Origin of the sequence: Shewanella sp. TB7-MNA-CIBAN-0143, from assembly GCF_040310065.1 — a bacterium.
Taxonomy (GTDB): domain Bacteria; phylum Pseudomonadota; class Gammaproteobacteria; order Enterobacterales; family Shewanellaceae; genus Shewanella.
This window is the reverse complement of record NZ_JBEOPL010000028.1, coordinates 1-49762: the sequence shown is the minus strand read 5'-3', so window position 1 is coordinate 49762 and position 49762 is coordinate 1. Positions and strand designations below refer to the sequence as shown.

Below are 49762 nucleotides of genomic sequence, written 5' to 3'. Positions count from 1 at the left end.
TCGCTTCTAGGACGACCTTCGGTCTTCTAGGGCGCTTCGCTTCTAGGACGACCTTCGGTCTTCTAGGGCGCTTCGCTGCTAGGACGACCTTCGGTCTTCTAGGGCGCTTCGCTGCTAGGACGACCTTCGGTCTTCTAGGGCGCTTCGCTTCTAGGACGACCTTCGGTCTTCTAGGGCGCTTCGCTTCTAGGACGACCTTCGGTCTTCTAGGGCGCTTCGCTTCTAGGACGACCTTCGGTCTTCTAGGGCGCTTCGCTTCTAGGACGACCTTCGGTCTTCTAGGGCGCTTCGCTTCTAGGACGACCTTCGGTCTTCTAGGGCGCTTCGCTTCTAGATGCTATAAAACCTTAACAGCAAAGCTGTCCTAGCAGGACGTAGTCCGCCCTCTGGCGAGCCTGCGAGTTCCTAGAACCTAGTAGCGCAGCGACACTAGCAGGACGTAGTCCGCCCTCTGGCGAGCCTGCGAGTTCCTAGAACCATCTTAATTACAAAAAATAATATTGGAGATATCTGGTGCTACATAAAACCAAAAACGTGTTACTAGCTGGCTTATCGGCCTTTATTATTTTAACCACACAAGCACATGCCGTTACCCCAACACCGCAAATGATAGAGCAGTTTAAACAATTGCCTAAATCAGAACAGGAAAGAGTTGCGCGTCAGTATGGTTTAGACCCTTCCATGTTGTCAGGCAGTGCCAATAGCTCTGTTAGCGTAACAAACCCTACTGTTGTTGAGCCTCGTCAAAACCAATCAAGTCAACAATCAGATACAGCTAAAAAGAACGAGTATGACTTCAAACAAGACAGTGATAAAAATGAATTAAAACGTTTCGGCTACGAAATGTTTGCCGGCGAACCAACGACCTTCGCACCTGTGACGGATGTACCTGTACCAAGTGATTATATGGTCGGTCCTGGTGATGTCATTAAAGTTCAGTTATACGGAAAAGAGAGTAACGAATACAGTTTAACTATTAATCGTGATGGCACAGTGCAAATTCCCGATTTAGGCCCTGTATCAGTCGCTGGGCTAAGCTTTTCAGATTTACGTCAAGAATTGTCTAAGCGCATTAAGCAGCAAATGATTGGTATTGAATCAAATATCACCATGGGTGAATTACGTTCTATTCGCATTTTTATCGCTGGTGATGCCTACAAACCAGGCTCATATACCGTATCAAGTTTATCAACCATTACTCAGGCGTTATTTGTTGCTGGTGGTGTAAACGAAATAGGTAGTCTTCGCAACGTACAAGTTAAGCGAAGCGGTAAACTAATAGGCTCATTTGATTTATATGATTTACTGCTCCGAGGCGATGCGTCAGGAGACATCAATCTGCGTTCTGGCGATGTAGTATTCATCCCATCAATCGGTGGTTTAGTCAGTGTTGCTGGTGAAGTGCAACGCCCCGCGATTTACGAGCTGAAAAAGAATGAAACCATTGCAGATGTTATCAATATGGCTGCTGGTATCAAACAAGGTGCTTATCCTAGAAATAGTAGTATCGAACGATATAATGCCAATGGTTTAAAAACCATTATCAATGTCGATTTAACCTCTGCAAATGGCAATAACACCTTAGCAAAAGCTGGAGATTATATCCGGGTTAAAAATGCTTCTAATCAATATGAAGATGCTATTACTATCGTTGGTGCAGTAGTTCGCCCAGGTAAATACCAGTGGAAGCAACAACGCATTAGCGATGTGTTGCCTTCAATTTGGGGCGACTTATTATTATCTGCTGACTTAGACTATGGTTTAGTGGTTCGTGAAATCAACAAACATGGCGACATCGAAACATTACAGTTTGCGCCTGGTGAAGCGATTACATCACCCAATTCTATTCAAAACATTGCTCTACAGCCTCGTGATAAAATAATGATATTTAACTTCAGTGACGATACTCAAAATCGTTTTGAACTGAATTCATTAGTTAAAAAGCGTGTCAGTAAAGTTGAATCATTAAAAGGTGACTCACTGCTGGATGCCGACCTGTTTAAAGCTGGATTTGAAACTTTAGATAATACAGTCGCTAGCAAATATACCAATCAAATAGCCGGTGTTGCATTTAATGAGCAAGCATCAGAAGAGCAAACCTTGGTTAGCAGCGAAGTCGCTAAAATGCTATCGAATCTCTTTGAAGACCGTGACTTAATCAAACTCAGTAACGTTATGTCACGTAAAGAACTACTTTACCCGATAGTGACTAAATTAACTCAGCAAGGTAATTCACAGCATGGCATTATGATTGTTGCTATTGCAGGTAAAATTCGTCACCCAGGTGTATACCCGTTAACAAACTCTGCCAAAGTAACCGACTTAGTTAAGGCTGCTGGTGGCTTGTTAGAAGGTGCTTATGTAGAGCGAGCAGAACTGACTCGTACTCATACCACATCGACAATATCGGATATTATCCACAAACAAATTAATCTTTACGCGGCAATCAACGGTAATCAAGAAGACAATATCGAACTGAAAGGTCGCGATATGGTCACTATTCTGACGACTCCAGAATGGCAAGAGAGAAAGGTTATCGAAGTCAAAGGGGAAGTTAAATTCCCTGGTATTTATAACATCAGACGCGGTGAGACATTGTCAGATGTTATTGCTAGAGCGGGTGGATATACTGAGTACGCTTATCCTTCTGCGGCTGTATTTGTGCGTGAATCAGTGCGAATGCAAGAGCAGATTGAAATTAAAAAGTTAGCAGACCAACTTCGCCGAGACATCGCCACACGCGGTGTATCAAAAGATGGCTTAAGCATTAGTTATTCTGATGCACAATTAATGCTAACTGATTTAGAAAACATAAAAGCAGTTGGCAGATTAGTGATTGATTTAAACGCGCTTAAATTGGGCATTAAAGAAGCTGATGTTCAACTTGAAGACAGCGACGTACTTTACGTGCCAACCATTAAGCAAACTGTTGCTGTTATGGGCGAGGTTCAACATCCTTCAACGCATAGATTTAAAGACGGTTTAACCTTAGACGACTATTTGGTTATGTCTGGTGGCCCTAGAGAGCGCGGTGATGAAGACCGAGTTTATGTCATCAAAGCTGATGGTTCAGTGATGATGCCAACTCAAAGTATTTGGTTTAATACCGACTCACAAATTTCGGCCGGCGACACTGTTATTGTACCGCTAGACACTGAGTACAAAGATAACTTAACCCTATGGTCGCAAGTCACGCAAATTATATATAACACTGCTGTCGCATTTGCCGCTGTCTCAGGGATCTAGCCTTCTAGGGTCGCTTTGCTACTAGGCCGCTTCACGGATAGTGCGCTTCGCTTCTAGGGACAGTTACGCTGCTAAGATTTAATAGCAGGCCGAAGGCCGTTCTAGCAGCGAAGCGTTCTAGAATCTAGCTTCTAAACTCCTAGATTCTAGATACAAGATACTCAACTTCAGAAGGAACTGATATGCGTTTCGAGCAATTGGATGTGTGGAAAAGAGCTTCTAGATTGTCTTGTGAAATTTATCGGTTGACTGAGTCAGTCAGTAACTGGGGCTTCAAAGATCAAATTACACGTTCAGGATTATCTGTTCCCTCAAACATCGCGGAGGGAGAGGAACGTGAAACCCTAAAAGAAAAGATAAGGTTTCTGTATTACGCAAAAGGGTCTCTAGGTGAGCTTGTAACTCAGTTATATATCGGAGCAGAAATCGAATACCTTGATAAACAAATAGCTATGTCGATGGTAAAAGAAGCCAAAGAGTTAGCCAAAATATTAGGTGCTCTTATCAAACAAAAACAAGCACTGATTAAAGAAGATAATGCCGACTACACAATAGATTAATTTAACTAAGCGGTATGCTTTCTGTTTTTTATAGAAGCGAAGCTGATATCTTTTGACCTTATAGCAGCGCAGCGAACTAGCCGCGAAGCGTCCTAGAATCTAGGCTTTTGCTTTGCTTGTATAGCAGCGAAGCGATCTAGCCGCGAAGCGTCCTAGAAACTAGGCTTTTGCTTTGCTTGTATAACAGCGAAGCGTCCTAGAACCTAGAAGCGTAGCGCTCTACTTTCAAGAAAAATAAGACATATGACTAAACAAAATCTGCAAGCTACTTATAACGCAAACTTTGCATCATCACAACCAATGGGCAGCGTTGAAAACGACGAAATCGATTTGCGCGAGCTTTTTGCCGTTATTTGGCAAGGAAAATGGTTAATTATTGCCATCACTGCAGTGTTTGCTATCGGTGCTGTTATTTTTGCTATCAACCAGCCCAATATCTATAAGTCCGAAGCGCTGTTAGCGCCTGCAGACTCAGAGCAAGGTGGTGGTGGTTTAGCAGCGCTTGCAGGCCAGTTTGGTGGTTTAGCAAGCATGGCAGGCATCAACCTAGGCGGTGGCGGTGGTGTTGATAAAACCCAAATGGCTATCGAGGTGATGAAGTCTCGTCAATTTACCAGTGACTTTATTCAACAACATCATATTTTGCCTGACTTAATGGCGGCAAAAAAATGGAATATGGCTGATAACACAATTAGCTACGATGGTGAGTTATATAATAAAGCTGACAAAACATGGCTTCGTATTGTCGATGCACCGTTTAAGCCTGAACCATCAATGCAGGAAGCGTATAAGGTTTTCAGTAAAATTATTGCCGTTAATGCTGCAAAAGAAACTGGCATGGTAACCGTTTCTGTAGAACATCTTTCACCGGCAGTAGCTCATCAATGGGTTAATTGGTTAGTACAAGACATTAATAAAGAGATGAAAGACCGTGATGTTGCAGAAGCGACTCGCAGCACAACATTTTTGAAATCTCAAATCGAACAAACAAATATTGCCGATATTCGCTCAATTTTATATAAGTTAATAGAAGAGCAAGCGAAAACAATTATGTTTGCTGAAGTTCGCGATGAGTATGTATTTAAAACGATTGATCCAGCATTAATACCAGAAGAGAAATCAAAACCTAAGCGAGCTTTAATCTGTGTTTTAGGCACAATGCTAGGCGGTATGTTGGGTGTCATGTTCGTATTAATTAGATATTTTGTTAGAAAAGAGAATTAAGACTCTTTGCTTTTATAGTTTCTAGCAGCGAAGCGCTCTAGCAATCTAGGCTCAACTCTTTATGAGCCTATTGGTACTGTTTTAAGAAAAACAGTAAAATCGAGGCATTGTAAGAGATAGCGAAGATTAGCCTGTCTCAAAATGAACTAAATGTGTCTCAATACATTATGTATACCTGAGCTTTAATATTGAAAAAGCTCAATGTTGTTTAACTTTATTTTCTAAGAATACATCCAATGTTGCCTTTTGAAACCTTCAAAACAATCATCAAACATACTCCATTAATCTCTATTGACCTGATAGTTTCTAACCAAGTAGGCCAAATTTTGCTTGGTAAACGAAATAACCGTCCAGCACAAGGCTATTGGTTTGTTCCTGGGGGCCGAATATTAAAAGATGAGTCAATGTCAGCGGCATTTAAACGATTAACATTGAATGAATTAGGTGCTGAATTTGACATTGATAATGCGCAACTTATCGGACCATTCGAGCACTTTTATAAAGACAATGTGAGTGCTGAAGATTTTAGCACGCATTATATTGCGCTTGGTTATCGATTAGTTGTGGATGAAAATTTATTAGAACTGCCAACAGAACAACACAATCAATATAAGTGGATGTCAGAAGAACAATTACTCAATGACTCTTATGTGCATAAGCACAGTCGATGGTATTTCGACTCTTCAGCAACATAAGTGAACGATAAAAAGTACAGTAATCTGAAGCAATAATTTAGGAACGAATTATGATTTTACCCGTTATTATGGCTGGCGGAAATGGCAGTCGATTATGGCCTCTGTCTCGTGAGCTTTACCCGAAACAGTTTTTAACAGTTTCGGGTGAGTTATCGATGCTTCAACAAACAGTCGCACGCTTAACCGGTATGGAACATCATGCGCCATTACTTATTTGTAATGAGGAACACCGTTTTATTGCTGCAGAGCAAATACGTTTAGGAGGTTTTGCCCACAGCGGGATTATATTGGAACCCGTTGGCCGTAATACGGCCCCTGCTATAGCTTTAGCTGCTTTGCAAGCAATAAAAAATGCCGAGCAAGATGAAGACCCCATTTTACTAGTGCTAGCTGCAGATCATTTAATTGAAGATACGTCAGCATTTCAAACATCAGTTGGTAAAGCATTACCTTTTGCTAAAGACGGTAAATTAGTGACTTTTGGTATTGTACCAACTGTTCCAGAAACGGGTTACGGCTATATTAAAGCGGGTCAGCCTCAAGGTGATGCATTTTCAGTTGCACAGTTCGTGGAAAAACCCGATTTAAATACCGCGAAGGGCTATCTTGATAGCGGGGATTACTATTGGAATAGTGGTATGTTCCTATTCAAGGCTTCTCGCTACCTCGAGGAACTAAAAAAATACAGCCCAGAAATACTTTTCGCTTGTGAAGAATCTATGCAAGACAGTACACCTGATATGGATTTTGTTCGGGTGAATATAGAAGCATTCCAACGCTGTCCAGATGACTCGATAGATTATGCTGTAATGGAAAAAACAGAGTCTTCGATGGTGATCCCGATGGATGCTGGTTGGAGTGATGTCGGATCGTGGTCTGCACTATGGGAAGTCTCTGAAAAAGATGAGAATAATAATGTCATTAAAGGTGATGTGATATCGGTTAATTCAGCAAACAATTATCTGCATTCTGCTAATAAACTTATCGCGGTTGTTGGCATTGACAATTTAGTTGTGGTTGAAACGAAAGATGCCATTTTAGTGGCCCATAAAGATCAAGTTCAAAATGTTAAAATAATCGTGAATCATCTAAAAGCCGCCGGGCGAACAGAACATAAAATACACCGTGAAGTATATCGTCCTTGGGGTAAGTATGACTCCTTAGATGTTGGTAATCGAGATCAAGTTAAGCGTATTACAGTGAAACCAGGTGCCAAATTATCTATTCAAATGCATCATCATCGAGCTGAACACTGGATTGTCGTGTCTGGCACGGCGAAGGTCACTAATGGTGAGCAAACGATATTGTTAACTGAAAATGAGTCGACTTATATTCCGATTGGTCAAATACATGCTCTAGAGAATCCCGGAGTACTTCCGCTTGAGTTGATTGAGGTTCAATCCGGATCTTATCTAGGTGAAGATGATATTGTTCGATTTGAAGACCGTTATGGACGTATATAAGGGTTAACATGTCAAACAATTCAACATTAATTAGCTCGTCAGTCATTGCTCTAAGTGGTATTTCTTTTGGTACCAGTGGTGCTCGTGGTTTAGTGACACAATTTACACCGGATGTTTGTGCTGCATTTTCCCTTGCATTCATTGCAGGAATACAGCGCAATTTTGCTTTTGCACAGGTAGCTATAGCAATCGATAACCGACCAAGTAGCTACGCCATCGCTATGGCGTGTGCAGCAGCACTAAAACAAGTTGGTATTGAAGTTATTTATTACGGTGTAGTTCCCACTCCTGCATTAGCTTATGTCGCACAAGAAGATGGAATTCCTGCCATTATGGTAACAGGGAGCCATATTCCTTTTGATCGTAATGGGCTTAAATTTTATCGTCCCGATGGTGAGATTAGTAAAGCCGATGAGCATGTGATCAATAATGAAAAAGTCGAATTTACTAATTTATCAACACTTACTGAATTGACCGTAAATGATCGTGCTGCTGAAGAATACATAACCCGTTATACATCACTGTTTGATGCTCCATGGCTTACAGGGAAACGTATCGGTATTTATGAACACTCGAGCGCTGGCCGTGATCTTTATTATCGTATTTTTGAACACCTTGGTGCCGAAATTATTGCTTTAGAACGTACCGACCATTTCGTTCCTATCGATACCGAGGCTGTTTCAGAAGAAGATACATTAAAAGCTATAAATTGGTCTAAACAGCATAATTTAGATGCTGTATTTTCAACCGATGGTGATGGCGATAGGCCATTAATTTCAGATGAGAACGGCAACTGGTTACGAGGTGACATTCTTGGTTTATTGAGTGCAGATGCACTTAATATTGAAGCTTTAGCTATACCTGTAAGTTGTAATACTGCAATTGAAAAAAGTAATAAATTCAAATGTGTGAAAAGAACTAAAATTGGTTCTCCTTATGTAATCTCTGAATTTGCTAACTTAAAAACTAAATTTAACTCAGTAGCAGGTTTTGAAGCAAATGGTGGTTTTTTATTAGGTAGCGATGTACAAGTCAATGGGCAGTTATTAAAAGCATTACCCACTCGTGATGCGATACTGCCAGCCATTATGCTATTGGCCGCGGCAGGTGAAAGAAGTATTTCAACATTAGTAAATACACTCCCACAACGTTTTACATACAGTGATCGCATTCAAAATTTTGCTACTGAAAAAAGCCTAGAAATTATCGGTCAAGGTAAGCTCGATCCTGTAAAGTTTTTAACTCGTTTGAAATTCAATAATGTCAGCATCAACAGTGTAGATGAAACCGATGGCTTAAGAATTACGTTAGTTGATGACAGTATCGTTCATTTCCGTCCTTCAGGTAATGCTCCTGAATTACGCTGTTATGCTGAAGGATTTGATCAAATACTAGCAAAGCAATGTGTAACTCAGTGTTTGGAAAATATTAGAAAATTGTAATAGAAGAATATAAATATATAAATTTGATATAGCTAAATAAAATGATGCAATATCATCGAAAGTAAATAAAGGAATTGATAATGAGTAAAACCAAAGTTGCGTTAATCACTGGTGTTACAGGTCAAGATGGTTCATATCTTGCTGAATTACTTTTAGAGAAAGGTTACGAAGTTCATGGTATAAAACGTCGTGCATCATCATTGAATACCGAGCGTGTTGATCATATTTATCAAGATAATCATGAACAAAATCAAAGATTTTTCTTGCATTATGGTGACTTAACTGATTCCTCTAATTTAACTCGTATAATTAAAGATGTACAACCAGACGAAGTGTATAATCTAGGTGCGCAATCTCATGTCGCTGTTTCATTTGAATGTCCTGAATACACTGCTGATGTTGATGCAATGGGGACGCTTCGTTTACTTGAAGCAATTCGCTTTTTAGGTTTAGAAAAGAAAACTAAATTTTATCAGGCATCAACTTCAGAGTTGTATGGCGAAGTACAAGAAATTCCACAAAAAGAAACAACACCGTTTCATCCTCGCTCTCCTTACGCTGTTGCTAAAATGTATGCTTATTGGATAGTTGTTAACTATCGTGAGTCATATGGAATGTACGCATGTAATGGTATTTTGTTTAATCATGAGTCTCCGCGTCGTGGTGAGACGTTCGTAACGCGCAAAATTACACGAGCTATTGCAAATATTTCACAAGGTCTAGAATCTTGCATATATCTCGGTAACATGGACGCCCTAAGAGATTGGGGTCATGCTAAAGATTATGTTCGTATGCAGTGGATGATGCTTCAGCAAGAAAAAGCTGATGACTTTGTTATTGCAACTGGTAAACAGATTAGTGTTCGTGAATTTGTAAGAATGTCAGCGCAAAACGTTGGTATTCAACTCGAATTTTCTGGCGAAGGCGTTGACGAAATAGCAACAGTGGTCGGCATTACGGGCGATAACGCTAAAGGTGTGACCGTCGGAGATGTGATTGTTCGGGTTGATACTCGCTATTTCCGTCCTGCAGAAGTGGAAACATTGCTTGGGGATCCATCAAAAGCAAAAGATAAGCTAGGTTGGGTGCCGCAAATTACGGTTGAAGAAATGTGTGCTGAAATGATTGAGCATGACCTAGCTAAAGCCAAGCAACATGCATTATTAAAAGCTCATGGCTATTCTGTTTCCGTTACAAAAGAAAGTTAATTATGATTAAGCGTATTTATGTTGCAGGTCATCGGGGCATGGTTGGTTCAGCCATCGTACGTCAGTTGCAAACTCAAGGAAACGTTGAACTTATACTTAGGACTCGTTCAGAACTTAATTTAACTAATCAAGCATCTGTTAATTCCTTTTTCGAAACGGAATCAATCGATCAAGTTTACTTAGCGGCGGCTAAAGTCGGTGGTATTGTGGGTAATAATACTTACCCAGCTGATTTTATTTATGAAAATTTAATGATCCAAAGTAATATCATTAGTGCTGCGCATAATGCTAACGTGCAGGATTTGTTATTTTTAGGATCATCGTGTATCTATCCGAGACTTGCCAAACAACCCATGGCTGAATCAGCACTGCTAACTGGTACGCTAGAGCCAACTAATGAACCATATGCTATAGCTAAAATTGCGGGTATTAAAATGTGCGAATCCTACAATCGTCAATACGGTCGTAATTATCGCAGTGTGATGCCAACCAATTTATTTGGCCCGCATGATAACTTTCATCCTGAGAACTCGCATGTAATACCGGCTTTATTACGGCGTTTCCATGATGCGAAGGTAAATGGAGAAAAAGAAGTGATTGCATGGGGAAGTGGTAAACCGATGCGAGAATTCTTATATGTTGATGATATGGCTGCTGCTTCTATATACGTGATGAACCTAGCGTCAGACATTTATGAAGCAAATACAGAATTAATGTTAAGCCACATTAACGTAGGAACCGGTGTTGATTGTACAATCCGTGAGTTGGTTGAGACTGTCGCCAAAGTAACTGGCTTTCAAGGTGCTATTAAATTTGATATATCTAAGCCTGATGGTGCACCGCGTAAACTTATGAATAGTAGTCGTTTAGAATCATTGGGGTGGACTTCGGCTGTATCATTAGAGGATGGCCTAGCGCAAACTTATGAGTGGTATATCCAAAATATTGAATGCATTAGGAAGTAATCAAATATAGTGACTTACCCTATGGCGTGTTGATCTTTGTGTTAAAATCATACAAAAGCTATTTTTTAATCGATTTAACCGCTAGTTTCGCTTATAAATAAACAGGATTTCTCTCATTAAAAGTATTTATTGAATTAAGCATGTACAAATTCACTTCAATGAATAAAAAACAAACAAAGATAAATAGCCCTAGTATTTGTAATATTCAATTTTTAATTTTTTTGTTTCCTAGATAGTTTTTTAGTTTTTTAGTTTTATATTTATACAGAAAAGGTAGTAAAATGAAAATTGCAGTGGTCGGAACTGGTTATGTAGGTTTATCGAATGCTTTACTTTTAGCACAGCATAATGAAGTTATAGCATTAGATATAGTTCCAGACAAAGTAGAACTTTTAAATAATAAAATATCGCCAATAGATGATCCAGATATTCAAGAGTATTTATTAAAAAGTGATTTGAGTTTCAAAGCCACGTTAGATGAAGAAGAAGCTTATTTTAATGCCGACTTTATTATAATTGCCACTCCTACTGATTATGATGATATTAATGACTCTTTTAATACAAAATCAATAGAGTATGTGATTTCACGGGTTCTTAAGCATAATCCAGATGCCACGATGGTAATTAAATCAACAATTCCAGTAGGGTATGTTAGCAGCATCAAAAAAACTTTTGAAACTGAAAATATCATTTTTTCCCCAGAATTCTTACGAGAAGGCCAAGCATTACATGATAATCTTTATCCTAGTAGGATTATAGTTGGAGAGAAATCTGATCGAGCTATGATTTTTGCAGGATTATTAGAGCGTGGTGCCATTAAAAAAGATGTTTCTGTTTTGTTTACTGACTCAACAGAGGCTGAAGCTATAAAGCTATTTTCAAATTCATATTTAGCGATGAGAGTAGCATACTTCAATGAATTAGATTCTTATTGTGAAACAATGGACTTAAATGCAAAAGACATAATTGACGGTGTTGGGTTAGACCCTCGAATAGGTTCTCACTATAACAACCCATCTTTTGGTTATGGTGGCTATTGCTTTCCAAAGGACACAAAACAGCTTAAAGCAAACTTTAAGGGAGTCCCAAACAATCTCATTTCTGCAATAGTAGATTCGAACGTAACTAGAAAGCGATTTGTAGCTAACCAAGTTTTGAACTTAAATCCTAAAATAATTGGGATATATCGATTAATTATGAAATCTGGTTCAGACAACTTTCGAAGTGCTGCGATGATGGACTTAATCGAAATTTTTGTAGGTGCTGGCGTACAAGTTATTATTTTTGAACCTGTTTTAATTACCGATGATTTTGAAGGTCATAAAGTGATTAAAGATATAAATCATTTTAAAGCCTTAGCAGATATAGTTGTTGCAAATAGACTCTCAGAAGATCTTAGCGATATTGAACAGAAAGTTTATACACGAGACATATTTAGTTGTGATATATAATGAAATTAGTGGGATCTAAAATGAATAAAATTCTGGTTACTGGTGGAGCGGGTCTTGTTGGGTCAAATCTTTGTGAAACTCTAGCAAAGAATCCGAATAATGATGTTTACTCGCTAGATAATTACTTTACGGGCACTAAAGACAATCATGTACAAGGTGTTACATATATAGAGGGGTCAACGGAAGATATAGAAGCCTTAATAACCTTTATACCTGATATTATTTATCACTTAGGTGAGTACTCTAGAGTAGAGCAGAGTTTTGATGATATTGACTTAGTATGGAAAATGAACCGTAATGGAATCATATCTGTGTTGAATTTTGTCCGAAAACATGAATGCAAAATTGTATATGCTGGTAGCAGTACTAAGTTTGGCGATGATGGTGCTGGTCGCAATGCAAGCCCTTATGCGTGGTCAAAAGCAAGTAATACTGAACTAGTTAAAAATTACGGTGACTGGTTCGGCATTTCATATGCAATTACTTATTTTTACAATGTTTATGGTAATCGAGAAATAAAAAATGGAAAATATGCGACTTTAATTGCACTTTTCCAGCAGAAATATCTGGCCTCAGAGAATTTGACTGTAGTTAAACCTGGAACACAATTAAGAAATTTTACCCATGTTGACGATATCATAAATGGCTTAATCCTTGTTGGAGAAAAAGGATCTGGAGACGGATATGGTATTGGTAACCCAGAAGCGTATTCAATTCTGGAAATAGCAAATATGTTTGGTAGAGAAATACAATTCATACCTGAAAGAAGTGGAAATAGACTTACGGCGGAAGTTGTAACTTCCAAAACAGAAATACTTGGTTGGAGAGCTAAACATAGTATAGTTGATTATATTAATAACTGGAAAAACAAAGCTGATATTGGTTAGTTCTAGTGCAGGTAAATTAAATTGTTCTTAATATCTCAAACAATCAATCAAGTCCGTGTATATTTAACTGATGCAGTTTTTGTAACTTTAGGACGCTGTATATCAGCTTTAGGCTCTTTATTCACTGTATATATATTAACTCGCTATTTGTCACCGTCAGATTACGGTGGCTTAAATTTGTTAATGACTTTTTCAATAATCGCTACTCAGCTCTTTATCGGTCCTTTAGGTGCAGGAAGTACCAGATTTTACATGGCTGCGGTTCAAAATGGCGACACTAAAAGCTATTTAAATAGTATTTATCATGCACTAAAGATTCTAAATGGAATAATTCTGTCAATTGGGTGTCTATTCTCATTCTATTTAATAATGTTCCATCAAGACGAATCGAGTGCTACTTGGGCTATTTTAGTTTTATTGATAACACTTTTCAGCATTATTACATCGTATAGTTCAATATTTAATGGATTATTTTTAGCAGCACAAAATCAAACTATAACTTCTTTTTATCAAGGAGTTGAGCCTTGGTTAAAAGTTATATTTGCAGTTCTGATTATAATGATGTTTGGAAGTTCGACTCTATCTGCAATATCCGGTTATATTTTAGCATTAGTTGCTCTTGTTTTTTCTCAGTTATTTTTTATTAATAAAATGATTAATAAAAATGAGAAAAATGAGAAAAATGAGAAAAATGAGAAGTGCGTTGATTGGATTTCTAAAATCAAAAAATATTCAATACCTTTTGTTCTATGGGGAGGCTTCACTTCCTTGCACCTTGTATCTGATAGATGGGCGTTAAACTTATTTTCTGATTTAGATGATGTAGGTTTTTACTCTGTCCTTTATCAAATAGGTTATTTTCCTGTTACGCTGATAATTGGCATACTTATTCAACTTGTTACACCATTCTTCTTTAGGCATGCAGGACTAGATATTGAAGCTGGTAATAAATTAAAAATAATGAAAACGGGTAGTATTCTGATTGTATTATCAGGTTCAATCACTTTGTTTATTTCATTTGTGTTTTTTTTTACTAATACATATATATTTGAAATTCTATTTTCAGAAGAGTATTCCCATATCGCATACTTGTTACCCTATATGTGTATAGCAGCAGGCTTATTTGCTACAGGACAAGCTGCGACATTAATCTTACAAAGCGAAGTAAATACTAATGTTTTATTAAAACCTAAAATAGTTACGTCAATTTTAGGTATAGCATTCAATATAATCGGTGCATTTTATTATGGGATCGAGGGCATAGTTATTGGATTAATCTGTTATGGAGTAATTTATTTGGCTTGGATTATAATAATAACATTTTTTAGGAATATTACTGAAAATGAAGTTAATAGTAAGAATTAAAGGTGGTTTGGGTAATCAGTTGTATTGCTATGCAGCTGCTCGTCGACTTGCGTTAATTAATCAATGTGAACTTGTAATTGATGATATTTCCGGTTTTACAAGAGATTTTGAGTATAAAAGGTCTTATATGCTTGATGCTTTCAATATTTCCTCTAGGAAAGCAACAAAGGCAGAAAGGTTTTATCCGATGCATCGTTTACGACGGTTTATTAATAAAAGGCTTTCAAGAATTAAAAGCTTTGAGAATAGGAATTATATAGAACAAGAATTCGAAGATTTCGATGCTCGAGTCTTAGATGTTAGAGTTAAAAAAAACACAACAATTGATGGCCTGTGGCAAAGTGAAACGTATTTTGCAGATGTTGCTGACGTAATTAGAGCTGATTTGTTCATAAGTCCACCTAGTGATCAAGACAACCTTAGTATGTTCGATACTATTACTAATTCAACCTCTGTAGCAGTACATGTTCGATGGTTTGGGGGAGAGCTATCTGAAACTAATGCAACAGCGGAGTATTATAAAGAAGCCTTAGCTATTTTACATGAAAGTAATAGCTCGCTTAATTATTTTGTTTTTTCTGATGACCCTGAACGGTCAAAGGAATTAATTACTTTTCCTTCAAATAATGTCACCTTTGTTACTCATAATAATTTAGATGAACAAAATGCAATTTGGGACTTTTGGTTGATGACAAAGTGTAAACATTTTGTTATTGCTAATAGCACTTTCAGTTGGTGGGCTGCTTGGTTGGCTGATTCAGGCCAAAATAGAATGGTTTTTTACCCACAACTAAAGGATGAATTAAAAAGTAAATGGCGATGGGATTATACAGGTCAAATGCCTGAATATTGGAAAGGCCTTATTGTAGAAATTTAAAGAGAATATCTAAATTGAAAATACTAATTTATGAAACAGAACTTTATTCTAGTGGTACTAGATATCCATTTAAAGAAGCTGCTGAAGATCTTGGCCATAGAGTTGATATGTTTGATTGGTCATTTTATTTTCCCTCTATGAGTGCTTCATCAATCTCGAATAGAGTTAAGGATAAAATTTTTGTTAATCGTAACATTGCAAAGCTCAATCATGATTTACAAAGAATAATAAAACTTGGAAACTATGATTTATTTTTAGTTTTAAGTGGGAAGTATATCTATCCAGCTACAACAGAGTTAGCAACTACCAAGATTAAATACGTTGTGAATTGGAATACAGACCACCCATTTAATAAGTTAAATAGTACCGGTTGGCTACTGGAATCGCTACCTATGTATCATGCTCATTTCTCACCTAGAATTCATCTCAAAGAACAATATGAAGACTTTGGAATGAAGAATATATATGAATTAAATTGGTATTATCGGTACGGTATTGATTTGGTTAACTCATTGCCAACTAATTACCAATTCGATAGTAACTTCATTGGTTCATGGAGTGAGAGACGTGCTAAATATGTTGCTGCGGTATCTGATCCAAAGATGCAAGTTTTTGGTTGGGGATGGAATAAAAATATAAATAATAGTAAGATTATATCTGAAGGACAGATTAACAAATCTGTCGGCATTGCTCATATGATGGATATTTATTCTGCAAGCAAGGTAAATCTAAACTTGTTAACTGTTGAAAATATGGATACCACTAACTTAAGAAATTTTGAGATACCAGCAGCTCATGGATTCCAATTAGCAGAAAGAAGTGATGCTTTAAAAACTATATTTGATGAGGATAAAGAGATAGTGTTATTTTCTTCACCTGAGGAGATGGTCGATAAGTATAAATTTTATATGAATAATGACGTCGCGCGCGGTAAAATAGCAAGTGCTGGTTACAATCGTTTAGTTTCTTGTAATCATTCGCTTTCAGATAGATTAAATAAAATATTCAGTGATATGGGAATATAAATGTTAAAACCAATTTTAACTGTAGTAATGCCCACACATAATAGAGCATCCTATGCAATAAGCGCAATAAATTCTATTTTATCTTTTCCTGATCCTGATATTGAATTAGTAGTAACTGATACTAGCGATAATTATCAACTGAGAGATGCCGTATCCTCTATTCAGGATAATAGATTAAAGTATTCTCATGTAGAAAGTCCTTTATCAATGACTGAAAACTATAATCTCGCAATGTCTAAAGCAACGGGTCTTTATGTTTGCTTGATAGGTGATGATGATACAATTACAGCAGATGCAATCAGTGTCAGTAGATGGGCAATGGATAATAATATAGAAGTAGTTTCTCCTTTAGTTGTTGCTAATTATGCCTGGCCCGATTTTAAATCTCGTTTTTTTGGAAATGCTCACGCAGGTCGGTTATATATCAAGAAACAATTTGGTGATTTTAAATGGTGTGATTCAAAATTAAATTTGAAAAAATCACTTAAAAAAGGTTCACTTGGTACCGAAGGGTTGCCAAAAGTTTATCATAGTATTGTTAGTAAAAACCTGATGAATATTATTAAAGATAAGTCGGGTGATTTTTTTCATGGTGTTAGTCCTGATGTATCTGGTGCTGTCGGATTAGCATTAGTTTGCGACAAATATTTAGAAATAGATTATCCACTAACATTACCTGGTGCTGCAGGAAATAGTAACTCTGGTCGTAGTGCTATGAATACCCATAAAGGAAGTTTAGCTGAAGACTCTCATACTAAACGATTTAAAAATTTAAAATGGCCAAATCTGTTACCTCAATTTACGAGTGTTGAAACTGTTTGGGCTCAGGCTGCATATTCGACACTCAAAGCCTTAGATGCGGATCTGCTGAAAGAGTACAACTTTCTTAAATTGTATGCAGTATGCTACCTACGCCATTGGGATAAACGAATCCATATTGACCAATCCTTAGCTGTCTATAAAAATGAATACAAGCTATCACCTTTAAGTATTTATATGTCAATTTTTTTTGAAATATCAAAAGAAATCGTCACTTTGATTTTTAGATATGGTAAAAGACTTCTTACACCAACCGCAGCTGGGGGAAGGGGGTTTGTTGGGAACATTCAAGATATTCACGAAGCGCAACTTCAACTTGAACATCATGTTGAAAATAATAATCAAGTCCTCTCAGAGATATTGAGAAGTTCCTTAACAGAACGATTATAAAATGATACTAATTTATAGTTTAATTCTAATTCTTATAAGTATTTTTACTATATGTTATACTAGGGTAATGTTTTCTGTTTTTAGAGGCTATGGAAACGTATTATTTCAGTTTGTAGAATATTTAATTTATTACAAGATATTTTTTTATATGCTATTACCCGCGATATTAAGAGGCGTAAGCGGGTTTAAAGTTGATTTAGCTGTTAACGTTGGGTTGGTTGAAATCGCTGTTGTATATTTTATGGAAGCACTATCTTATATAATATGGATAGGTGTTTTTGTTTTCTTTATTAGAAAAAGTAAAAGTGTTAAAAAAAGCCGGTACTGGATAGACATAGCTGAAAAGTTTATGCTTGTAACTTTGTTTTTTTATTTGCTCTTCTCGCTTGATGATTTTATCGCTGTCTTTAATGTTCATAATTTCATTAATTTAGATTTACCCGTCATTTCAATGTTTAAACCACTAGTATTAGCTTTAGGGCCGGTTCTAGCTTGTTTTTGCTTGGCTTATTTTAAGTGGGAAAATAAAAATAATTCATATTTTTTGTTATCTTTTATAGCTTTCTTCGTATTTATTATCATGTCAGTCATCAGTGGAGTTAGAGGGCTAATCATTCATTCTTTGTTTTTTATGATTTTCATTTTCTTTATTTTTAATAAGAAAAAATTAGTAATTAATGTTGGACTTATATTGTTATTTTTTGCGCTTTTTCAATCTTACTACATGAGTATACGACATCTAGATTCAGAAGATAAGGTTAGTATGTTATCAAGTGGAAATATAGGGGAACAGAAGAGAAGCTTGGTTGATGAAGCTGAGTTCCGCTACGGTGAGCAATCCAGACTTAGTGTCGCTTTCTTACGTAGAGGAATGAACTCTGACTTTGCTGGCATGACGCCTTTAGAGAGCTCTATGTATGCTCCGTTACCTAGAAGTTATTTTCCTGATAAGCCTATTCCAGGCTCTATTGGAATAGATAAGTATTCGATGGGAATGTACCTTATTAATAGTGATATCAGAGGTGAATGGTGGAACATGACAGAGTTTTTTCCTAGTGCTCATTCCTATTGGGAATTTGGTACTCTTGGAGTTTTACTTGTGCCTATAATTTCTGCATTTTATATTTATATATTAGCCATGTTCCTAGTTAGACTCAATTTTCTAGCGATTCCTTTTCTTTTGTTGTTCTTCAAACCATGGGGGTATAATGAAGTTAAAATATGGCTGTATGAAATTCCTCTTCAAATTTTTCAATATATAACACCTAGTTTAGTAATTGTCTTTTTTATCATTTTATCAATGGAGATGCGTAAATCCTTTTGGGTTGGCAAATCGAAATAATTTATCTATTTGGCATAGTAGGTCTCGATAATGAACAAAGTTTTTATTAATGGTACAGCTGCAAAGTATGGTGGTGGCAGTACAATTTTAGAAAGTTATTTAGAAAGTAAGATTGATGATGATGCTAATTATTATTATGTTTTTTGTCCTTTTAAACCACAAAAACTACCATTGCATTGTAAATGGGTGAAATATTCTACTGATGGTTTATCTACTCTTTTTTTTAGTCTTTTTTTAAGTTTTTTCATTGCATTATATTTTCGCTGTACAAAAGTTATAAGCTTTTCAAACTTAAATTGTATTTTTTCTGCTCCATCCATATCGAAAATAACTTACTTTCACAATATGTTAATTTTGAATGGAGAAGGATTTAAATTTAAAATACTGAGACTTATATCTAAGTACGGGTTACAAAGTAAGAATCTATATATTTTTCAAACAACATATGTAAAAGAACAATTTTTAAAGTCAATGGGGTTTCTTCCGTCATGTAAAGTTAGATGGCCCGGAGTTAGTGTTCAATATTTAGATGATAAAAGTCATTATCAACAAACTTATGATGCTAAAGCTCCATTTAAACTTTTAGTACCAATCATGGATCTGACTCAATCTCACAAGAATTTTAGTTTAATTAAAGAATTTGCATCTCACTCATACAATAACGAACTAGAATTCTATATTACATCTACGAACTTGGACGTTGATTTTTCTAAAGATCACAATAGCAAATTGAGGTATTTGGGGAATTTATCCAAACAACAATTTATAAACGCAATTGATAAGTGTGATGGGGTTATAATTGTTTCTGAAACCGAAACTCTTTGCTTGCCCATTTTTGAAGCTTTAGTTAGAGGGAAACCGGTTTTCGTTTTAGACAAGCCTTATGTAAAAGGTCTTGAAGATCAATTCGGCTTGATATATGGACTTCATAAGTTTTACGACTTTGATAATTTAGTTAGTAAAATTGAACAGAGTTTAGTCAGTACTGAAGTATATTTCAGAGAAGAATATTTAAAGGGCAATTGGGATTTTTAGTATGATAAATGATATTTTTAATGGTCGAGTGTTATTAATAACCGGTGGAACTGGTTCTTTCGGTAATGCAGTATTAAAGCGTTTTCTTGATTCTGATATCAAGGAAATTCGTATTTTCTCACGTGATGAGAAAAAGCAAGATGATATGCGTAAAGCTTTTAATAGTGAAAAACTTAAATTTTTTATTGGTGATGTGCGTGATCCACAAAGTATATCAACTGCAATGCGTGGAGTTGATTTTGTATATCATGCTGCAGCACTAAAGCAAGTACCTTCTTGTGAGTTTTATCCATTAGAGGCAGTGAAAACCAATGTACTTGGTACAGAAAATGTCTTAGATTCCGCAATTTTTCATGGCGTAAGTCGTGTGGTTTGCTTAAGTACAGATAAGGCCGTTTATCCAATCAATGCTATGGGTATTTCCAAGGCTATGATGGAAAAAGTGATTGTTGCTAAAAGCCGTAACTTAGAAGGTACCAATACTGTTATTTCTGCTACACGTTATGGTAATGTTATGGCCTCTCGTGGCTCTGTTATACCTTTATTTATTCGACAAATTATTGATGGAACACCACTAACAATTACTGACCCATCCATGACTCGTTTTATGATGACATTAGATGATGCTGTCGATTTAGTATTACATGCGTTTGAACATGGTTCTAACGGTGACATTTTTGTGCAAAAAGCTCCTGCTGCAACTATTAAGGTTTTAACTCAAGCTATTTTAGAGATGATTGATCAACCCGAACATCAAGTTAATGTGATTGGAACGCGACATGGTGAAAAGTTATTTGAAGCATTGTGCAGTCGCGAAGAAATGTTTGTCGCTCAAGATCAAGGAGATTATTATCGTATACCAGCTGACAACCGTGATTTGAATTATTCAAAATATTATGAACAGGGTGAACAAGACTTATCTTCAGTAGAAGATTATAATTCACATAATACCGAACGTTTAGATGTTGAGGGAATGAAGAATTTACTACGAAAACTTGATTTTATGCGTGAAATTGAGTCTGGTAATGTATCAGTTCCAGAAGGTGTTTAAAAATGAAGGTTTTAATTATCGGTGCAACAGGTATGCTTGGTTATAGTCTGTTCCAGAACCTTAGTAATGCAACACAATTAGATGTTTATGGAACTGTTCGCAGTATAGCAGGCAAAGAGTTATTTTTTCATGATTGCGAAGAGCAGTTGTTCAAAAATGTAAATGTGAGTGACTTAGCAACAATTGAGGCTGTGCTCAAAGAATTAAAGCCTGCTGTTGTCATTAACTGTATAGGCTTGATTAAGCAACATAGTATTTCCAAACAGCATGTGGATGCTATCGCGATCAATAGTCTTTTACCTCATCAGCTTGCTGGCATGTGTGATAGATATTCTTGTAAACTTATTCATTTTTCTACTGATTGTATTTTTGACGGAAAAAAGGGGATGTATAATGAACAAGATATCCCTGATGCGGTAGATTTATATGGAAGATCAAAATGCCTAGGTGAAGTTGATTATGCGCCTCACCTTACGCTTCGAACTTCAATAATCGGTCACGAGTTAGATTCGGCAGTGAGTTTAGTTGATTGGTTTTTATCACAACAAAACAGTACAAAGGGGTTCTCGAAAGCTATCTTCTCCGGACTGCCAACTTGTGTTGTCGCTCGGTTCCTCATTGAAAAAATACTCCCTGCAAGTGATTTGTCTGGCTTATATCAATTAAGTGTTGAACCTATAGATAAGTTCGCATTATTGAATCTTGTTGCTGATATATATAATAAAAAGATAGATATAATTGAGTCAACAGAGTTACAGATAGACCGTTCATTAAACTCAGAAAAATTACGCGATGCATTAAGCTTAGAAATTCCTACCTGGGAAGCGCTTGTTTCTGAAATGCATGAAGATTATAAGAATAGATATGAGAAGCACAGATGCATAAATTAAAAGTAGCAACAATTGTTGGTACGCGGCCTGAAATTATTCGTTTATCAAGAACAATCGCTAAATTAGATAAATATTGTGACCATACATTAATCCATACTGGTCAGAACTATGACTATGAATTAAATCAGATATTTTTCGATGATTTAGGTATTCGTGCACCTGATGTTTTTTTAGAGTGTGCTGGCGAAACTGCTGCAGATACGATGGCACAAGTTATCAGTAAGTCTGATAAAGTATTTTCTGATTTGCTGCCCGATGCCTTACTTATTCTAGGTGACACAAATAGTGCTCTGTCTGCTATTTCTGCTAAACGTCGAAAAATACCTATTTTTCATATGGAAGCTGGAAATCGTTGTTTTGATCTGCGTGTCCCTGAAGAAATAAATCGTAAAATAGTTGATCATATTTCAGATGTAAATATGCCGTATAGCGATATTGCGCGCGAATATCTTTTACGTGAGGGGTTAAAACCAGAATTCATTATTAAAACAGGTAGTCCGATGGATGAAGTATTGTCTTTTTATAAAGAAAGTATTAATTCATCTGATGTGTTATCTCGCTTATCGCTTGAAGCTGGGAAATATTTTGTTGTCAGTGTACACAGAGAAGAGAATGTAGACTCTAATTCTAATATCCACAAATATGTTGATGTGTTAAATACGATTGCAGATAAGTTTAGTTTACCTATTATTGTTTCAACACATCCAAGAACGCGAAAGAAGATTGAGGAATTAAACCTTCAGTTCTCTCCATTAGTTCAACTCCTTAAGCCATTGGGTTTCTCTGATTATGTGAAACTTCAATGTGAGTCGAAGCTGGTATTGAGTGACAGTGGGACGATCACTGAAGAATCTTCTATTATGAATTTTTCAGCGTTAAATATTCGTGAAGCTCAAGAACGACCAGAAGGTTTTGAAGAAGGTGCGGTTATGTTTACTGGTATGGAGATTGACCGAATATTGCAGGCTATTGAAATATTAGAAGATCAATGTGATGGTGAACAACGCACTTTGAATATAGTCGCAGATTATATTGCGCCAAATGTTTCTGATAAAGTGGTACGAATTATTACTAGCTATACAGATTACGTTAATAAATTTGTTTGGAAAAAATCTTAAATGCATTTAGCTATTATTGGCGATGATAGTCTTCCTGACAGTACCTTAGTACATGCAAAAATGTTGCATGAACTTGCTTCAGAGTTTATTAAGCAGGGGCATACTGTGATTATTATTGCTCCTGGGAAACCTAAGCAAGCTGAGCGACTAAATAAGTCTTTTATTGATAATATTACTTATTGGAAGTTTAAAAGCGGTAAGTTAAGAGGGCATGGTAAGATAAAGCGAGCTATTAATGAAACCTTATTATCTTTTAATGCTTGGCTTGCCGTTCGTCGCGAAATTGAAAAAGAGCCCTTTGACGGGGTTATTTATTATTCACCATCAACTTTCTTTGGCCTGCTAGTAAAAAAAATTAAGGCTAAAAACAGCTGTAAATCTTATTTAATCTTACGTGATATGTTTCCGCAATGGGCTATTGATGAGGGATTAATAAGAAAGGGATCTCTAATCGAAAAATATTTTCGCTATTTCGAAAGCGTTAATTATAGTGCGTCTGACTATATTGGATTAATGTCGCCGAAGAATTTGACCTTATTTACCGATAAGTACCAAGATAAGTTTAAAACACATGTATTATATAATTGGGCTGACATCAATGCTTCGTTCCCTAGAAGCGGTAATGCAGACTTACGTGAAACTTATGGTCTACAAGGTAAAGTTATTTTCTTCTACGGAGGTAATATTGGTCATGCACAAGATATGGGCAATTTATTACGTTTAGCACATTCGATGAAAGAAGTCACAAATGCCCATTTTCTTTTTTTAGGACAAGGTGATGAAGTTACGTTAGTAAAGGAAACTATTGAGTCTCAAAACTTAACAAATACCACTTTGCTACCATCGGTCTCTCAAGCAAAATATAAAGAAATACTGAGCCAAGTTGATATAGGTCTTTTTTCTTTGGCTGCATCACACAAAACGCATAACTTTCCAGGAAAATTGCTCGGCTACATGGTTGAATCATTACCTATCTTAGGGAGTATTAATGAAGGCAATGATCTAAGTGGAGTCATTACTGACGTCAATGCCGGTTATATTCTTGTAAATGGGCAAGATGCTGAGTTTTGTAATGCTGCGAAGGCTCTTGCTGCGGATAAGAATTTAAGAAAGCAAATTGGTGACAACGCCAACCGTTTGTTAGCAAGCCAGTTTTCGGTTGAATCCGCTGCGAAGATAATATTAAACAACTTAAATTCATAATATTTAACAAGGGCATGTAATGGAAATCGTTTTAACTGGCATTAGTGGGTTTGTGGGGCAGGCTCTTTTACCTCGTTTGCTTAATAAAGAAAATAATATACGCGCAGCTGTTCGCAACCCAAATAAAACACGTGGTGGTCAAGTTTCTCTGTTTCCTATTGATAACATATGTAAAAATCAAAACTGGGAAATCATTGTAACAGGAGCCGATATTGTCATCCATTGTGCCGCTCGTGTACACATTATGCATGATAGCTCGTCAAGTCCATTAGATGAGTTTCGTGAAGTGAATACCTATGGGACGTTAAATCTTGCTCAACAGGCTGCTGATGCAGGTGTAAAACGTTTTATATTTATCAGTTCAATCAAAGTAAATGGTGAGTCAACAGAGCATAGTTTTCCGTTTAAACCGGACGATGCTTTTATACCGACAGATCCATATGGATTAAGTAAATATGAAGCGGAGATTGGGTTGCGTAGAATAGCTAAAGAAACCGGAATGGAGATTGTCATTATTCGACCACCTTTGGTTTATGGTCCTAACGTGAAAGCAAATTTTTCTTCAATGATGAAATGGGTATATAAAGGTGTACCATTGCCATTGGGTGGTCTCAAACATAATAAACGTAGCTTTGTATCAGTTGATAATTTAGTTGATTTAATTATTACCTGTATCGATCACCCTAAAGCCGCCAATCAAACTCTTTTAGTATCTGATAATGATGATGTCTCTACAACTGGACTATTGCAAAATATGGCAACTGCTTTATCGGTGCCAAATAGACTAATACCTGTTCCTGCTTCTTGGTTTAATGTTGCTAGTAGAATAATTGGTAAACCAGCTATAGCACAGCGTTTATGCGGCTCTTTACAGGTTGATATTTCCCAAACAAAAGACATTTTAGGTTGGGCTCCACCGCAAACTATGGCGCAGGGGTTCAAAAAAACAGCTGAAGCTTTTTTAAAAAATAAAGAGAAAAACAAATGATCCGTTTTATCGACTTCTTTTCTGCATTCCTTGGTTTATTATTCCTGTGGCCAGTATTGCTTATTGTGACGATTATAGGCTTGTTTGATACTGGCTCGCCGATTTTTGTTCAAACTCGCGTAGGTCGAAATAAAAAACCTTTTAAATTGATTAAATTTCGCACTATGTCAGTTGAGACAAAATCTGTAGCAAGTCATTTAGCGAGTAATGCTTCTATCACTAAACTTGGTGTTTTTTTGCGAAAAACAAAAATTGATGAACTTCCACAGTTAATTAATGTTGTTAAGGGCGAAATGAGTTTAGTCGGTCCTCGTCCTAATCTTTTTAACCAAGAAGAGTTGATTAAAGAGCGTGATGCTTTAGGCGTCTACAATGTACTACCAGGAGTGACTGGGTTGGCTCAGGTGCATAATATTGATATGTCAATACCAAAGCTTCTCGCTGAAACAGACAAAAAGATGATAGATACGCTGACTATTCAAAACTATTTTAAGTATATCTTAATGACGATTACAGGTAGTGGTTCAGGTGATGCAGTAAAATAATTATATCTTTCTTTTATACTTGATAATACGTTGGTTTGACATCTGCTATGATTGCTTTTATCTAAATGAATTCTGCAGGTTAGGTAAATTCTCTCAGCATTTTTAATGTCTTTTGCTGTTTCATCAAGAGGCTAATACTAACCAATATCTTATTGGATATTCCGCTGATGTTGTCTTTTCGGTATCACATAACTTTTATCAATAATACACACTCGTGTCAAACTCGATGTTTTGACAGGTTAGACTATCTTTTTAATGTAGATAAGTTTTTATTACTATGAATGTTATTAATTTGGAGCGCGAAATGGATTTTTTGCAACGTATTTTCTCTTTACCTCGTCCTCAGAAACGGTTGGTAAGTCTTTTTGTTGATTCATTTTTTTTAGTTTTTGCTTTTTGGGCTGCACTATTGGTTCGGCTTGATGATATCAGTGTGTTGAGCAATGCCACTTTTTGGATGGTCATTTCAATCGTTCTGCCCATAAGTTTAATATTATTTGCTAAATTAGGCCTTTACCGAGCAGTGCTGCGTTACATGGGCTTGCAAGCTCTAATTGCCATTGTCATTGGGGTTACGGTATCAACCATTACATTAGTGTTGGTCTCTTTTTATGCGGAAGCTAATATCCCTCGCACAGTTCCGTTAATATATGCCGCATTTTCATTAGTTTTTATTGGTGGTTCAAGAACTATTGTTCGCTCTATTGTTGGGTCTGGAATGAAACGTACTGGTGAGCCCGTAATCATTTATGGTGCTGGTGTGAGTGGTCGTCAATTATTAACGTCGTTGGTTCAAAGCCATGAATATCATCCTTTTGCTTTCGTTGATGATGATGTGTGCTTACATGGTACGGTTATACAAGGGGTTCATGTTCATTCACCTTCAATTATTCGTAAGTTGATCCAGCAAAAGTCAGTGACTAAAATTTTACTTGCTATGCCAAGTGCCACCCGCGCTAAACGTCAGGCTATATTGACTCGGCTGGAGCCTTTGGCTGTTCAAATATTGACAATTCCAGCAATGGCCGATCTAGTAAATGGCACTAAGCTTTACAGTGATATTAAAGAAGTCGAAATCGATGATTTACTGGGGCGTGATGCTGTTAATCCTCGTGAAGACCTTTTATCTGCCAATATTAAAGATAAAGTGGTTATGGTCACTGGTGCAGGAGGCTCTATAGGTTCGGAGTTGTGTAGACAGATTTTGAAACAGTCACCTAAAAAGTTAGTGCTTTTTGAGTTATCTGAGTTTGCTTTGTACGCCATAGATCGTGAATTAAATGCAACGGCTAAAGAGCTCGGTTTAAATGTCAGAATTTTACCTATAATGGGTTCAGTACAGCGCGAAAATCGTGTGCAAGCGGTTATGGAGTCGTTTGGTGTGCAAACGGTTTATCATGCGGCAGCTTATAAGCATGTGCCTCTAGTAGAGCACAATGTCGTTGAAGGTGTTCGCAATAACGTATTTGGTACTCTCTATACTGCTAGGGCTGCTATCGCTGCAAAGGTTGAGACATTTGTGTTGGTTTCAACAGACAAAGCGGTACGTCCAACGAATGTAATGGGCACCACTAAACGTATGGCAGAGCTAGTTTTACAGGCATTGTCACGAGAGAACAATAAAACTCGTTTTTGTATGGTTAGATTTGGCAATGTGCTTGGTTCATCAGGCTCAGTTGTGCCTTTGTTTAGAACTCAAATTGCTAATGGTGGCCCTGTAACTGTTACTCACCCTGAAATTACCCGATTTTTTATGACGATACCAGAAGCATCCCAGTTAGTGATTCAAGCAGGGGCTATGGGTAAAGGCGGTGATGTATTTGTACTGGATATGGGCAAGTCGGTAAAAATTGTTGATTTAGCTAAAAAAATGATTCGTTTAAGTGGTTATGAAGTACGTAGCGAGAAAAACCCCGAGGGTGATATTGCTATCGAGTTTAGCGGATTACGCCCAGGCGAGAAATTATACGAAGAATTGCTTATTGGCGATGATGTCACAGGTACTGAACATGAGCGTATCATGACAGCTAATGAGTTGTATTTAACTTGGGCAGAGTATTCTGTAATTTTAGACCGTTTAGATTTAGCTTGTCATCAGTTTAACCATGAAGCCATTCGCGATATTTTACTTAAAACACCTACAGGTTTTGCGCCGACAGATGGTATTTGCGATTTAGTTTATCAGCAAAAAGCTAAAAACTCTGATGCTGCTAAGAAGGTCATTAACCTTGTATCTTAATTTTTCGATTATCAGGACTTCTTTGTTTCCTTAGTACTCCTTCATTAATCACAGATTGGCCAAAGTCTAAATTTATATTAGGCTTATTTTTACAAGGATTTAAAATGAAAGTAGTAATTCCCGTTGCAGGTTTAGGCACTCGCATGTTGCCAGCGACCAAAGCCATTCCAAAAGAAATGTTGCCTTTAGTTGATAAACCGTTAATTCAATACATTGTTAATGAGTGTGTGGCTGCTGGTGTTAAAGAAATCGTATTGGTCACTCATGCCAGTAAAAACGCGATTGAAAACCACTTTGATAAATCCTATGAGCTTGAATCTACACTTGAGAAGCGCGTAAAACGTCAGCTACTTGAAGAAGTTCAAGCTATTTGCCCTAAAGATGTGACCATCATGCATGTGCGTCAAGGTGAAGCGAAAGGCTTAGGGCATGCAGTGTTGTGTGCTTATCCTTGTATCGGTAATAGTCCGTTTGCAGTGGTATTACCGGACGTTATTTTAGATGAATACACTGCAGATCAAAAAACTGAAAACCTAGCCGCGATGATCGCGCGCTATAAAGCGACCTTCGCTAGCCAAATTATGGTTGCGCCAGTGCCAGAAAGTGACGTTAGTAAATACGGGATTGCCGATTGTAATGGTGTTGAGATCGCACCCGGTGATTCTGCTAAAATTAAAGCCATGGTTGAAAAACCTGAGTTAGGTGAAGCGCCATCTAATCTTGCGGTTGTTGGCCGCTATGTATTATCTGAAAAAATTTGGCGACTACTGGCTAAAACACCTGCCGGTGCTGGTGATGAAATTCAGTTAACCGACGCCATTGATATGCTCATTGAACAAGATACGGTTGAAGCATTCAACATGACCGGTAAATCACATGATTGTGGTGACAAATTGGGTTATATGAACGCGTTTGTTGAGTATGGATTACGCGATGCTAAGTTAGGTGCGGATTTCAAAAAAAGTATTGAAAAAATTATGCTTGAACAGTAAACATTGATTTATTGTTAATACCAAAACCAACTCTTTGTAGTTGGTTTTTTGCTATAGCCTAAAAGCCTAGAGCGCTGCGCTGCTAGATGTTAAGAATAGGGCGTCTGCTAAGACGACCTTCGGTCTTCGAGGACGCTTTGCTGCTAGATGCTAGGAATAGAGCGCCTGCGGCTGCTAGGGCGACCTGCGGTCTTCGAGGACGCTTCGCTGCTAGATGCTATAAAATCTTAGCAGCTAAGCTGTTCCTAGCAGGACGCAGTCCGCTCTCTGGCGAGCCTGCGAGTTCCTAGAATCTAGCAGGATGAAGTCCGTCCTAGAACCTAGCAGTGACGAAGTCACGCCCTAGGTACTTAAATTTTATTATATTGGAGTTTTTATGTCTCGTAAGTATTTTGGCACCGATGGTGTCCGTGGAAAGGTGGGGACGTTTCCTATTACGCCTGATTTTGCAATGAAGTTAGGTTGGGCTGCTGGTAAGGTTTTAGCCTCAACCGGTACCAAAGAAGTGTTGATTGGTAAAGATACCCGTAGCAGTGGTTATATGTTTGAATCGGCAATGCAGGCAGGCTTGTCTGCTGCAGGTGTCAACGTGGCCCTTATTGGCCCTATGCCAACGCCTGCAGTGGCGTATTTAGCTTCTACTTTTAGAGCCGATGCGGGTGTGGTTATTAGTGCATCGCACAATCCTTTTTATGATAATGGCATTAAGTTTTTCTCAAACTCTGGCACTAAGCTTAATGACGAGCAAGAGCTTGAAATTGAAGCTTTACTCGACCAAGCGTTAAATCATAATGCGATGGAATGTGTTTCATCTGAATTGTTAGGCAAAGTGCGCCGAATTAATGATGCTGCGGGACGTTACATTGAGTTTTGCAAAGGCGTATTTGCGAAAGATTTAACCTTGGCAGGTCTGAAAATTGTCGTCGATAGTGCTAACGGTGCGGCGTATCATATTGCGCCCAATGTATACCGTGAGTTGGGTGCTGAGGTAATTAGCATTAATGATAAGCCTAATGGCACTAATATTAATGACCATTGCGGTGCGACCCATTTAGACAGTTTACAAACAGCAGTTATGGTACATGAAGCTGATTTAGGCATTGCGATGGACGGTGATGCAGACCGAGTGATGTTTGTTGATCACAATGGCCGCGTAGTGGACGGCGATCAAATTTTATATATTTTGGCAAAATCTGCCAAGCAGCAAGGCACCATGACAGGCGGTGTGGTCGGCACGTTAATGTCTAACCTTGGTCTTGAAATAGCCTTAAAAGAAATGGATATCCCGTTTAAACGCGCTAAAGTGGGTGACCGTTATGTAGTTGAACAATTAAAACAGACAGGATGGCGCATAGGCGGCGAAGGTTCTGGGCATATTTTACACCTTGACCATGCTTCTACTGGCGATGCTGTTGTGGCGTCATTATTAGTGCTGCAAGCGGTATTACAATCGGGGCAATCATTAGCTGAGGTTGTATCGGGTATGAAAAAGTTACCTCAAGTACTGCTTAATGTGCGTTTAACCGCTAATAACGCAGATGAAATTATTGCTTCAGCCGTCGTAAAACAAGCAGTGATTGAAGCCGAAGCAGTACTTGCTGATAACGGCCGTGTGTTATTACGTAAATCGGGCACTGAACCGCTTATTCGTGTGATGGTTGAATCAACCGATCCTGAAATGTCACTAGCACAAGCAGAACATATCGCTAATGCAGTTCGCGCCTAACAACAGCGGACAGCATTGTCTAGGCGCGCAGTTAAGCTATGACGTTAGCGTTTAGTTCGCGTCGGTTAGGTGATTAACCACCGCTATTTGATTATAAAAAAGCAGCAATCTATTTGCTGCTTTTTTAATGCTTGTAATGCCTCGTTTCAGTGTTCACTTTTTAATGGCATTTAAAGTGTTTTTTAAGGCGTAAATTGAGTTTAGCGTTCGGTTACATTCGTTATTTTACATCTCAATTTATATGGGGTTTGATTCAGTCAATCAGATAGTTAAGGTTGATTGGGTATCGCAACCCATAAATAGACTATCCGTTTTTGATACACTTCATCCGCCTCAACGCCGTGATTTCCGTTATAATTATCCATTAAAGTTAGGTCGGACTGATATTTAGGTTATTAAACAGATCTTGGAAGCATTTCAATGAAAATCCTAGTCACCGGTGGCGCTGGTTTTATCGGCTCTGCAGTAGTGCGCCATATCATCAATAGCACTCAAGATAGCGTCATTAATGTGGATAAACTGACCTATGCAGGTAATCTTGAATCGTTAGCGAGTATAGCGTCAAGTGATCGATATGTTTTCGAGCAAGTCGATATTTGCGACCGTGCGGAATTAGACCGAGTGTTTAAACAGCATCAGCCAAATGCTGTAATGCACCTTGCTGCAGAATCTCATGTTGATCGCTCCATCACTGGTTCATCAGACTTTATCCAAACCAATATCGTTGGCACTTATATGCTGCTTGAGGCGACGAGAGAGTATTGGAATACCTTGTCATCTGACGCTAAGCAAGCATTTCGCTTTCATCATATATCTACCGATGAAGTGTTCGGTGATTTGCCTCACCCAGATGAGTTGCAAGGCCATAGCCCAAATGAAGCGTTAGCATTATTTACTGAAAACACTGCTTATGCGCCAAGTAGCCCTTATTCTGCATCAAAAGCATCAAGTGACCACCTAGTGAGAGCATGGTTACGCACCTACGGCTTACCTACTGTGGTGACTAATTGCTCTAACAACTACGGCCCTTATCACTTTCCTGAAAAATTGATCCCATTGGTGATCCTTAATGCGCTAGAAGGCAAGCCGCTTCCTATCTACGGTAAAGGTGATCAAATTCGTGATTGGCTTTACGTTGAGGATCATGCCCGCGCACTTTATAAAGTGGTCACCAGTGGCAAAGTCGGTGAGACTTATAATATTGGTGGGCATAACGAAAAGCAGAATTTAGAAGTGGTACAGACTATTTGCACTATCTTAGATGCTCTAGTGCCTAAAGACACGCCTTACGCTGAGCAAATCACTTATGTGACAGACCGCCCCGGCCATGATCGACGATATGCCGTTGATGCGAGTAAAATCAGTAATGAATTGAACTGGCAACCACAAGAAACTTTTGAAACGGGTTTACGTAAAACCATCGAGTGGTATTTAACGAATCAAGATTGGTGTCAACATGTCCAAGATGGAACTTACAAAGGCGAGCCGTTAGGCATTTAATCTCATTACTGCAATTATTGATCTGTTGTCCTAGATTTATGATCCAAAACCTAGGGCCTTTTCATCTAGGAACTTATTTACACATGAAAGGCATTATTTTAGCGGGCGGCTCAGGGACTCGTTTATACCCACTCACGAGAGGGGTATCCAAGCAGTTATTGTCCGTGTATGACAAGCCAATGATCTACTATCCACTGTCAACATTAATGCTGGCTGGGATCCGTGAAGTGTTAATTATTACCACCCCAGAAGATAGCGAAAGTTTTAAACGTTTACTCGGTGATGGTTCTGATTTTGGCATTCGGTTAAGTTATGCATTACAAGTATCACCAGACGGTTTAGCGCAGGCATTTTTAATTGGCGAAGAATTCATTGGACAAGACAGCGTTTGCTTGGTGTTAGGTGATAACATTTTTTATGGGCAATCCTTCAGTAAAACATTGCAGAATGCCGCTAGCAAGGACGGTGGCGCCACAATATTTGCCTATCAAGTTAAAGACCCTGAAAGATTTGGTGTGGTCGAGCTTGACGTCAATATGAACGCTATATCGATAGAGGAAAAGCCCGCTAAACCTAAATCAAATTATGTTGTGACGGGTTTATATTTCTACGACAACAGCGTTGTTGAAATGGCAAAACAAGTTAAGCCATCACATCGCGGCGAGTTAGAAATAACCACGTTAAATGAAATGTATTTAACCAAGGGTAACTTGAAGGTAGAGTTGCTTGGTCGTGGTTTTGCATGGTTAGACACAGGCACATATGATAGCTTGCACGAAGCATCTTCTTTTGTGCGCACTATAGAGAATGTGCAAGGGCTTAAAGTGGCCTGTTTAGAAGAAATAGCCTGGCGCAACGGTTGGTTAAGTACGGATGATCTTGCTAAATTGGCTGCACCGATGATAAGCAGCAACTATGGTCAATATTTAGCGAATTTAGCTGGTTCGGTTAACGAGGCTTGAGTATGAACATATTGGTCACAGGTAAAAATGGCCAAATTGCTAGGTGTTTAGTTAAGCAACTTAGTACTCTACCAGATGTCACCTTGTTGGCATTAGATCGTGACCAGCTTGATATTACAGACCCTATTAGGGTCAATAAGGTTATTGCTGAGTTTTCACCCAATATCATTATCAATGCAGCTGCTTATACCGCAGTTGATAACGCGGAACAAGAAAGCGCATTGGCCTATGCTGTTAATCGTGATGGACCATTTAACCTTGCCGTTGCCGCGAATAATATCAATGCCATTATCATCCATATTTCTACCGATTATGTTTTTGCTGGCGATGGTCTTGTCGCTTATGTTGAGACTGATAACACCGAACCTCAAAGTGAGTATGGCCGAAGTAAACTCGCTGGTGAACAAGCGGTTGCACGAGCGTGTTCGCAACATATTATACTCAGAACCGGCTGGGCATTTGCTGAGCATGGGCATAATTTTGTCAACACTATGCTGCGTCTTGCTAAAACCAAAACGTCTATAGGGGTTGTTGTCGATCAGTTTGGCGGCCCAACCTATGCGGGTGATATTGCCAATGCCATAGTGACTATTGTGAAACAGCTCGTTGATGGTCATCAAGCCTACGGGATATATCATTATTCTGGTTTTCCTCATGTCAGCTGGCATGTTTTTGCGACAAAAATTTTTGACCTTGCGCTAGCGCAAGGCGTATTGAAACAGCCCATTCAAGTTACCCCTATCACAACGCTAGACTATCCCACCCCCGCAAAGCGCCCAGCAAACTCACGTTTAAATTGTGATAAAATCAATCAAGAATTTGGTCTTGTGCAAAGTGATTGGCAAGCCGCATTAGTCAACATTGAAGAGTATTCACGATGAACGTCATCGCTACACAAATTCCAGATGTGAAGATTATAGAGCCCACCGTGTTTGGCGATGATCGTGGCTTTTTTATGCAGACGTGGAGCCAGCAACAGTTTGAAGCACTCGTGACAGGCAAGCCTACCATTTTTGTACAGGATAACCATTCCAAGTCGAACAAGGGAACATTACGCGGTTTACATTATCAAACACAACACACTCAAGGAAAGCTGGTACGTGTCGTGAGCGGTGAAGTATTTGATGTGAGCGTCGATATTCGTAAAGGCTCACCTACCTTTGGTCAATGGGTCGGCGTTTACTTATCTGCCGCCAATAAACGCCAGTTGTGGATCCCAGAAGGCTTTGCCCATGGTTTTTATGTAACAAGCGACCAGGCTGAATTTATTTACAAATGTACTGATTATTATTGCCCTGGATCTGAAGAGAGTATTGCCTGGAATGACCCCGCTATTGGCATTCAATGGCCGTTAACTAACCCACCTTTATTATCAAATAGAGATGCACATCAAAGTGTATTGCTCAAGCACGCACAATGTTTATAGCATTTAGCTGCGCTTCTAGGACGCTTCGCTGCTAGCTGCACCTCATCCTGGATGGAGCGGGATATCACCGAGCGAATGTGATCAACGACTCGGCTCTTAAAATGAGGTATTTTGTAAACTCGCTACTCTAATTACTGCCCATTGTCCCATCTGCCTACAGCAAGTGAGTGCGCTATAGTTTATCTATAATTACGCATCATAATAGCTCTTATGATATACAATAACTAATCACTCTTGTGTTATTTTGGCTAGGATGATATGTTTTTATATATAATTTTTCTTCAGTGATGCATTAAGACGTATTGAAATGAGCTATGTAACAGAGCAGATATTAGAAAGCCTTCGAGACGCTCGGGTACGTAAGGGGTTTAGCCAGAGAGAGCTGAGCGCTCGTTCGGGTGTACCGCAAAGCCATATATCGAAAATCGAGTCTGGTGGCGTTGATTTAAGAATGTCCAGTTTGATTGCACTTGCCCGTGTACTCGACCTAGAGTTATTTGTCGCACCTAAAAAGTCTGTTCCTGCCATCAAGTCGATCATTCGAAGTAGTAACGTTACTCATAATAACGGTCTTAGCGATGAATGTGAGCAAATGTCGCCAGCATACCAGTTAGAGGAAGACGACGATGACTAATAATGTCTCTACGTTAAACGTTTTGCTCTATGGTGAACCCATCGCAACGATCACTAATGTGGGCAATGACAGAACGCTATTTGCCTTTATGGATCCGTACATTAATGACGAATCACGGCCCGTGTTAGGGCTTGGCTTTAAAGATTCGCTAGGTGGCTTGCTGACCAACTTCAAACCTACCCAAACCAAGTTAACCCCATTTTTCTCTAATCTTTTGCCAGAAGAAACCATGCGTAATTACCTGGCAGAGCGTGCCGGTGTGAACCCTGCGCGGGAATTTTTTCTATTGTGGGTGCTAGGGCAGGATTTAGCTGGCGCGATCACGGTTGAACCGGCCGATGGTGAAGCGCTGCCGCCTAATGTGCATCAAGACATTGAAGGTGAAACGAAAATTGAAGCTCCAATGCGCTTTTCATTGGCGGGTGTACAGTTGAAGTTTTCAGCCGTACAACAAGTAAACGGCGGTTTGACCATTCCTGCTACGGGTAAAGGTGGCTCTTGGATTGTGAAATTGCCGTCGTCTCGATTTGAGGCTGTGCCAGAAAATGAATATTCGATGATGGAATTGGCTCGAATGTTGGGAATGGAGGTGCCAGAGACTCAGCTACTTTCCATTGACCAGATTGCCAATATTCCAGAAGGCATTGGCAAATATGGCAGCTCTTTTAAAAATGCTCAGGCTTTTGCGATCAAGCGTTTTGACCGTGCAGATGGTCAAGCTGTGCACATTGAGGACTTTGCGCAAGTTTTTGGTGTCTATCCTCAAGATAAATACAAAAAAGCGAGTATGCGGAATATTGCTCAGGTTATCGGCATCGAAGGTCAAGACGAGGACATCGCAGAATTTACTCGCAGGTTAGTGTTCAATACGTTAATTGGCAATGCCGATATGCATTTGAAGAATTGGTCTGTGATTTATAAAGACAAGCGCACCGCATCGATTGCACCTGCTTATGACTTTGTCTCGACTATTCCTTATATCCCAGATGATAGTGCGTCGCTCAAGGTTAGCCGTAGCAAAAAATTCAGCGATTTCACGTTGGATGAGTTATCACACTTAGCCGCTAAGGCCATGCTGCCAGAAAAATTGGTGTTAGATACTGCCAAGCAAACCGTAGCAGGCTTCCATGAGGTATGGGCGAAAGAAAAAGCGCATTTACCACTTACTAAGTCGATGATTGAAGCAATCGAGACACACTTACGAAGCATACCGCTACGCTAAAATGAGAAAAGATTGCCGAGTAAAGTCTGGTTTTATTCTTATCGGTCAAAAGACTCACTCAAACTTCTTCTTGCGATCATGACGGTAATTTTTTGTGGTATAAGTTGGGGTCATAGCACTTGATATCGATTGTTCAATAGACTCTCGCAATCCACTAAATAACCGCACTTCCTCAGAACGCTTCAAATAGTCCATGATGCCATCACTGATGGACTCAATAATTTCCTTAGCCTTTCTGATCCGAAATTCCTTACCCTCAGCTAATTTCAGCAAGTGAGACTCGTCTGGGAACGTTTTACTGCCAGCAAGCTTAAGCGCCATTTTGTTATCTATGGTGTCGTAGATAAGCGTATGAGTAATATCAAATGGAGGAGACACAAAAATCCTAGACATATCCTGTGAGTATAGCAACGCAAAATTTTTCAAATGAGCATCACCATTACCGATGAGGCAGTTAAATACGATGTACCGGTACATTGTCTCTATTTCCACTTGGCTATTGGTGTACAGATAAACAGCCTTGAGTAATGTCTCATAACTACCACTGTACTTAGCATCAGGGTCATTTGGCTTCTTTAGCAGCGTGGTGAAATCCTCATAACCAAGCTTCATCCCCTCTGACGTTTTATCAAAACGCTCAACTACAAAAGTCTCAAGATTCTCTGCAAGGTAAGTCGCTGGAGGTTTCAAGCCACAATGGTTCGCCGCCCCCATGCAAACGTATTCGTTCACTGTTAGTAGTGGGAATTCCTGGTCAAACGACTTAACGATCAAGTCCTTTTGCTCAACGGTTCTATCGGTTATAGCGCCACCAACACCAGGAATACTGACCTTAGGCTGCATACCCGCGAGTGAGTTTCGCAGGTAATATTTTTCCAGTAATTGAGGGAACAACGGTTCAGTACTTCGATACGTCAGAATATCATTAAGGGATATCGACTCGACCTCAGGCATTTCTAATTCACTCTGATAAGACAACATACCGATACTGTGATCACCCTGAAGTGCCAACAAGTACATGTCGTTAACCTTGGCATAGCGCGCAAGCTTTTCAGCAATAAAACGGCGATTAAAACCCTCTGGCAAATTTTGCGCGAACACAGGATGCAATGCAGAAGATGAGTAACCATCCAACCCCTTTTTCGTCATAGTAAGCGACACATGCTTAGCATCCTGAATTGGTTGGTAATGATGCACAGAACCATACGTCAACACACCTAACTCAGCATCATCAGCACCAACAACAACTATGCGGTTGATTTTAGATGGGAAACTAATTTCAGTAGCCATTAGTCATCTTCCTTAAATATGCTATCAATCTCATCCCAATCTGGTAACTCATGAGTCTTTGGAGTCACATTAAATTGCAAATCAATTGCATCAAGCAAACGCTCAAAAATATCAAATGAACCAGTGAACCGACCATTCTCAATTTCAGAAATAGTAACCTTATGAATACTCGTCAATTCAGCGAGGCGCTGCTGGGTATAACCTAGCGCTTTGCGGCGTTGACTAACAGCTGTACCAATCTCTGCTCTACTGCCCATACATCACCAATAAGTTAGCCATATAGCTAACATCATAGACTAAAGCATCTAAGTTAGCTATATAGCTAATATTGTTTAAGCTAGATCACCATAAAATCACCAAGTTAATCCTAAAGAAGCAATTTAGTGAGCCAGAGAAGCGATAGCTATCTTTGAAAAATGGAAAACGATAATGGTGAGTAGTAAAGAACTTTAGCCCCTAAACCGTTCGGTTACATTTGTTATATAACATTTAGCTGCCTGATAGGCAGCTACGCTGATAAATTATATAAAGGAAAATGCCTAGCAGATGAAGTTTATCCTCTGGCGAGTAGGATTTCCTAGGATCTCGCTCTTTTACTTTGGGCGTTCTGTAGTCGCAAACTGGCACTTGATTTTTTGAACCTAAATCGTGTCAATAAGTAGTGTAATAGCTATTTTATGTGCTAATATTGTTTCAATAAGTGGTTTTTACTCTCTTTGTTGAACCGAAATGGATGCATAATGTCGAAAGCAATTACGATTCAAATTAACTACGCTTTTGAGTGGCATGATGTTGCGACTATCGAGTTTGCAGAACACCTTGATTCAAGCTTTTGTCGACTGGACTATGAAACAGATCATGTATTTGCACACTATAATGATTTTGCAGAAACCGCAGCCTGCGTCACTTTGCCAAACGACACCATGCCCTATCGAAATAATAAAAACTGGTTTCGTTTTTTAGATGACATTATTCCCGCAGGCTCAAGTCGTAAATACTGGCTACGAACACTGCGCTTGCTCGATGAAGATAAGCTTACCAGGAATTTTATCCTGTTATCTCAAGGTACTATCGCACCGATAGGCAATATCAGGGTGAAAGAGTCGGTACCTGCCGCTATTACCAACCCAATACCGGTAACGTTTAGCGTTGAGGATGTCTGTAGGCTTGAAGTCGACTTTATCGAATACGCACAGGCCAATGGAGCCGCTGCTGGCGGTGCGTCTGGTGCAGGTGGTGCTGCGCCTAAATTACTTCTTCGTTGTGATCCATATGACAGAGTGTGGATCGATACCTTTCAGGATAATCCAAGCAATCTAGACACCCGATACTTAGTCAAATTTTCAAGAGGAAGCGCAAGTATCGACCACGATATTTTAAGGGCTGAGTTTCACTTCTATCACGAACTTAAAGCACTTGGTTTCGATACTATACCCACTGATGAAATGCGCTTGATAGAGAGCGAGCGAGGTCCATCACTTTGGTTGCCGAGGTTTGATGTTGCAACAATAGGCAATAAACAGCAACTGCTTGGTATGGAGTCAGTTTACTCTGTGTTAGATATTGCTCCTGCTACTATGATGGAGCATGGCGAGGTGATCCGCGCTTTAATAGAAGTGTTTACTTTAAAAAACGATAACAGTGAAACAACAACGTTTCTCGATGCAGAGAATGGAATCGCAGCGTTTGTTATCGAGTGGGTTCGCAGGGACTTGCTTAATATTGCTTTTGGTAATTCCGATAATCACGGTCGTAATACGTCATTCATCAAGCAGAACAACCGTGTATCCCTTGCGCCTATCTACGACTTTGCCCCCATGAAAGCCGATCCAGAAATGATATCAAGGACTTTTATATGGGGGGGAGGACTTGAATTAGGTGGACAATATGACTTTGTTAAAATCGCCAATAGTCTTGCTGATCTTATTGAACCAAAAGCGCTTTTAGATGCATTGGCTCAAACAGCAATAGAATTAGTTGAACTCAAGCAAAGGCTGGGAAACCGAGGTGTTCCCCAGTCTATTCTCTCTTTCCCAAGTATGGGGTATGAACATTTAGAGCAGAAATTCAAAACCTGGAAACTACTATGACAGAAAAGGCCAAAATGTTAGCCCAAGAGAATCGTCATGGCCGACTACCACTTGCTGCAAAGCGTCAAAAATTGCCGAGCTCTGTCAAAGATGAGCTTATGAAAAGTATTTGCATTGAGCTTATTACCAGTCAGATCACGACGGGTAAGGCTTTGCAGAGGTTGCGTACTGAAATGCTATTCGCAAATCAAGAGCAATATGCCAAAATGGTCGGCATTACAAGGAAGGCATTATCTGAGATTGAGGGAGATAAATCGAAAGCTAGCGCTTTAGTTTTAGGCAAAGCCCTAAGGGGGGTTGGACTGGAGTTATTGGTCTTACCCAGAGATAAGTTTTTACAGGGTGAAATCATCGGTTATGAAAGCGCAACTGACGGTTCTGGCGCAAAAGTATTACCGGGATGATGTGTCAAAGGTTGATAAAACGGCATCATTCTTGATAATACACTCACTTAAATCAAAAAAGCTTCAATACGGTACTCTGCATGACATTAATGACCATTATCGACAATTCTGAACTCAACACATCTAACAAACAGTGGCAAAAGCTCGACAAATTGTGGCAAGACGTTGAGAAAAAACAAGCGCGTAATCAACGCTATCGCGCAAAATTAGATGGTTTTTATGAAGAGTTTAAACCGCTAATCGAGCCAAAAGAGCATGTTGTGTGTGCTGCGACCGGAAAGTGGGTCCAACATTTACTAACGTTTGTGCCACGCAAAACGATTAAGGGTAACCAAAGAGTTGAACTTTATGGTTGGATTGAAGAGGAGCTCACTATACTTGAGGCCAACCCATTTAATCCCATTAGCACAACTGATTTGCGAGAGTTTTTTACTTCGTTATTGATTGATTTTCAATCGACGATGCCAAAGCAAACGGTGAGTGATGAAGAGCTTGAGACGCTAAGGGAAGATCTGTTTGGCATGTTCGGTGAGTGGTTGCCTTTAAGCAACGAAGAGCTTATTGATATGATACATCATCCTGAACGTTTTCAAGCGTATATTAATGACATGCTCAGCCAAAGCAATAACGCAGAAGCTCAAGATGAACATCAAGATGATGTTGAGTGGGATGAACCAGGCTGGGACATGGGTGATGACTTTTCATTCGAAAACGATGACTCTGAATTACCGATGAGCACTGCGTTATTTGAAGATAAAGCGATGTCGAAACTGTATCGACAACTCGCTAATCAACTTCATCCTGATAAGGAGCAAGATCCTGCGCAAAAAGCCTTAAAGAAGGACTTAATGCAGCTTCTTTCCCAGGCTAAAAAAGATAAAGATGCGCTCGCGTTACTGATGATGGCACAGGAACATTTGCCCGAATATAAACTCATCGCTGATGAGGACATGATAAAGCGAGTGGAAGCCGCATTATATTCAAAAATAGCATTGCTAAACCAAGATCATCAATTTATGCAGCATGGCAACGACATTAAATCGGAAATTTGGCGTCGTTTTGGCGGTGGCGGAAAGGCGTCGCGCGCAAAAACGTTGCAACAGTATGGCGATCTGCTGATCATTGAAGCTGAAGTACTATACGCTAAGATCAATAACGTCACGACGGTGCAAGCCCTGCGTGAACAGTTAAGTCAGCGAATGCATCAGCAGGAATTGAATGACATGATGGGGTTTGGCATGTTTGAAGATTTTCTAGATTAGATTTTGTTTGTCGAGATGTCATCGCTGACGTTTTAAGCGTTTTGCATACTCACTTCATCTATTATGATGGGGTCATAATCTAAACCACTATCGACCCAGTCACAGGGCCGATAGTGGCTAAGGTTTTTAGCCCAGTCCCTCGCTTTTCATTAATGAGTCAAATGCATTACCATCAAGGCGAGAAGCATTGGCAACATAGGGGGCATAGACTTCAAACAGTAGTCGGGTGTCACTATGTCCTAGCATATGGGAAATGTATAGCGGGTTCTCATGAGCCGCAATATGCAGCACTGCGGCTGTATGGCGTGTTTCATAAGGTCGACGGAGTTTTAAGCCTGCGGCTTTTAAGGTGGGGAACCACAATTTACGACTTATAAAATGCGTTGAAGGTGGTAAGCCTGTCGGCGCGATAAATACAAAGTTAGATCGTCCGGTTTTAACGGCTTGAATACGTTTAAACGCATCAAATACGGTGTCACACATCTTAAGCTCACGGCGTGATTTTGGTGTTTTTACATCACACACTTCACCATTAACCCAATTTTGACGAACGCGAATTAATCGATGGTCAAAATCAATGTGGTCCCACTCTAAACCATGCACCTCACAGCTGCGCATGCCCGTCCAGAAGCGAATGATAAAATAGTCCTTCCACTTTTTAGGCACACTCGCAAGAAACTTGCGCACCTCATCGATGGTCATGGGGTTTGACTCTGCTTTTTCTTCTTTGAAGGCCTTATAACGTCTCAGTGGATACTCAAACTTATACTCTTCTGCCGCTAAGCTGATAATGGCAACCAAAGGCCAAAGGATGAAGTTAATTCGCCGATTAGACAATAAACGAGAACCGTCTTTTTTTACCCCTTCACTTAAGTCCTGACGAAAGTAATCCACCTGTGACAGCGATAGTTCGTTGACTAATGTGTTGCCGAAGTGGGGGGTAAGGTATTTATCCAATGCACTGCGCACCGAATCTCGATAGCTGTTTTTCCAGGTGGCTTTTTTTCGTTCAAACCACTGGTTCGCAAAGTCATCAAAGAAGGGGTATTGACGGTCGGGGTGAGTGGCGCGTTGCAGTTGTTCAAACTTGACCACTTTTTTGCTGTTTGGGAAGTAGTCGCGGTATTGGAAGGTGCCTAAGTCAATTTCGGCACTCATTTTTTTTAGTGTGGCTTTGGCGTTGTTGAGGTTTTTAGGGGTGGCCATCAATTGGGTGCCTTCACGAAAACGGCAACCATAAAGATGTAAGTCGAACTGAATACGCCCATTGGGGCGAATGCGAATTTGAGCCATAAGAGGCCTCCATCAAATAGATCTGTCCCTACCCGATGGAATTCGTTAGAATTTAGCCATCGGCTGGGTCTCGATTAAAGGTCGGTGCAGCCGGTACGGGGGAGAGTGGTTGCCGCCACTCTCTCCCAACTGCTATTTAAGGGTGACCTAACTTGTAAAACGCGCAAGTTAATCACCTCAGTGTGTCTTCCCAATAGGCTAAAAATATAGCTTATTCGTTAACCAGTTCTAGTTATATACCCAGTACTGTGTATTTGTCCAGTGTTTTATTGTACTTATTCAAACAACACATCAACATAATGCGCCACGCCCGTTTTATTCCGAAATCAAACATCCTTAAAACCAAATAAATCATCCTGGCTATGTGTATCGCCATCAGCATTCTGCTGTTTTAGCATGATCTCTAGTCTGGCTTTCGACTGCAGTACTAGTTCCATTCTCGGGGAAGCATATTCGATATCTGTGATACTTTGGTAAGGCTCGGCATTATCTCTGTCGTTATAAAACCCCAACTTTAGCCCTCCTTGCTCATTAATTAATACCGCGATTTTCATTTGTTCAGCATTGGTAATATCTTTAATTTGCACACGACTTAGCTGACTCAGATTGATGCTGTATAACGAGGGCTTGTGACAATCGATGTGTTTTGTGCGAATAAAACGGTTACTGCCGGTCTCTTCAACTAAGCTGGCAAGCATGACATAGTCTTTATCGATATAGAGTAGTGCTTGATTGGCTTTTTTGAGTGGCGTAATCGACAAATATTTTTTGAGATCTTCTTTAAAATCATAAATGTTGATGATAATTTTTACCTCGACCCGATACGCTGATTCTTTTTTTAATCGATATTCACGCAGTGATGCTAACGAGCTTGAGTTCACGCTGTGACCATCACTAAATATTGCGCGTTCATCATCCAGATAATACAGGATCTGTTCTGCATCAGTGTTATGACAGATCCGTTCTAGTTGTACCACGCTATCTTTGTTCAGCAATATGCCATGTGTTACTTCCATATTCTCTGGTAGCGCACAGGTCTGAATATTGTTGTCACGCTCAATACGGACTTTTTGTAGCTCTTTATTGAGCTCAAACACATCAAACGGCTGATGGGCCTCGGCGACGTTAAGGATCACCCTCGCCGAATCAGTGGGTAATGACTGGTAAGCTTGGTTTTTATGCTGTTCAAGAAAAGCAAGATGCTCCTCGATTGGCGGTTTAGCTTGAATGTATAGACGAGATACTTGTGCCATCAGGCCATTGAGTATCGGTAACTTTTGCTGTTTACCATACTCGACTTCGATAGTGATTGGGTTTCTATTTAACGTGTTATCTAGTTCAGCCCGCCACCATGTACCGAAGCTACTTGCACATAACGACCATTGACCTTTTTTGAGTCCCCAGTCACTGCTAAGTGGCAATTGAACCATAGAGGGAAAGTCGCTCTGACCTCCGATTAAATAGCCCAGTTCTTTGTTCTCTATCACCACAGTGACATAAGGAATAGGATCTCTATCACTGATAGCGTTAACCAGGTGGCTAATGCCTTGTTTACGGTCTGCATTGAATTCAAGTTTTGGCAAGGTGGGATCCTTTTAAGTATTGATAGTTAATAGATCAGCAAAATACTGCGCTAGTGGGCGTTTGAATATTATTGCTGAAAATGGTGTATGCAATATGATGTTAAGACTGGTGTCACCAACTGGTATAACGTTATGCAACACTGTGTCTTGCTTGCGAGCAAAGTGGCTTTTGACCAATTCAAGCTTATGACTGTTAAGGCTTTTTCTATTTTGTACTAAAGTCAATTTTGCATTGAATGATTTGAGAAACCCTTGATGACATAAGCTTTTAAATGCTTTAAGTGTTCGTTGGTTGCAGGGGCAATTAAATACAATATCTAGCTTGCCTGGCTCATCCGGTCTTGCTAAGTGTTCACTTATGAACGCTTCAGCAATCGTTGCTCCGCCTAAGTGCTTCATCGCGGTACATTGCTTTTTATCCAACACTAACCCTTGGTGTTGCCCCAACAGCATCCACGCTTGGCTCAGGGACCTCATTGTAAGCTCTCCAGTTGTTAACTTGCGCATTGCTTGACCATTTATAAGATGAAATACTTGCCCGTTGTGCCATTGTCTTGGTGCGTTAGCAGTCCAAATTTTTAACCATTCATTATCATCCCATTGCTGTTTAAGCATGGATGCTGGCTGTTTTGGGACGATTCTTTTTAGCAGTTGCGCTTCGCTATAGTAGGGGCGGTAACTTTTTTTAGCTTGTTCAGGCAATGAGGCGTATTGAGGACTAAGTTCAGCAAGTACCCTGGCTATATCATTTGAACCAGTGGGCATATCCAAAAGGTAGCGCAACTCATCACGGCTATAGTGGCGTTGGTGTGGCTTAAAAAGCGGGATGATCCTTTCAAGTCCATGCAAGTAATGACGTCGAGTTGTTGCATAGTGAGCATGGCCAAATTGAGCGCTAATCACATCAAAAACAAGGCTGTCGTTTACCTCGCTAAAATCACGCCCTTCTAGCCAAAAGCTAAAGCGTGCTAAGCAATTCTGTTTGGTCAACATTGTTTGCATTGCTTTGTCATCAAGCAAAGTCGCTAAATGGTTATCTTCTCGCTCATATGCCAAATGTAACCCTTGCAGATAAGTGAGCTCAATACCTGAATGACGTAAATGATGGAAGCGTACATGAGGGCCGAACATCCCTTTAAGCACCTGTGTCACTGGATATAAATAATGACTTGCGCGTGACGCAATGGATTCACCACATAATGCCAATAGCGGTTGTGCGTGATCACTCTCTGCATGGATTTTAATGACAATACGTACAAGTTTGGCTGCCACTTCAGGCATGACAATATACACATGGCGAGTTTGTCGATTTTTAGTTCGGCCTTCAGCAGTTTTTGTGATAGTGAGTTGAAAATGGTTATTCTGATTGAAGGCTTGACGAATATCTCCCACACGAAGACGTAAAACCTCACCGCGACGCAAAGCCCCATAGAACCCGAGTAAGGCTGCAACACTGGCAAACAGTCGTTGAAGAGCGTGACCATTACTGGTCGAGAGTAAGTGTTTGATCACTAAGTGTAACTGAGCAATACTGAGTCTAAAGGGATCAACTCGAGCAGGTAAACTAGGCTTTTCAAATTGACTCAAATCAAGGTGGTCGGTCAATGGTTGTTGAGAGACGCTGCGTAAAAACTGATAGAAATGCCAGGCTTGAGAGTCTTTGTCATTAAGGGTTTCAAATGCTTGCTGCGCCCATAGTGCTAATTTATCGGGCTCGCATGCCGCTTGATACGATAATGGAGCAAGGTTTTTGTAAAAATTGCTGTACCGGTCGACAGTATCTGCTGGAAGATTGTCACGTTTAATTCCGCCCTCAATGAATAACGACTCACAGAAATGAAACAGCAGTTTTGGGAGGATGTTATCTTGAGTCCAACTGGGCTCTGATGGCATGACTGCGGATGCGTTGTTTTTATTGCGGTAATACTTGATTAACTTTTTGTGCGGCCAATGACGCTTACCAGAATTTGATGTCATGCCATTTGGGTTTTCTTGTCGAGGAAATAGGATCGGTTGATACAGTGAATTTTTGACAGCAACAGGTAGAGTAGGGCTGAAATGTTGAGGTAACGTCGCAACATGGCGTAGAGGATCTGAAATATCACGCAACAGTTCGGCAGGTACTTGATAATGATGGTGCCACAATGATTGAAACGTTCGTTGCCACTTCGCTTCTGAGCGCGGAGCAAGATAATAAGGCTGCGCATATAATGCACTATTTAATGCTTTTAAAAGGGCACTTTTTGTTGGTTCCTGAGTTTGCTGTAGCATATATTGTTGTAATAGCCGATAAGCAAACAGTGGCAGTGGTAACCGGGTAAAACTAGGCTGAGTGTTGTTAGCAAATGCCGCGATAGGCGCTGGGTGTGGCACCTTTAGGGTATATTGACCTTCAAAAAATGTGATTGGATCAGTACTACAGAGCACCGCTTGCCAGTAATTTAATGGCAGGGGCGCTACTTCTATGTAGAGCACGACCAGTAACCAAGCTAATTCACTCTGAGATCTACTTTCGGGGGCGGCGAGAAAGCGCTGGCGTTGCTGAGAGTAGCCTCGTAGTACTCTGCCAGCATCGTCGTTGAAGATTTGTATTTCACGCATCCACTCGAGTGCACTATCTTGACACCGCGTCTCTTGTTTTGGAGGTAGAGTCCAATCACAGACATCATAAAGATAGTGTAATACTTGATCTCGTGCTCGCTTAAGTCGACGTCGCCGCCCGGTGTGAATGTCGTTTATAGCCCCATTAATTTGCTTGAGACTGACCTCACTGAGTTGACGTTGGCTGGCGTGTTGCTCAATCTGTAGACATACCCAATCGATATCGCTGCGTTTTTCTATCACTAGTCCCAAGTCGTCATGGTAACGCTGTATTGTACTGTAATTGAGCATCTCACTTCACCTCCATGACTGGCGATAGCTGTAAAAATTCACTAATGCAGTCAAGGTGTTTAGTGAGTTTTCTTTGTGATGCAGGGAAATGCATATCACTACCAAGGTGCTCACCGAAAGAGGAATGTCCCATAAGTTGATCCACATCTTGAGTGGATAAAACTGGATCTAGTGCCGCTCTCGCATGCTGAGCAAAAAAATGGCGAAGTTGGTAAGGCACCACACGATCGTTTTGGAAACATTGAGACCAATTCAGCATCATAAAGTGACGCAGTGTTCTTGCTGTGAGCGGCAACTGCTCACCCATTTCATTGATCTCAAACCACACCATTGGTGAGGGGGTAAACTTTGGGAAAAATTGATTAAGTTGCTGTTTGAGCAACTCAAATCGCTGGATTGCTTGCTGCAGATAATCTGGGAGCATCATACTGCGCCAGCGTCCCTTGTCGCTTACAATAGCGTATTGAAAGTTAAAGCAGTAAGCCTGTTCAAGCGTAATCGCATGCGTTGGGCGAGCACCTGTTAATACGATGAACAGTAATGCAAGTTCGTTTGCGCGAAAATTGACTAACTCGCGTAAGGCGCTCGTGGTGTACTGCGGGCGTGTTAGCTGTCGCCCTTGCTGATGTAAATAACGGAAAAAATGCCTTACTTTATCCACCTCCAACATCAGCTGTGAACCAATAGCAAGTGCTGGCATTTTGACATAGGTTTTGGTTGCTTCAGTGAGATCGAGGTGAAACGCTGCAATGCGGCCTGCAACGAGTAAATGCTCGGGTAGCGGATCATTTTTATGTAGCAGCGAACGCTCATTGGCGGTAATAGGAAGCGGTATATTGAGCATCGGTTCGAGCTTCGGATCCATCAGTACTTGACGAAGTCTATCGAGATATCGAGTTTGTGCGTGAAAGATCTCGTAACGTAGCTGATCGCTGTCTTGGGATTGATAGGCACTTGCAGAATGATGATGCAATCCTTCTTCACCGAGCAATAAACGTTTACTGAGTGTCGATAGACCACTATCAAGATTGGCTAACGTTTTGAAGTAGCTAAAAAATCCATCACGGCGTATGCGGTAACGTCCTAATAACGAGGTTGGCGTGTGCCATTTGGTATTCAACCAGTAAATGAAAGTTTCTTCTTCCTGGCTCGAAAGCTCCCAATGTTCGGTAGATTGAGTTAACGCATGACTAAAGTAAGCATTGAGCCCGTTTGGTAGCGGCTGCCACTGCCATTGAATGCCATGTGGTGTGTCGTGTGCCAATGCATACTCGACCCAGGAAATATTATTCATACGCACTCGTCTTAGTGCGCTGGCCCTGCATGGCTCACTGCCTGTGAGAATGTTTATCGTATGGATATTATCAGTAGTTTTGCAATCAATAAGTTTGCCAGTAAGCCACAGATAGACAAAATAAAACAGATGTCGATCGTATGAGTTGATTTTGTTGCTCACGGTAGGTTTTATGCACGACTTTAATCGATGCAATGCGGTAAGAAGTGTTAATGCTACGCTCATGGGCTCAGGGTTAACGCCGCCACTATTACATTTACGCGCTTTACGTTTAATCGCACTGAGTTTACTCATGCATTACCTTTACCATCATTGCTGGTTAGTTTCTTGATGTCTGACCGTATCGCTGATGGTGATACTCCTGCAAATAGTGCTAAGCGGTTTTTTTTGGGCAATGAGTTGGATGGTAGCCAAGGATTAGATTTAGCGGTATTGAGCCGAGAGGCGAGCGTTTTTAGTGTTGAAGATTGAGAGCTGTATTGCAATGCTGGAAGGGTGAACATTAATGTCGTGATTGTTTGCTCGATGTTATCTGCTGAATGTTGGTATTCACATAAGCTCACTTTTTGTGATTGAGCACAGGGATGTTGTCTCAGTAGAGCAAACAATGGTTCGGGCGTTAAAAGTAGAAAATGCTCATGAGTTACAGATATGACATACAGAGTTATTGTTTTCAGCAAGATATGTATTTCATGCTCATGAAGATGGTCAATCACGCCGGAGGGGGACTGCACCGTTATCTCCTCGCTGAGTAAACTTGCGACCAAAGGATGATAATCGAGGGTAAAACTGTTAATTAAGCGCTGTTTTGTTTTCATATTTACCATATTTTTATTCTTCATGCGCATATAGATGACGCTTACCGAAATTAATTTTTCATGTCTCTTATTCACTGTCTATTTGTACAGTAATTATTGGTAATCACAATAGATATAAGATTAATATTTATTAATAAATCCTTTACTATTCATAATATTACACAACAAAAATGTTGTTTTTTACTGTGTAATAAACGATTTAGGTGATTTTGATTCATATTTTGGCGAAAGATAAATTGATTGGGATGATGAATTTAAATTGATGTGGACCCCCTGTGTCAGGATAGTTGTCGCCTCAATTAATTTACAAATAAACAGGGCGCGGTAAGTTAAAGCAAGTGAATTA

The 49762-nt window shown here is 39.5% G+C and carries 41 protein-coding genes; 34 read left to right on the top strand and 7 right to left on the bottom strand.

Going from position 1 to position 49762, the window contains the following annotated elements; all coding sequences use genetic code 11:
• Positions 1–513: 513 nt before the first annotated feature.
• The 31 genes from AAEY97_RS18960 (at position 514) to AAEY97_RS18810 (ending at position 36490) form a co-directional block, all read left to right on the top strand.
• Entirely contained in the window at positions 514–3246 is a 2733-nt protein-coding gene (locus AAEY97_RS18960; protein WP_351000845.1) for an SLBB domain-containing protein, read from the top strand.
• A 182-nt stretch (positions 3247–3428) separates the two neighbouring features.
• Complete coding sequence (locus tag AAEY97_RS18955; RefSeq protein WP_192115848.1) at positions 3429–3806, top strand: four helix bundle protein; 378 nt, start codon at positions 3429–3431, stop codon at positions 3804–3806.
• Positions 3807–4049: 243 nt separating this feature from the next.
• Positions 4050–5030, top strand: a complete 981-nt coding sequence (locus AAEY97_RS18950; RefSeq protein ID WP_192115849.1) for a Wzz/FepE/Etk N-terminal domain-containing protein — start codon at positions 4050–4052, stop codon at positions 5028–5030.
• Positions 5031–5266: 236 nt separating this feature from the next.
• Positions 5267–5725, top strand: a complete 459-nt coding sequence (locus AAEY97_RS18945) for a GDP-mannose mannosyl hydrolase (RefSeq protein WP_351000841.1) — start codon at positions 5267–5269, stop codon at positions 5723–5725.
• Between the two features lie 50 nt (positions 5726–5775).
• The gene (locus tag AAEY97_RS18940) at positions 5776–7188 is read left to right on the top strand and encodes a mannose-1-phosphate guanylyltransferase/mannose-6-phosphate isomerase (RefSeq protein ID WP_351000838.1); all 1413 of its coding nucleotides are present in this window, start codon (positions 5776–5778) and stop codon (positions 7186–7188) included.
• Between the two features lie 8 nt (positions 7189–7196).
• Positions 7197–8630, top strand: a complete 1434-nt coding sequence (locus AAEY97_RS18935) for a phosphomannomutase (RefSeq protein ID WP_351000835.1) — start codon at positions 7197–7199, stop codon at positions 8628–8630.
• An 80-nt stretch (positions 8631–8710) separates the two neighbouring features.
• On the top strand, positions 8711–9838 hold the full coding sequence (gene gmd / locus AAEY97_RS18930; protein WP_351000833.1) for a GDP-mannose 4,6-dehydratase: 1128 nt from the start codon (positions 8711–8713) through the stop codon (positions 9836–9838).
• A gap of 2 nt (positions 9839–9840) precedes the next feature.
• Positions 9841–10803: a GDP-L-fucose synthase gene (gene fcl / locus AAEY97_RS18925; RefSeq protein ID WP_351000831.1), complete on the top strand. Its 963-nt coding sequence runs from the start codon at positions 9841–9843 to the stop codon at positions 10801–10803.
• 281 nt (positions 10804–11084) lie between these two features.
• Positions 11085–12254, top strand: coding sequence for a nucleotide sugar dehydrogenase (locus AAEY97_RS18920; protein ID WP_351000829.1), 1170 nt, complete (start codon positions 11085–11087; stop codon positions 12252–12254).
• A gap of 20 nt (positions 12255–12274) precedes the next feature.
• Positions 12275–13141, top strand: coding sequence for an NAD-dependent epimerase/dehydratase family protein (locus AAEY97_RS18915; protein WP_351000826.1), 867 nt, complete (start codon positions 12275–12277; stop codon positions 13139–13141).
• A 21-nt stretch (positions 13142–13162) separates the two neighbouring features.
• Positions 13163–14506: an oligosaccharide flippase family protein gene (locus tag AAEY97_RS18910; protein WP_351000823.1), complete on the top strand. Its 1344-nt coding sequence runs from the start codon at positions 13163–13165 to the stop codon at positions 14504–14506.
• The gene (locus tag AAEY97_RS18905) at positions 14484–15383 is read left to right on the top strand and encodes an alpha-1,2-fucosyltransferase (protein WP_351000820.1); all 900 of its coding nucleotides are present in this window, start codon (positions 14484–14486) and stop codon (positions 15381–15383) included. The genes AAEY97_RS18910 and AAEY97_RS18905 overlap by 23 nt, the downstream gene beginning before the upstream one ends.
• Before the next feature lie 14 nt (positions 15384–15397).
• A complete protein-coding gene (locus tag AAEY97_RS18900; RefSeq protein WP_351000817.1) occupies positions 15398–16408 on the top strand; it encodes a CgeB family protein in 1011 nt (336 codons plus the stop codon).
• A complete protein-coding gene (locus AAEY97_RS18895; protein ID WP_351000814.1) occupies positions 16409–17617 on the top strand; it encodes a glycosyltransferase family 2 protein in 1209 nt (402 codons plus the stop codon).
• Positions 17618–17684: 67 nt separating this feature from the next.
• Positions 17685–18959 carry a hypothetical protein gene (locus AAEY97_RS18890; RefSeq protein ID WP_351000811.1) on the top strand — a complete coding sequence of 425 codons (1275 nt, stop codon included), beginning with the start codon at positions 17685–17687 and terminating at the stop codon, positions 18957–18959.
• A 30-nt stretch (positions 18960–18989) separates the two neighbouring features.
• A complete protein-coding gene (locus AAEY97_RS18885) occupies positions 18990–19994 on the top strand; it encodes a glycosyltransferase family protein (protein WP_351000808.1) in 1005 nt (334 codons plus the stop codon).
• A gap of 1 nt (position 19995) precedes the next feature.
• Positions 19996–21045, top strand: a complete 1050-nt coding sequence (locus AAEY97_RS18880; protein WP_351000805.1) for a polysaccharide biosynthesis protein — start codon at positions 19996–19998, stop codon at positions 21043–21045.
• A 2-nt stretch (positions 21046–21047) separates the two neighbouring features.
• Positions 21048–21935: a dTDP-4-dehydrorhamnose reductase family protein gene (locus tag AAEY97_RS18875; RefSeq protein ID WP_351000802.1), complete on the top strand. Its 888-nt coding sequence runs from the start codon at positions 21048–21050 to the stop codon at positions 21933–21935.
• Positions 21923–23053, top strand: a complete 1131-nt coding sequence (gene wecB / locus AAEY97_RS18870) for a non-hydrolyzing UDP-N-acetylglucosamine 2-epimerase (protein ID WP_351000799.1) — start codon at positions 21923–21925, stop codon at positions 23051–23053. The genes AAEY97_RS18875 and wecB overlap by 13 nt, the downstream gene beginning before the upstream one ends.
• The gene (locus tag AAEY97_RS18865; protein WP_351000796.1) at positions 23054–24256 is read left to right on the top strand and encodes a glycosyltransferase family 4 protein; all 1203 of its coding nucleotides are present in this window, start codon (positions 23054–23056) and stop codon (positions 24254–24256) included.
• Positions 24257–24275: 19 nt separating this feature from the next.
• On the top strand, positions 24276–25244 hold the full coding sequence (locus AAEY97_RS18860) for a UDP-glucose 4-epimerase family protein (protein ID WP_351000793.1): 969 nt from the start codon (positions 24276–24278) through the stop codon (positions 25242–25244).
• A complete protein-coding gene (locus tag AAEY97_RS18855; RefSeq protein ID WP_351000790.1) occupies positions 25241–25789 on the top strand; it encodes a sugar transferase in 549 nt (182 codons plus the stop codon). Before AAEY97_RS18860 ends, AAEY97_RS18855 begins: the two co-directional genes overlap by 4 nt.
• 304 nt (positions 25790–26093) lie before the next feature.
• Entirely contained in the window at positions 26094–28028 is a 1935-nt protein-coding gene (locus AAEY97_RS18850; RefSeq protein ID WP_351000787.1) for a polysaccharide biosynthesis protein, read from the top strand.
• 104 nt (positions 28029–28132) lie between these two features.
• On the top strand, positions 28133–29020 hold the full coding sequence (gene galU, locus AAEY97_RS18845; protein WP_351000784.1) for a UTP--glucose-1-phosphate uridylyltransferase GalU: 888 nt from the start codon (positions 28133–28135) through the stop codon (positions 29018–29020).
• Between the two features lie 376 nt (positions 29021–29396).
• A complete protein-coding gene (gene glmM / locus AAEY97_RS18840) occupies positions 29397–30746 on the top strand; it encodes a phosphoglucosamine mutase (protein ID WP_351000781.1) in 1350 nt (449 codons plus the stop codon).
• Positions 30747–31166: 420 nt separating this feature from the next.
• The gene (rfbB, locus tag AAEY97_RS18835) at positions 31167–32246 is read left to right on the top strand and encodes a dTDP-glucose 4,6-dehydratase (protein WP_192115871.1); all 1080 of its coding nucleotides are present in this window, start codon (positions 31167–31169) and stop codon (positions 32244–32246) included.
• An 83-nt stretch (positions 32247–32329) separates the two neighbouring features.
• Positions 32330–33208: a glucose-1-phosphate thymidylyltransferase RfbA gene (gene rfbA, locus AAEY97_RS18830; protein WP_351000777.1), complete on the top strand. Its 879-nt coding sequence runs from the start codon at positions 32330–32332 to the stop codon at positions 33206–33208.
• A gap of 2 nt (positions 33209–33210) precedes the next feature.
• Entirely contained in the window at positions 33211–34089 is an 879-nt protein-coding gene (rfbD, locus tag AAEY97_RS18825; RefSeq protein ID WP_351000774.1) for a dTDP-4-dehydrorhamnose reductase, read from the top strand.
• A complete protein-coding gene (gene rfbC, locus AAEY97_RS18820; protein WP_351000771.1) occupies positions 34086–34634 on the top strand; it encodes a dTDP-4-dehydrorhamnose 3,5-epimerase in 549 nt (182 codons plus the stop codon). The genes rfbD and rfbC overlap by 4 nt, the downstream gene beginning before the upstream one ends.
• Positions 34635–34941: 307 nt before the next feature.
• Positions 34942–35268 carry a helix-turn-helix domain-containing protein gene (locus AAEY97_RS18815; RefSeq protein WP_351000768.1) on the top strand — a complete coding sequence of 109 codons (327 nt, stop codon included), beginning with the start codon at positions 34942–34944 and terminating at the stop codon, positions 35266–35268.
• A complete protein-coding gene (locus AAEY97_RS18810) occupies positions 35261–36490 on the top strand; it encodes a type II toxin-antitoxin system HipA family toxin (protein ID WP_351000765.1) in 1230 nt (409 codons plus the stop codon). The genes AAEY97_RS18815 and AAEY97_RS18810 overlap by 8 nt, the downstream gene beginning before the upstream one ends.
• Positions 36491–36544: 54 nt before the next feature.
• Here the strand turns inward: AAEY97_RS18810 and AAEY97_RS18805 are convergent, their stop codons facing one another.
• Together AAEY97_RS18805 and AAEY97_RS18800 are read right to left on the bottom strand one after the other, a co-directional pair.
• A complete protein-coding gene (locus AAEY97_RS18805) occupies positions 36545–37780 on the bottom strand; it encodes a type II toxin-antitoxin system HipA family toxin (RefSeq protein ID WP_351000762.1) in 1236 nt (411 codons plus the stop codon).
• Positions 37780–38037, bottom strand: coding sequence for a helix-turn-helix domain-containing protein (locus AAEY97_RS18800; protein ID WP_351000759.1), 258 nt, complete (start codon positions 38035–38037; stop codon positions 37780–37782). Before AAEY97_RS18800 ends, AAEY97_RS18805 begins: the two co-directional genes overlap by 1 nt.
• Before the next feature lie 483 nt (positions 38038–38520).
• Here AAEY97_RS18800 and AAEY97_RS18795 point away from each other — a divergent pair, with 483 nt between their 5' ends.
• The 3 genes from AAEY97_RS18795 to AAEY97_RS18785 all read left to right on the top strand — a co-directional run bounded on the left by AAEY97_RS18795 (position 38521) and on the right by AAEY97_RS18785 (position 41536).
• Complete coding sequence (locus AAEY97_RS18795; protein WP_351000756.1) at positions 38521–39870, top strand: type II toxin-antitoxin system HipA family toxin; 1350 nt, start codon at positions 38521–38523, stop codon at positions 39868–39870.
• Complete coding sequence (locus AAEY97_RS18790) at positions 39867–40274, top strand: helix-turn-helix domain-containing protein (protein ID WP_351000754.1); 408 nt, start codon at positions 39867–39869, stop codon at positions 40272–40274. The genes AAEY97_RS18795 and AAEY97_RS18790 overlap by 4 nt, the downstream gene beginning before the upstream one ends.
• A gap of 80 nt (positions 40275–40354) precedes the next feature.
• A complete protein-coding gene (locus AAEY97_RS18785) occupies positions 40355–41536 on the top strand; it encodes a J domain-containing protein (RefSeq protein ID WP_351000752.1) in 1182 nt (393 codons plus the stop codon).
• A 126-nt stretch (positions 41537–41662) separates the two neighbouring features.
• Here the strand turns inward: AAEY97_RS18785 and AAEY97_RS18780 are convergent, their stop codons facing one another.
• From AAEY97_RS18780 to AAEY97_RS18760, 5 genes are all read right to left on the bottom strand, one after another.
• Positions 41663–42829: an Arm DNA-binding domain-containing protein gene (locus AAEY97_RS18780; RefSeq protein ID WP_351000750.1), complete on the bottom strand. Its 1167-nt coding sequence runs from the start codon at positions 42827–42829 to the stop codon at positions 41663–41665.
• A gap of 326 nt (positions 42830–43155) precedes the next feature.
• Positions 43156–44412 carry a hypothetical protein gene (locus AAEY97_RS18775; RefSeq protein ID WP_351000747.1) on the bottom strand — a complete coding sequence of 419 codons (1257 nt, stop codon included), beginning with the start codon at positions 44410–44412 and terminating at the stop codon, positions 43156–43158.
• 12 nt (positions 44413–44424) lie between these two features.
• Entirely contained in the window at positions 44425–47304 is a 2880-nt protein-coding gene (locus AAEY97_RS18770; RefSeq protein ID WP_351000744.1) for a site-specific integrase, read from the bottom strand.
• 1 nt (position 47305) lies between these two features.
• Complete coding sequence (locus tag AAEY97_RS18765) at positions 47306–48892, bottom strand: site-specific integrase (protein WP_351000741.1); 1587 nt, start codon at positions 48890–48892, stop codon at positions 47306–47308.
• Positions 48889–49446 carry a hypothetical protein gene (locus AAEY97_RS18760; protein ID WP_351000739.1) on the bottom strand — a complete coding sequence of 186 codons (558 nt, stop codon included), beginning with the start codon at positions 49444–49446 and terminating at the stop codon, positions 48889–48891. Before AAEY97_RS18760 ends, AAEY97_RS18765 begins: the two co-directional genes overlap by 4 nt.
• Between the last annotated feature and the right edge of the window lie 316 nt (positions 49447–49762).

Bases quoted from the DNA above. Each gene is read 5' to 3' on its own strand.
- AAEY97_RS18955 (WP_192115848.1), top strand. From the start codon at position 3,429: ATGCGTTTCGAGCAATTGGATGTGTGGAAAAGAGCTTCTAGATTGTCT.
- AAEY97_RS18950 (WP_192115849.1), top strand. From the start codon at position 4,050: ATGACTAAACAAAATCTGCAAGCTACTTATAACGCAAACTTTGCATCA.
- AAEY97_RS18945 (WP_351000841.1), top strand. From the start codon at position 5,267: ATGTTGCCTTTTGAAACCTTCAAAACAATCATCAAACATACTCCATTA.
- AAEY97_RS18940 (WP_351000838.1), top strand. From the start codon at position 5,776: ATGATTTTACCCGTTATTATGGCTGGCGGAAATGGCAGTCGATTATGG.
- AAEY97_RS18935 (WP_351000835.1), top strand. From the start codon at position 7,197: ATGTCAAACAATTCAACATTAATTAGCTCGTCAGTCATTGCTCTAAGT.
- gmd (WP_351000833.1), top strand. From the start codon at position 8,711: ATGAGTAAAACCAAAGTTGCGTTAATCACTGGTGTTACAGGTCAAGAT.
- fcl (WP_351000831.1), top strand. From the start codon at position 9,841: ATGATTAAGCGTATTTATGTTGCAGGTCATCGGGGCATGGTTGGTTCA.
- AAEY97_RS18920 (WP_351000829.1), top strand. From the start codon at position 11,085: ATGAAAATTGCAGTGGTCGGAACTGGTTATGTAGGTTTATCGAATGCT.
- AAEY97_RS18915 (WP_351000826.1), top strand. From the start codon at position 12,275: ATGAATAAAATTCTGGTTACTGGTGGAGCGGGTCTTGTTGGGTCAAAT.
- AAEY97_RS18905 (WP_351000820.1), top strand. From the start codon at position 14,484: ATGAAGTTAATAGTAAGAATTAAAGGTGGTTTGGGTAATCAGTTGTAT.
- AAEY97_RS18895 (WP_351000814.1), top strand. From the start codon at position 16,409: ATGTTAAAACCAATTTTAACTGTAGTAATGCCCACACATAATAGAGCA.
- AAEY97_RS18890 (WP_351000811.1), top strand. From the start codon at position 17,685: ATGTTTTCTGTTTTTAGAGGCTATGGAAACGTATTATTTCAGTTTGTA.
- AAEY97_RS18885 (WP_351000808.1), top strand. From the start codon at position 18,990: ATGAACAAAGTTTTTATTAATGGTACAGCTGCAAAGTATGGTGGTGGC.
- AAEY97_RS18880 (WP_351000805.1), top strand. From the start codon at position 19,996: ATGATAAATGATATTTTTAATGGTCGAGTGTTATTAATAACCGGTGGA.
- AAEY97_RS18875 (WP_351000802.1), top strand. From the start codon at position 21,048: ATGAAGGTTTTAATTATCGGTGCAACAGGTATGCTTGGTTATAGTCTG.
- wecB (WP_351000799.1), top strand. From the start codon at position 21,923: ATGCATAAATTAAAAGTAGCAACAATTGTTGGTACGCGGCCTGAAATT.
- AAEY97_RS18865 (WP_351000796.1), top strand. From the start codon at position 23,054: ATGCATTTAGCTATTATTGGCGATGATAGTCTTCCTGACAGTACCTTA.
- AAEY97_RS18860 (WP_351000793.1), top strand. From the start codon at position 24,276: ATGGAAATCGTTTTAACTGGCATTAGTGGGTTTGTGGGGCAGGCTCTT.
- AAEY97_RS18855 (WP_351000790.1), top strand. From the start codon at position 25,241: ATGATCCGTTTTATCGACTTCTTTTCTGCATTCCTTGGTTTATTATTC.
- AAEY97_RS18850 (WP_351000787.1), top strand. From the start codon at position 26,094: ATGGATTTTTTGCAACGTATTTTCTCTTTACCTCGTCCTCAGAAACGG.
- galU (WP_351000784.1), top strand. From the start codon at position 28,133: ATGAAAGTAGTAATTCCCGTTGCAGGTTTAGGCACTCGCATGTTGCCA.
- glmM (WP_351000781.1), top strand. From the start codon at position 29,397: ATGTCTCGTAAGTATTTTGGCACCGATGGTGTCCGTGGAAAGGTGGGG.
- rfbB (WP_192115871.1), top strand. From the start codon at position 31,167: ATGAAAATCCTAGTCACCGGTGGCGCTGGTTTTATCGGCTCTGCAGTA.
- rfbA (WP_351000777.1), top strand. From the start codon at position 32,330: ATGAAAGGCATTATTTTAGCGGGCGGCTCAGGGACTCGTTTATACCCA.
- rfbD (WP_351000774.1), top strand. From the start codon at position 33,211: ATGAACATATTGGTCACAGGTAAAAATGGCCAAATTGCTAGGTGTTTA.
- rfbC (WP_351000771.1), top strand. From the start codon at position 34,086: ATGAACGTCATCGCTACACAAATTCCAGATGTGAAGATTATAGAGCCC.
- AAEY97_RS18815 (WP_351000768.1), top strand. From the start codon at position 34,942: ATGAGCTATGTAACAGAGCAGATATTAGAAAGCCTTCGAGACGCTCGG.
- AAEY97_RS18810 (WP_351000765.1), top strand. From the start codon at position 35,261: ATGACTAATAATGTCTCTACGTTAAACGTTTTGCTCTATGGTGAACCC.
- AAEY97_RS18805 (WP_351000762.1), bottom strand. From the start codon at position 37,780: ATGGCTACTGAAATTAGTTTCCCATCTAAAATCAACCGCATAGTTGTT.
- AAEY97_RS18800 (WP_351000759.1), bottom strand. From the start codon at position 38,037: ATGGGCAGTAGAGCAGAGATTGGTACAGCTGTTAGTCAACGCCGCAAA.
- AAEY97_RS18795 (WP_351000756.1), top strand. From the start codon at position 38,521: ATGTCGAAAGCAATTACGATTCAAATTAACTACGCTTTTGAGTGGCAT.
- AAEY97_RS18790 (WP_351000754.1), top strand. From the start codon at position 39,867: ATGACAGAAAAGGCCAAAATGTTAGCCCAAGAGAATCGTCATGGCCGA.
- AAEY97_RS18785 (WP_351000752.1), top strand. From the start codon at position 40,355: ATGACATTAATGACCATTATCGACAATTCTGAACTCAACACATCTAAC.
- AAEY97_RS18780 (WP_351000750.1), bottom strand. From the start codon at position 42,829: ATGGCTCAAATTCGCATTCGCCCCAATGGGCGTATTCAGTTCGACTTA.
- AAEY97_RS18770 (WP_351000744.1), bottom strand. From the start codon at position 47,304: ATGCTCAATTACAGTACAATACAGCGTTACCATGACGACTTGGGACTA.
- AAEY97_RS18765 (WP_351000741.1), bottom strand. From the start codon at position 48,892: ATGAGTAAACTCAGTGCGATTAAACGTAAAGCGCGTAAATGTAATAGT.
- AAEY97_RS18760 (WP_351000739.1), bottom strand. From the start codon at position 49,446: ATGCGCATGAAGAATAAAAATATGGTAAATATGAAAACAAAACAGCGC.